The sequence below is a fragment of the Arthrobacter sp. FW306-06-A genome, from assembly GCF_021870055.1.
Classification (GTDB): domain Bacteria; phylum Actinomycetota; class Actinomycetes; order Actinomycetales; family Micrococcaceae; genus Arthrobacter.
The window spans coordinates 1,478,796-1,536,466 of sequence record NZ_CP084552.1 but is presented as its reverse complement, the minus strand read 5'-3'; the positions used below and the strand labels follow the sequence as shown (position 1 = coordinate 1,536,466).

The window sequence follows — 57,671 nt, the reverse complement described above, 5'->3', positions numbered from 1 at the left end:
GGCCCGCACTATGAGACCCCGGCGGAAGTGCAGTACGCCAAGCGCATCGGCGCCGACCTGATCGGCATGTCCACGGCGCTGGAGGCCATCGCCGGCCGGCACGCCGGCATGGAAGTATTCGGCATTTCGCTGGTCACCAACCTCGCCGCGGGCATCAGCCCCCAGCCGCTGAGCCACCAGGAAGTCCTTGAATCCGGCGAGGCTGCGGGTCCCCGCATCTCAAGGCTGTTGGCCGACATCATCGCCCGGCTCTAGCAGGACCACGCACCCGGGTGCATCACGGCGGGGTGCAATGACGATAGCGTTGTGCCCATGACCACTGCCGATGCCGAACTCCGCCTGCTCGCCGAGGCCCGCGAATGGGCTGCCCAGGACCCGGACCCCGTAACCAAGGCGTCCCTCCTGGAGCTTGTCCGCCTTGCCGACGACGGCGATCCGGCGGCCCGGCAGGAACTGGAAGACAGCTTCCGCGGCACGCTGCAGTTCGGCACCGCCGGCCTGCGCGCCGCCCTGGGACCCGGGCCCAACCGGATGAACCGGGTGGTGGTGCGCCGCGCCGCGGCGGGACTCGCCGCTTTCCTGGTGGACGCCGTGGCAAAGGCGGCGGCCGGCACCCGGCCGCGCGCCGTCGTCGGCTATGACGCCCGGCATAACTCCGATGTCTTTGCGGAGGAGACGGCCGCGATCTTCACCGCGGCCGGTATCGAGACGTTTCTGCTGCCGGCCGCCCTCCCCACTCCCCTGCTGGCCTACGCGGTCCGCGCGCTGGACTGTGACGGCGGCGTCATGGTCACCGCCAGCCACAACCCCCCGCAGGACAACGGGTACAAGGTGTACCTGGGCCGGCATGCCGTGGCCGCGGACGGTGACGGTGCCCAGATCGTGGCCCCTTACGACGCCGAAATCGCTGCGCGCATCAGCGCGGTGAGACCGCTGGAATCAATTGCACTGGCAGCGGACGGGTGGACGGTCCTGGACGGCTCGCTGGCCGCCGGGTACGAACGGACGACGGCGGCACTCGCCATGGCGGAGCGCTTCCCCGCACGCGACCTGAAGATCGTCCTGACCCCGCTGCATGGTGTGGGCGGCGGCACTGCGCTGGACGTCCTGAAGGCGGCAGGTTTCACGGATGTCACCGTGGTGGCCGAGCAGGCGGAGCCGGACCCTGATTTTCCCACCGTCAGTTTCCCCAACCCGGAGGAACCCGGGGCGCTGGACCTCGCCCTGGAAGCGGCCGCGCGGCTGGATGCCGACCTGGTCATCGCCAATGACCCCGATGCCGACAGGGCTGCAGTAGCGGCGAAAGATCCTGACACCGGCGCCTGGCGGATGCTCCGCGGCGATGAAGTGGGATCACTGCTGGGCGCGCACATGGTGGCCCGGCTCGCGGACGGCGCCCCCGGCGACGAAGCCGACGGCCGGGGCGTCTTTGCCAATTCGATTGTTTCCTCCCGACTGCTGGCCCGCATCGCCAATGCTGCCGGCTTCGCGCACCAGGAAACACTGACCGGATTCAAATGGATCTCCCGCGTTCCCGGCCTGGTCTACGGGTACGAAGAGGCACTGGGATACTGCGTGGCGCCGGACTTGGTGAAGGACAAAGACGGCATCTCCGCCGCGGTCCTGATCGCCGAACTCGCCGCCACCGCCAAAGCCGCAGGCAAGACGGTCTTCGACACCCTGGATGAGCTGTACCTCCAGCACGGCCTGCACGCCAGCGACCAGCTCAGCATCAGGGTTGCGGACCTGGGGCTGCTGGACGCCATGATGAACCGCCTGCGCGTTTCGCCGCCGGAATCTTTCGGCCAGTCAGCGGTGGAGGTCTTCACCGACCTTGCCGAGGGCACCGCCCAGCTGCCGCCCACCGAGGGCCTGCTCTACATCACCCGGAACCTGACCCGGGTCATCATCCGGCCCAGCGGTACGGAGCCCAAGCTCAAGTGCTACCTGGAGGTCATCCACCAGGTGGGATCCGCCGCGGAGCTGCCGGCCGCACGCCAGGCGGCCCGGGCTTCCCTGGACGAGGTCCTGCACGACGTCAGCGAAGCGCTGGGGCTTTAACAGGTCACTAAGCACGAAAGGGGCGCCGGACTGTTCAGAGTCCCGGCGCCCCTTTTCCGGCTCCGGCGAATTACTGGAGACCCACCTCGACGAAGCCGTTGGTGACGCGGGTGGGGTACGCTGCGAGCCGCAGGCCGGGACTGGTGAAGCACTCCCCTGTCTCCAAGTCATAGACCTCCTTGTGCAGCGGCGAGGCGATGGTGGGCCTGGCACCCTTGGAGCCCAGGATGCCACGGGCCATGACGTGGGCTCCGGTGGCCGGATCCTCATGGGCCACGGCGAAGACTTCCTCCGGGCCGGTGCGGAAAAGCGCCACCTGGCGCCCTGCAACCAAGGCGGCCTCGCCCCACGCCGGTTCGAGGTCCTCAACCGCGCAGACACGGTGCCAGCCGGTCTCAAATCCAGCGAGGTCTGATTCGGCGGCGAGCGCCCCAAGTTCCAGTGTTGCCGTCATGTCCGGCTCCTTTCCCTGTGCCTGTTGTCCTTGCAGCGGCTGCTTTTGCGGCCGTGTCCCACGCTAAGGTCCAGGTGTTTCATAGGGGTGCGGTACATATGTCCGGCGCGTAAAAGAGACCTAACCCGGGTGGAAATGCATCCGTGATGCAGAAGTTAAGTTGACGAAACAATTGGGAAACTGAGGCGAAACTGCCCCTTCCTAGGCTGGAGGCACAAGCTGCAGAGCACCGTCTGCGGCCCATGCGAAAGGCCCACAGTGACCGAACAGACTTCAAGCACAGAGACTCCGCGCCGCATCGTCGTCGCCGGCGGCGGCCCCGCGGCCCACCGTTTTGCGGACGCCATGCATGCCCGGGGCCTCGACGGCTGGCATGTCACGGTCCTCACCGAGGAAGCCCACCTCCCCTACGACCGGGTGGCGCTCTCCAAGGCCCTCACCGATACCGGCGTGGACCTCACCCTGGGAACGGCCGGGATGTGGGAGCACGGTTCGCTGGTCCTAAAGACCGGCGAACGCGTGGTGAAGATCAACGCCGCGGCGAAGACGGTGGAAACCGCGGCGGGGAACTCCTACGTCTACGACGAGCTGGTGGTGGCCACGGGTTCGGACGCTGTCCGCCTGCCCATCCCGGGCGCCCAGCACGCGCACGTCTACCGGACACTCGAGGACGTCTGGGCCATCAACAAGGCCATCGCAGAGCTCACCGAAAAGCTGGGCCGCAAAATCAACGCCGTGACCATCGGCGGTGGCCTCCTGGGCCTCGAGTCGGCCGCCGGCACGGAGCAGCTCGGCGCCACTCCCGTGGTCATCAACGGTGCACCCTGGCTCATGAACACCCAGCTGGACGAGGGCGCCGGGCAGGCCCTTGGCCGCCTGATCGAGGCCAAGGGCTTCGAAGTGCACGGCGGCGTGTTCCCCAGCGAAATTTTGACGGACGACGACGGCCAGGTCACCGGCGTGCTGATGGCTGACGAACGCGTCATCCCGGCAGACCTCGTGATTGTCGCCGTGGGCGTCAGGCCCCGCGACGAGCTCTTCCGCGCGGCCGAGGGCGAGGAGCAGCTGTTCAGCCTGGGCCCGCGGGGCGGCGTGGCGATCAACGATTTCTGCGCCACCGAGGTCCCCGGCATCTGGGCCATCGGCGAGGTGGCCAACTTCGGCGGCATGTGCCTGGGCCTGGTGGCCCCCGCCAACACCATGGCCGAGATCGTCGCCGACCGGCTGCACGGCGGCGACGCCACGTTCCCGGGCTTCGACACCGCCACCAAGCTGAAGCTTTCCGGTGTGGACGTGGCCAGCTTCGGGGACGCCTTCGCCCGGACCGAACACGCTTTGGAGATCGTCTACGCAGACCCCGCCCGCGGTGTGTACCAGAAGATCGTCACCACTGACGACGCCAAGACCCTGCTGGGCGGCATCTTCGTGGGTGACGCCTCACCGTACATGAGCCTGCGTCCGCTCCTGGGCCGTGAACTTCCCGCCGAGCCCGGCGCTTTCCTCTCCGCGGCAGGCGGCGGAGAAGCTCCCGAAACCGAACTCCCCGACGACGCCACCCTCTGCTCCTGCAATAACGTCACCGCCGGGACCATCCGGGACACCATCAACGGCTGCGGAGCGTGTGAGGGGAATGCGCCGGTCCAGGAACTCGGCGAACTCAAGGGCTGCACCCGCGCCGGAACCCAGTGCGGTTCCTGCGTGCCAATGCTGAAGAAACTGCTGGAAACCGAGCTGACCAAGTCCGGCGTCGAGGTGTCCAAGGCCCTGTGCGAGCACATCGAGTTGTCCCGCCAAGAGCTGTTCGACGCCATCCGGGTCCTGGAACTGACCTCCTTCGAGGAGATCATGGCCAAGTACGGTACCGGCGCCGGCTGCGACATCTGCAAGCCCACCATCGCGAACATCCTCGCCAGCCAGAACAGCGCCTACGTCCTGGACGCCGGCCGCGGCACGCTGCAGGACACCAACGACCGTGCCCTGGCCAACATGCAGAAGGACGGGACCTACTCGGTGGTCCCGCGCATTGCCGGCGGTGAGATCACCCCGAAGAAGCTGGGCGTCATCGCTGCCGTCGCCGAGAAGTACGGCCTGTACACCAAGATCACCGGCGGCCAGCGGATCGACATGTTCGGTGCCCGGCTGGAGCAGCTCCCGGAAATCTGGAAGGAACTGGTGGATGCCGGCTTCGAATCCGGCCAGGCCTACGGCAAGAGCCTGCGCACTGTTAAGTCCTGCGTCGGGTCCACCTGGTGCCGCTTCGGCGTGCAGGATTCGGTGGCCATGGCCATCAAGCTGGAACTGCGCTACCGCGGCCTGCGCAGCCCCCACAAGCTCAAAATGGGCGTCTCCGGCTGCGCCCGCGAATGCGCCGAGGCCCGCGGCAAGGACGTCGGGGTGATCGCCACGGCCGACGGCTGGAACCTGTACGTCGGCGGCAACGGCGGCGCCACCCCGGCCCACGCCCAGCTCCTGGCCAAGGACCTGGACGACGAGACCCTCATCAAGTACATCGACCGCTACTTCATGTACTACATCCGCACCGCCGACCGCCTGCAGCGCACGGCCCGGTGGCAGGAGGAGCTCGACGGCGGCATCAAGCACGTTGAGGACGTGGTGGTCAAGGACACCCTGGGGATCGCCGCCGACCTTGAGTCCGCCATGGCCAGGCACGTGGACACCTACGTGGACGAATGGGCGGACACCCTGAAGGACCCCGAGCGGTTGCGCCGCTTCCGCTCCTTCGTCAACGCACCGGACCAGAAGGACGACTCCATCACCTTCGTCCCGGACGAGCGCGGCCAGATGCGCCCTGCCACCCCCGAGGAAAAGGGAAAGGTCCTGATCGGAGCCGCCATCCCGGTCCGCACGTCAACCACGGACAATACCGAAAAAGAGGCATAACCATGCAGCTCAGCATCGACCTCACCGGCCGGGACGTCCTGGTGGCCGGCACCGCCACTGCAGCGCGGCAGGCAGTGCGCCGCTACAAAGCCGCGGGCGCCGTCGTGCACCGCCTGGAGACCCCGCACAGCGCCGCCCTTACCCGGCTGCCGGAACAGTTGTTCCTGGTTGCAGCGGTCGCGGACGGACAGCCCGGCTGGGGCACATTGTTGGGCCGCTGCCGGGAAGCCGGCGTCCCCGTTGCCGCGGAGCCCGCCGCAGGGCCCGGAGGCAATGTCACCCTGGTGGGCGGTGGCCCCGGAACCCCTGACCTGCTCACCGTGGCGGCCGTCAAGGCGCTCCGGGACGCCGACGTCGTTTTCTATGACCGCCTGGCCCCGTACCAGGAGCTGCCGCTGCTGACCTCCGCCGAGCTTGTCGACGTCGGCAAGAAGCCGGGTCACCACAAGGTCAGCCAGGCGGACATCGAAAAACTGATGGTGGAAAGCGCGCTGGCCGGCAACAACGTGGTGCGCCTCAAGGGCGGCGACCCCTACGTCTTTGGCCGCGGCGGCGAGGAAGTGGCCGCCTGCGTGGCCGCGGGCGTCAAGGTCCAGGTAGTGTCCGGCGTCACCAGCGCCATCTCGGTGCCCGCCGCGGCAGGTATCCCGGTGACCCACCGGGAAGTCAGCCATCTGTTCACCGTGGTTTCCGGGCATGCCCCGCTCACCGAGAAGGAGCACCTGCACCTGGCTGGCCTGGGCGGCACAATAGTGGTGCTTATGGGCATCGGCACCCTCCACCAGCTGGCGGCAGGCCTCCGCCGCGCCGGCATGCGGCCGGACATGCCCATGGCCGTCGTGGAACGGGGCTACCGGCCCGGCCAGCGCACAACTGTCGCGGACCTGGGCACCATCACCTCCGCTGCTGCCGGCTGCAGCAACCCTGCAGTGCTTGTCATCGGCGAGGTGGTGCGGGTGGCTGAGGCCAACCGCGGGCACGCCGGCGCCGCCGCCGACCTGGACAGGTTGGCGGCTTCGCTGCTGGGATCATGAAAGGATTGACCCCCATGACTGCACTTGCACCGGTTGAACAGACGCAGGCCGAACCAACGCAGGCAGAAGCTGCTCCGGATGCCGCCGAGTCGCCGCTGGAGGGGTTCCGTATCGGCGTCACCTCTGACCGGCGGTCCCGGGACCTCATTGAGGCCCTGGAACGCCGCGGCGCCGAAGTCCTGCACGCGCCGGCGCTGAAGATCGCTCCCGTCCAGGAGGACATGCGCCTCATAGAAGACACCCGGGCCATCATCGCAGCCAAGCCGGACCTCTGTATCGCCACCACCGCTTACGGAATGCGCCGGTGGTGCGAGGCCGCGGACTCCTTTGGCATCGGCGACGAACTGTTGGAAACCCTCGGGAACTGCCGCATGTTCGTCCGGGGACCCAAAGCCCGCGGTGCCGTGCGGGCAGCCGGCCTTGCCGACGTCGGCATCAGCAGCGACGAAACCACCGCCACCCTGGTGGACATGCTGCTTGCTGAAGGCGTCCGCGGCAAGACTGTCGCCATGCAGCTGCACGGCTACACCGACGTGCGGCAGATCGAGCGGCTGCGGATGTCCGGCGCCACGGTCCTGACCGTCACGCCGTACCGCTGGGTGAAACCCGACGGCGAGGACCGGCTGCCCCGCTTGATCGAGGCTGCCTGCAGCGGAAACCTCGACGTCCTGACCTTCACCAGCGCCCCCGCTGTCGATGCCATGTGGAGCACCGCGCACGAGATGGGCCTGTATAAGCAGTTGGTGGAGAGCCTGAAACTGAACGTCACCACCGCCGTGGTGGGTCCCGTGACCGCGCAGCCGCTCCTGGACGCCGGCATCACACCGCTGATCCCCGAACGTTTCCGCATGGGCGCCCTCATCCGCCTGGTGTGCGAGCACCTTGCGCTGAACCACGTCCGCCGGCTGGAGACGCGCTCCGGAAACATCGAGCTCCGCGGCCGCTGCCTCCGCATCGACGGCCAGCAGGTGGAACTGGCGCCCGCTCCCCTGCTGCTCCTGCGCGCCCTGCTGGGTGCAGGCGGCGCAGTCCTGTCCCGTGAATCGCTCTCCGACCTGCTGGAACTCCGGGGATCCGTGCACGCGCTGGACATGACGGTGAGCAGGCTGCGTTCGTCGCTGCCGGACGGCAGGCTTATTGAGACCGTGGTCAAGCGCGGGTACCGGATCCGCGTCTAGTTGTACTGAGTCAGGACGTTGGTTACATCGTGAATAGGTGAAGACCTCTTAGGTTGGTGGTTACCACACACAGCCAACGACTAAGAGGTCTTCATGTCCCACCGTAATGCCCGGCTGACTCCGAACGGTAGACGGATCATCATCGAGCGTATCCTTGCCGGCCGTCCCGTCGCCCACGTTGCCAAGGAGATGGGTATCTCCAGGACCTGCGCGCACCGTTGGATCAGCAGGTACCGGGCCCACGGCTGGGCCGGCCTCGAGGACCGCAGCTCCCGCCCAAGGTCGTGCCCGAACGCAACCTCAGCGGAAGTCGTTGCGGATGTTCTGACCCAGCGCGTCGAGCACCGCGAGGGACCTGCGGACCTGGCCTTGCGCTGCGGCACGAGCGCCCGGACGGTCTCCCGGATCCTGGCCCGCGCGGGCATGCCCAGACTGTGGGACCTGGACCCGGTGACCGGGGTACGGATTCGGGCATCCCGGGCGACCGACCGCCGCTACGAACGCGACGCTCCCGGGGACATGATCCACATCGACGTCAAGAAACTGGGCCGAATCCCGGATGGCGGGGGCTGGCGGGCAGACCCGAATCAGTCTGCCCGCAATCATTCAACAGGCCACTCAAGGGTCGGTTTTGACTACGTCCACGTGGCCGTGGATGACCACTCCCGCTTCGCCTACGCCGAGGTCCTGCCCGATGAGAAAGGCGCGACCTGCGCAGGATTCCTTACCCGGGCCGCGGCAGCCATGGCAGCCCACGGCGCACCCGTCAAAAGGGTCATGACCGATAATGCCTTCGCCTACCGGCTCTCGAAAGATTTCCAGGACGCACTGACTGCGCTGGGCGCCAAACACATCCTGATCAAACCCCGCCATCCCTGGCAGAACGGCAAAGCAGAACGCTTCAACCGCACCCTCCAGGAAGGCTGGGCCTACCGTCAACCCTTCACCTCAAACCAGGCCCGCACAGACGCTCTGCAGCCTTGGCTAGACTTCTACAACAACCACCGGCCCCACGGCAGCCTCGGAGGCAACCCACCGATCAGCAGGTGCAACCAACCTACTGACTGAGTACATCTAGTCCGGTTTCGAGGGGTGCCGCCGGGGCGGAATGTGTCCTGCGGCCGCCGGATGAGAGGTGTGTCACGGGTTGTGTTACCGGCCGGTAAATACTGGCGAACACAGGGCCCTGAAACAGCAACTGCGGGGAAACCTGCCGGAAAAAGCGCAAGCCTACGCTGGGTCTCATCACAGAGTTCCGGCCGCCCGGCGGCCGCCAGCGAAAGGGCCAGCACATGTCCGCTCCGGCACCCTCCCAGTCCTCATCCACCGCAACCCGCATCGTCATCGCCGGTGCCGGACCCGCTGCCCAGGCCCTGGTGGCGCAACTGGACCGGGCCCGGTTCACCGGCACCATCACCGTGCTGAGCAACCGCGACGACGCCCCCGAGGAACTGCTGGAGCTGGCCATGCTCCCCCAGGTCTCCGTCCGGTTCGGCCAGCCCGCCAGCCACATCGACGCTGCCAACCGCACCGTGGCCACTGCTGACGGCATGGAATTCGCCTACGACCAGCTGGTGATTGCCACCGGATCAGCCCCCGTGGCCAGCCCGGTGGAGGGTGCCGCGCAGTGCCTGAGCTATGCCACCATCGACGACGCACCACGCGTCGCAAAGGGCGTGCAGAAGGTGGCCCGGGAGCTGGGCAGGCGCCCCGTGGGAATCCTGGTCGGGACCGGTGCGGCGGCAGGACAGGCCGAGGCAGTCCTGCGGGCCAAAGGCGTACGTCCCATCCGCACCACCGCCCGGCCGGCCGCCATCGTCCCTGCCGTCGTGTCCGGTCCAGCTTCCCGCGTATCCGCATCCGCGGTGGTCTTCGAAGACGGCAGCAGCATGACCGGGGACCTGGTCGTTTTAGCGGAGGAGCGCGTCTCCCGGGACGGCCTGGCGGCCAGCGCAGGCCTGCAGACGGCGGCAGCTGGCGGCATCGTCATCAGCCGCGACTACCGCACCTCGGTGCCGGGGATTTGGGCGATCGGGGACGCAGCAGCGTTCGACGGCGTGCGGCTGGGGCTGCTGGTGGCAGCCGCTTCGGCGGCGGGCACCTGTGCAACGCAACTGCTGTCGGCCGCTTCGGCTGCGCCGGCCCTGCAGGCGGCTGCCTGACGGGGTCACCTGCAGGCGGCTGCCTGACGGGGTCACCTGCAGGCGGCTGCCTGACAGGTCACCTGCCGGCAGTGCCTCCATGCTGGGGCCTGCTTTGGGTGCGCGCCGCTGTGACAAAATGGTTTCCGAAACCGAGTCAACGCCGGCCGCCAGGCCCTTCGAGAGGACCACCATGAGCAACGAAGCCACCGTGCACGCAGGCAACCCTGAGGCGGCCGGGGCCGCGAACATTGCCTCCTACATCGACCACACGCTGCTCAAGCCCGAAGCGTCGGAAGCTGACGTGCTGAAGGTCTGTGCAGAGGCGGCCGAGTACAAGTTCAAGTCCGTATGCGTGAACCCGATTTGGGTCAAGGCTGTTACCAAGGCGCTCAAGGGCTCGGGCGTCCTCACCTGCTCCGTGGTGGGCTTCCCCCTGGGGGCCACACCCACGGACGTGAAGTCGTTCGAAGCCCGCGGTGCGGTGCTGGACGGCGCCGATGAGGTGGACATGGTGATCAACATCGCCGCCGCACGGGCGAACGACAAGGGTGCCTTGACCGACGACATCGCGGGTGTGGCCGAGACCGTGCATGCGGGCGGGGCCATCCTGAAGGTCATCATCGAAACTGCCCTCCTGACGGACGAGCAAAAGGTGCTGGCCTGCCAGGCGGCGGTGGAAGGCGGAGCAGACTTCGTGAAAACCTCCACGGGCTTCAACGGCGGCGGCGCCACCGTCGAGGACGTAGCCCTGATGCGCAGGACAGTAGGCCCTGACCTGGGGGTCAAGGCCTCCGGTGGCGTACGGTCCCTGGCCGACGCGCAGGCTATGATTGCAGCAGGTGCAACACGAATTGGTGCCAGCTCCGGAATTGCCATTGTCAAGGGTGAACAGGGTTCAGCCGCCTACTGACCGGAACCGGAAGCCGCCACAGACCAAGCCCCGCGGGGCCGAGGAGGAACACATGTCCAGCCAGATCAACCCGTCCAGCCGGGACACGGCATCCAGCCAGGAACATGTCCGTACCCCGCAGAACGAAAACACCCTCGCGGGCAGCATTGTCCTCTTCGTGATCTGCTTCGCCCTGTTCCTGGGCTCCATCTACTCGCTGTCCTTCCTCAGCCTCGGCAACCCCTGGCCGATGGCCGTCTGCCTGGTCCTCTTCGCCCTGGCATTCTGGCTGCCGCAGACCATCTTCGGCCGCTCTGACTCAGCCGGCGAGCACTAACCCAAGTAGCTCGCAGTACTTGTCGTTTTGAGGCTTCATAACGACAAGTACTGCCACCCAGTTGGGACAGGCAGCAACATCAGTACGGACCCCGGACGCATCGTCCGGGGTCCGTTCTAGTATCAGCTGTTTGGCGGCTAGAACCAGAGCCTGATCCAAGCACCCGCCGCAGCGGCCACACGGCCCCAGTGGTGCTGGGCGATGGCCCACCCGGCCATCGTCATGCCCACCATCGCGTAGGCGCTGACCGGGATCAGCACCAGCCACTCCCGCTTGGAACCCGCCCGCCCCAGGAGGGGTACGGACAAGGCGCCGTTGGCCCGCCATACGTTCCGCAGCAGGGGCATGCGGCGCAGCATTTTGGGTGGCCGGACCACCAGAGGCCAAAGCAGCGGCACTCCCCCGGTGGTGATGAGGTCGCCCACGATGTGCACCACAACCCCGATCAGCATCGAGGTGGGCAGCCATGTCCACTGCTCCGGCGCGTAGACGGTGACCAGGCCGGCCATGACCAACGCGAAGATCCAGTTCGAGATAAAGCCGCTTTTGGGAAAGAGTTTCAGCGCCTTCGCTGCGATGTTGATCAGGAACATGCACAGCAGGCCGGCGCCGACGGACAGTCGGCCCCAGCCGGTGTCCATGTGGACCTGGGATGCCAGGCCGGCCAGGAATACGAACGCCGCCGCCCCCAGAATGGAATGCGTGCCCTGCCGGTGGCCGCCGCTGGCGTTTTCAATGCCGCGCGCTATCGCGTTGGACAGCGGCGGCAGTGCATGGGCCACCGTGCTTGAACGGTGGTCCCAGTCGCAGACCAGGGCCGTGCCGGCAGTGGTCATGCCGCCGATGAGGATCCCGGTGGGATCAAGCGGGTACCAGCCCAGGGTGTAGGGGCCGGTGGACGCAACAGCTACCCACGCCGCGGCTCCCGACGCGGCGTGGTGTCCTCCCATCAAGTGCTAGCTCACCGCCAATGGGGCATCGGAGAAGATGTTCCGGATCACGCCGTTGGCCCACTCCAGGATCTCGGCGTCCTGCAGGTCCCGGCCCCCGATCCGCGCCGTCTTGGGCTTCGGAATAAGCACCGCGTCCAGGGCAGGCTTGGACTGCGAGCCCGGGTACATCCGGTTCAGGCGCAAGGTCTTGGACTCCGGCAGCGTGGCCGGGGAGAACTTGATGAAGTTGCCCTGGAGCGCAACGTCGGACAGGCCCGCTTCGCGGGCACCGACCCGGAACCGTGCCACGGCCACCAGGTTCTGGGCCGGCAGCGGAAGTTCGCCGTAGCGGTCCACGAGTTCTGCCTGCACCTCATCGATGGCCTCGTTGGTGAGGGCGGCCGCGAGTTTCCGGTAGGCCTCCAGGCGCAGCCGCTCGCCGGGAACGTAGTCGTGCGGCAGGTGCGCGTTGACCGGCAGCTCGATCTTCATCTCCGCGGCCTTTTCTTCGGCTTCGCCGCGGAAGTCCGCCACGGCTTCGCCCACCAGGCGGATGTACAGGTCGAAGCCCACCCCTTGGATGTGGCCTGACTGTTCACCGCCCAGCAGGTTGCCGGCGCCGCGGATCTCCAGGTCCTTCATGGCCAGCTGCATGCCGGCACCCAGTTCGTTGTGCGCAGCAACGGCCTTGAGCCGTTCCAGCGCCACCTCGCCCAAGGGTTTTTCCGAGGGGTACAGGAAGTACGCATAGGCGCGTTCGCGGCCACGGCCCACACGGCCGCGAAGCTGGTGGAGCTGGGACAGGCCGTACTTGTCCGCCCCGTCCACGATCAGGGTGTTGGCGTTGGAGATGTCCAGGCCGGTCTCGATGATGGTGGTGCACACCAGCACGTCGAAGCGCCGCTCCCAGAAGTCCACGATGATTTGCTCCAGGCGGCTCTCGGACATCTTGCCGTGCGCCACCTCCACCCGGGCCTCGGGCACCAGTTCGCGGATCTTGGCCGCGGTCCGCTCAATAGTGGACACCCGGTTATGCACCAGGAACACCTGGCCTTCGCGCATCAGCTCGCGGCGGATCGCGGCGGAGGTCTGCTTGTCCGTGTACGGGCCCACGTAGGTCAGCACCGGGTGCCGCTCCTCCGGCGGAGTAGCCAGGGTGGAGGTTTCGCGGATGCCCGTGAGGGACATTTCCAGGGTGCGGGGAATCGGGGTGGCGCTCATGGCCAGGACGTCCACGTTGGTGCGCATCTTCTTCAGCGCTTCCTTGTGCTCAACGCCGAACCGCTGTTCCTCGTCCACGATCACCAGGCCCAGGTCCTTGAACTCGAAGTCCTTGGCCAGCAGCCGGTGCGTGCCGATCACGATGTCCACGGCGCCGCTCTTGACGCCCTCCGCCGTTTCCTTCGCTTCCTTGGCCGTCTGGAACCGGGACAGCGGCTTCACCCGCAGGGGGAAGCCGGAGAACCGTTCGGTGAAGGTTTCGTAGTGCTGCTGGGCCAGCAACGTGGTGGGCACCAGCACGGCCACCTGCTTGCCGTCCTGCACCGCCTTGAACGCGGCCCGCACCGCGATCTCGGTCTTGCCGTAGCCCACATCGCCGGACACCAGCCGGTCCATGGGGATCTCCCGCTCCATGTCAGCCTTGACCTCGTTGATGGTGGTCAGCTGGTCCGGCGTTTCCACATAGGGGAACGCTTCCTCCAGTTCGCGCTGCCACGGAGTGTCGGGGCCGAAAGCGTGGCCGCGGGAGGCCATGCGGGCCGAGTACAGCCGGATCAGTTCGCCGGCGATCTCCTTGACGGCCTTGCGGGCCTTTGACTTGGTGCTGGCCCAGTCCGCGCCGCCCATCTTGCTCAGCACCGGGGTGTCGCCACCAACATAACGGGTCACCTGGTCCAGCTGGTCCGTAGGCACGAACAGCCGGTCGCCGGGCCCGCCGCGCTTGGCCGGCGCGTACTCCAGCACCAGGTATTCGCGGACTCCGTCGCCACCGCCGGCAACCTTGCGCTGGATCAGTTCCACGAACCGGCCAATGCCGTGCTGTTCGTGCACCACATGGTCCCCCGCCACCAACTGCAGTGGGTCGACAGCGTTGCGCCGCTTGGAGGGCATCCGCCGCATGTCCTTGGTGGACCCGGCGGAGGTGCGGCCCAGCAGGTCGGCTTCGGTGAGCAGGCCCAGCTTGAGCCCGTCCAGGACAAAACCACGGCCGACGGCGGCAGTGGTCACCTCGATGATGCCCGGCTGGGGTTCGTGGTCAAGGCTGTCCACCCGGGCACAGGGGATATCGTTTTCGTGGAACAGCTCGGCCAGGCGCTGGGCCGGACCGGGGCCTTCGGTGGCCACCACGATCCGCCACTGGTCGCGGACGTGCGAACCAATGAAATCCATCATTTCCGCCACATCGCCCTGGTAGCCGCGGGGCTCCCGGGCGTGCAGATTCAGCACGTCGATCTCGGGCAGCAACTCCGCGTCCTGCGCCAGGGACGTGATGGACCACCAGGACACCCCGTGCGCCAGGGACGACGAACGGGTTTCGGCCAGCGAGCGGAAGCTGGCCGAATGAAGCGCCGCGCTGGCCTGGGAGCTGAGGTCCAAAGGTGCCGCCCCGCCGTCGGACGCCGTGGACCACGCCGCCTCAAGGAATTCCTCGTTGGTGGCAGCGAGGTCGTGGGCGCGGGTGCGCACCTTCTCCGGTTCAATCACCACGGCGATGGAATCGGCCGGCAGCTGGTCCACGAACGGCACCATGGCATCCACCAGCACCGGGGCCAGGGATTCCATGCCTTCCACGGCGATGCCGCCGGCGATCTTCTCCAGCATGTCCGCCGCGGCAGGAAGCTGGGACTTCAGGGTGGCGGCGCGGGACATCACGGCAGGGGTGATGAGGATTTCACGGCAAGGAGGGGCGTGCAGTTCCGTGGGGTGGTGGATGCCGGGTGCGGACAGCGAGCGCTGGTCGGCGACGGCAAACCATCGCATCTGGTCCACCTCGTCGCCGAAAAACTCCACGCGGATGGGGTGGTCTTCGGTGGGCGGGAAGACGTCGATGATGCCGCCGCGGACAGCGAACTCGCCGCGGTGGGTCACCATGTCCACCCGGGCGTATGCGGCGTCGGCCAGGCTCCTCACCACGTCGGTGAACGGAACGTCCTGGCCCACCTTCAGCGTGACCGGAACCAGGTCGCCCAGGCCGGCCACCACCGGCTGGACCACGGCGCGGACGGGCGCGACGACGACGCGCAGCCGGCCCGCCGTCGAGCTTTCCGGATGTGCCAGCCGACGCAGAACGGAGAGCCGGCGGCCAACCGTGTCCGAGCGGGGCGAAAGCCGCTCATGCGGGAGGGTCTCCCAGCTGGGGAACTCCGCCACGGAATCCACCGGAAGGTAGGCGCGCAGGGCGGCGGACAGGTCTTCTGCCTCGCGGCCTGTCGCCGTCACCGCCAGCACTACGCCCGGGCCCGCGCCGTCCGGGTTCTCTGCCTGGGCGGCAGCCGCAAGCCCGTCCGCCATCTCGGCCAACAGCACCGGGCGCAGGCCGGCCGGAGCACTGATCTGGTAATCCTGGCCGCGGACGGCAAAGCCCCGGGCGGCCTCGGCGCGGACGCGCGCGAAGGTCGTATCCGGCTCAAGTGCGCGGCGCAGTCCGTCCAACGAAGGAGTGCTGGAGGTGCCCGTGCTGGATGGGCCGGCTGCGGACTGGCCGGGAAGACTCATGGTGAAAGCTCCTGTGGTGTTCATCAAGGACAAGCAGGCAACACGAAAGCCCGAAATTCGCTGCGAATCCCGGGTACTCCCAGCCTACCGCGCAGGAACGACATGGCAGCGCGGCACCAACCCCGGCGGGAATACATGCAGGGTGGCAGGGCACGGGCGCTGTAGCGTGGGCGCTTTGGGCCTGGGTATTTTGGTCACAGTATTTTGGCCGGTGCAGCAGTCCGGAGGGGGCCGCCGCTCCGAACCACCAGGGACGAATCGGGCCACGACCGCCAGGTGCCAGGACGAACAGGAGCAAGCATGACCGATATGAATGCCCAGGCAACACCCAAGCACGCAACACCAAAGAGCGTCCTTGTCACCGGTGCCACCGGCTACATCGGCGGACGGCTTGTACCCCGGCTGCTGGAGGCAGGCCACCAGGTGAAGGTGCTGGTCCGCTCCCCTGACAAGATCGCCGGGGTCCCGTGGCGCGACAAAGTGGAGGTGGTGGAAAGCAGCCTTGACGACGGCGATGCCCTCCGCGAAGCCCTGGCCGGCGTCGACGTCTTCTATTACCTGGTGCACTCCATGGCCGCGGGCGCGGGATTCGAAGCGAAGGAAAAGGCGATGGCTGCCACCGCCGCGGAGGCGGCGGCCGCCGCCGGGGTGGGCCGGATCGTGTACTTGGGCGGGCTGCACCCCCAGGATGTAAAGCTCTCCACCCACATGCGGTCGCGGGAAGCAGTGGGCAAGGTTTTCCTTGACAGCCCGGTGGACGCCATCGTGTTCCAGGCCGGGGTGGTGATCGGGTCCGGCTCCGCCTCCTTCGAGATGATCCGCCACCTCTCCGAAACGCTGCCGCTGATGCCGGCTCCCAGCTGGGTACGCAACAGGATCGAGGCCATTGCCGTACGGGACGTGCTGTATTACCTGGTGTCCGCCGCCTCGCTCGAAGGCCCGATCAACCGGACCTTCGACATCGGCTGCCGGCAGGTGCTCACTTACGCGGGGATGATGAAGGAGTATGCCGCGGAAGCGGGCCTGCCGTACCGGGTGGTGCTGGCGCTGCCGGTCCCGGCGCCCAAGCTGGCAGGCATGTGGGTGGCGCTGACCACCCCCATTCCCCTCTCCATGGCCGTGCCCCTGGTGCAGTCGCTGCAGCATGACGCGGTGTCCAACGAGCATGACATCGACCAGTACATTCCACAGCCCGACGGTGGCCTGACCCCCTACCGGACGGCGGTGGCCCTGGCGCTGGGCAAGGAGCGGGACGGCCAGGTGGAAACCACCTGGGCCAGCGCCGGCGCCGACTCCGATCCCCTTCCCAGCGACCCCGAGTGGGCAGGGCACAAGGTGTACATCGACGAGCGGACCTTCCACGGGGACGTGGACCCGGCACATGTCTGGACCATTATCGAGGGCATCGGCGGGCGCAACGGCTGGTATTCGCTGCCCCTGGCCTGGCAGGTCCGGGGGTGGCTGGACAAGCTCACGGGCGGCGCCGGGCTGCTGCGGGGCCGCCGGCACCCCCACACGCTGGCAGCCGGAGAAGTGGTGGACTGGTGGCGGGTGGAGCGGATCGAGCGCGGAAAGCTGCTGCGGCTGCGGGCTGAGATGCGGGCACCGGGACGGGCATGGCTGGAGCTGTCCGTGGAGCCCGACGGCGGCGGCAGCCGGTACCGGCAGCGCGCCATCTTCTTCCCCAAAGGCCTGAGCGGACGGCTCTACTGGTTGGCCGTGCTTCCCTTCCACAGCCTGATCTTCCCGGCCATGGCACGGAACATCACAGCGGCGGCGCAGAAATTGGCCGATGCGGACCGGGCCGGGGTAACCCCGTAGGATGTTGGAGGCGTAAATCCTTTCCCCACGTCCCAGGAGGACCCATGGCGCTGAGCGCAACCACCACCCTTCCGCACTCCGTTGACAGCGTTGCCGCTGTGCTGGTGAACGAGGATTTCCAGCGCCACGTCAGCCAGCTGGTGGGCGGCAGCCTGGAGTCCTTCACCCTTGACGGGGACATTGCAGGAGCCTTCAACACCACGTCCGTGCGCACCCTTCCCACCACGCGGCTCCCTGAGATCGCCCGCAAGTTTGTTGGTGAGCACCTCAAGGTGACCCAGGTGGAAAACTGGGAAGCCCCCGCCGCGGACGGCTCACGCCAGAGCAACATCTCGCTGAAGATCGCCGGCGCCCCCGTGGATGTCACCGCCGTCCAGCGGCTCGTGGCCGACGCCGGCGGAACCCGAGTGGAGCTGGAGGGCGCCGTGAAGTCCTCCGTCCCGTTCCTGGGCGGCAAGATCGCCGATGCGGCCGAGCCGATGGTGGCCAAGGCACTGAACCTGCAGGCCGCACAGGCCCAGGCCTGGCTGGAAAGCCACTAGCCCATGCAGCTTCCGGTCTTCGCTGCGCTGGTCCTCATCGTCGCCGGCGTCTGGTCCCTGGTGGTCTGGCCGCAGTTCCTGCGCCGCGTCATGAAGGATCCGCGTGCCCGCGACGCCGCCGGCAAGGCAGCGAAGTTCCTGACCGTCCATGTGGTGCTGGTGAGCATCTCGATGGTGCTGGGACTTGCCACTGCCGTGATCGGCGTCCTCGGCCTGCTGGGCTGACCACGCACACGAAACAGCCCGGGCCTTCCTTCTGCTGAGGGAGGACCCGGGCTGTTTGCTTTGCTGCTCAGGCTGCCTGGTTGAGGGCGTCCTCGGCGGCGACCCAGGAAATCATGGCGCACTTGACCCGGGCGGCATAGCGGGCCACTCCTTCGAACGCTGCCGCATCACCCAGCAGTTCAGGATCGGCATGGACCTTGCCCCGCGAGCGCAGCACTTCCCGGAAACTGTCGATAACCTCATGCAACTCCGCCACTGACATGCCCTCGGCGAGGTCGGTGAGGACCGAGGCGGAGGCCATGGAGATGGAGCAGCCGGCCCCGTCCCAGGCAATCTGGGCCACCTTGCCGTCCTGGACGGCAAGCCGGAGGGTCACTTCGTCCCCGCACACCGGGTTGAGCTGGTGTGACTGGCCGGTGGAGCTGCCCTGGGGTGCGTCGGTGGCGGCGAGCCCGCTGCCGTGGCGGGCCTTGGAATGGTCCAGGATGATCTGCTGGTACAGCTGGTCAAGGCTCATGTGTCAACTTTCATGGTCTGCGCTAGGCGCGGAAGTAGGCCCGGACGCCGGCAACGGCTTCAAGGAAGCGGTCCACGTCGTCAGTGGTGTTGTACAGGTAGGCGCTGGCCCGGGTGGTGGCGGTCAGTCCGAGCCGGCGGTGCAGCGGCTGGGCGCAGTGGTGTCCTACACGGACGGCGATTCCCTGGGAGTCCAGGAACTGCCCCACGTCGTGGGCGTGGACACCCTCGACGTCGAACGCGGCGAGGCCGATCCGTTCCTTCCCGGCGGCGGGGCCCAGGACCCGGATGCCGGAGATGCCTTCGAGCCCGGCCACCATGCGCTGGCCCAGTTCGGCCTCCCACCGGTGGATCCGGTCAAGTCCGGTTTCAGTGAGGTAGTTGGCAGCGGCGGCCAAGGCCACTGCCTGGGAAATGCGCTGCGTACCTGCCTCGAAGCGCTGGGGCGCCGGAAGGTACTCGGCCCGTTCCATGGTGACGGTGGTAATCATCGATCCGCCCGTCAGGAACGGCGGCAGAATATCAAGGAGTTCCTGCCGTCCATAGAGCACACCAATCCCCGTGGGAGCCAGCATCTTGTGGCCGGAGAACACCGCAAAGTCCACCCCGAGTTCCTTGACGTCCAAGGGCAGGTGCGGGGCGGACTGGCAGGCGTCCAGGACCACCAGGGCGCCTGCGGTGTGGCCGAGGGCCGTCAGTTCCCTAACCGGGTTGATGATCCCCAGGACATTGGAAGCGTGCGTGAAAGCCAGGACCTTGGTGCGCGGGCCGATGATTGCCGCAGCCTGGTCCATGCGGAGGCTGCCCTGATCGTCAATGGGGATGTAGCGCAGCGTGGCCCCGGTCCGGAACGCCAGTTCCTGCCAGGGGATGAGGTTGGCGTGGTGCTCCATTTCGGTGACCACAATCTCGTCGCCCGGGTTCAGGGCCAGGTCTTTGAGCCCCTGGTCACCGCGTCCCTGGGCGGCCCACAGCCCGGCAGTGGAAAGTGAATAGGAAAGAAGGTTCAGTCCTTCTGTGGCGTTGGACGTCCAAACCGTCTCCGCATAGTCCGCACCGATGAAGTCGGCAATGGTTTGCCGGGCGTCCTCGAATACTTCGGTGGCCTCCACGGCAAGATGGTGGGCGCCACGGTGAACAGCGGCATTGCGCTGCTCGTAGAATTCCTGTTCGGCCTCGATCACGCTCACGGGGTTTTGCGATGTGGCGCCCGAGTCGAGATAGACCAGGGGCTGTCCGTTGACCAGTTGGTTGAGGACCGGGAAGTCGTTGCGGATTCGCAGCACCTCGGCGTTGTCCATGACAGGTACGGCACGTTCCAGCGTGGCTGGCGTTGATACTAAGGCCAAAACGAACTCCTTGGGCTGTCAATGTCTGACACCCAATTGTCCCACACACGGCTGTGGCGGCCGCCCGGGAGGGGCCGCCGCCACCGCTGCCCCGGGCTTCAGCCGAGGGAACAGAGGGCCGGCGACGGCTGGGGGGAGAGTCTCGGTCTCAGAAGACTCTGACGTCGCCGGCCCCGTCTGTGCCCGGTCCATCGCGGACCGGAAATTGAAAGGGCTCAATGTCCTGTCGGCTGCTCCGCGGCCTCGAGCCTGCCGCTTTGCTTTGCCTCCTTAAGTAAATCCCGCAGTGCCACCCTGTACACGAGTAGGGTGTACTCGAATCCGGGCGGCTGCACTACCGGGGCGCCGCAAAGCCACCTGCGTGCAGCGGATGACGCCTGCAGGGTCCCAGGTACTGCAGCGGGACGGGCAGGACGCAGGGCAGGCCGGGGCAGGAGTCCGACGCCGGGCTGGCAGCAGGGTGCCGGAGGGCAGTGGGCAAGGACGCGAGCGGCAGCTGCCCGGCGCCGGGACCTACTTGGGCAGCGCCGACTCCAGCTCATCGCGGCTGCGGACCCCGAGCTTAACATAGGTGCGGTACAGGTGGCCTTCCACCGTCCTGACCGAAACCATCAGCCGCTGCGCGATCTCCCGGTCGGTAAGGCCCTGCACGGCCAGCTCGACGATGTCCTGTTCCCTCCGGGTAAGGCGGACTGTCGGGGCCGCGGCGATGAACCGTCCTTCCCGGAACCGCTCGCCCAGTTCGTGGTCGCACTTCTCGCGCTGGGCAACGGCCTGCCGGGACCGGCGGCGTTCCCCGGCCTGCTCCAGCACGGTGCTGGCACGGGCGTAGGCTTCGCGGGCCAGGTTGACAAAGCCTGCCTCCTCCAGCGAGGCAGCCGTTGCCATGAGGGTGTCACCGTCGGCGTTTTCCCACGCGGTGGCCAGCGTCAGCAGTGCTTCCGCCCACCGGCCCTCCACGCCGCGCGCCGCTGCCTGCACCATGGGGACCACTGAGGGATCCCCGAGGTCCCAACACATGGCCAGAATCTCAAGGAGGTTTCCAGTGCGCGCGGAGGCTTCCGTGGTGGTCATCAACGTCTGCAGGGCGGCCAGGCCTTTTCCGTCACGGGCAAGGTATTCACCCGCCGCCGCCACGTAGGCTGCCGCCAAAAGGTCATGGGCGGGCCAGCCGGCAGCAGCGTCCTTGTGGTCCTGTTCCAGGCGTTTGGCCTGTCCAGCATCGCCGAGCCGGGCCGCACCATAAAACCCCAGGGCTGTGCCAAAGCGGTACAGCTGCAGCGGGTCGTTCAGCCTCAGCGCTTCCACTGCGGGCAGCAGGACCTGGTAGGCGCGCTCCATCCTCCCCTGCCGCAGCAGCGAGTAGCCCTGAAGCACCTGCAGGCTCCCGTTGAAGGTGGCCGCGGCCGGGGCATGCCCGGCGGCGTAGTGGTTAATCTCCCGCTCTGCGGACTCCCATTCACCCATGGCCAGGTAGTCGGAAACGAGCCGTCCCAGCACGAACTCGGGAAAGAAGAACAGGCTGCCTTCAAGGGGCGGAAGTTCCGAGGCTGCCAGCAGGGCGGCCTCCAGCCCTTGGACGGGCCGTCCGGCCGAGGCGAGGGCATGGGCCAGGAGACCTTCAGCCAGCACACGGAGCGGTTCTCCGCCGGTGGCTGCCGGGGGGCCCTTCCTGATCCTGTCCACCTGGTCATTGAGCGCCTGGAAATCCACTTCCGCTCCAAGCTGGAGCAGGTGCAGGAGTTCCTCCTGCCAGTCCTTCACGCTGCTGCCGGCAGCCGCGACGCGCTTTTCGACGTCTTCCGCCACCACTGCCAGAGGGTGGCCGATGGCCTGGTGCGCCGAAACCCGGAGCAACAGAACGGCCGGGCCCTGCGGGTCTTCGGCCAGCGGAAGCCAGCATTCGTCAAGCAGTGCCGCGGCTTCCGCGTAAGCCCCTTCGTTGTACAGCGCACGTGCCTGGACCGCCTGGGCCAGGGGAACCAGCGGGGGCCTGTGGACCCGGGCCGCAATGGTCCGTGCGCTGTGGTTGTGGGACCGAAGCAGGGCGTCCCTGGCCGCCGCCAGCATCTCGTCGTCGCTGACCCGGACCCCACACTCAAGGGCCCACTCCACGGACCGCAACCGGCCTTCCCCCTGCAGCAGGGTGGGGTCCTGGCGCGCCTTGACCTTCTCCAGCAGCTGCAGGCTGCGGGAGACCGAAACGGTATGCCTGATGGCGCCGGCGAAGAGCCCGTTCCAAATGGAAAGCTCAGCCGGAATACCGGGTGCTTCAATGATCATCTGCTGGTCCAGCAGGGAGCGGACTACTGCTGCCCCGCTGATGTCCTCGATGACTTTCCTGCCCACGGGCCCGGCAAGGGCAATGAGCTTTAGTGCTTCCTGTTCCTCCGGCCGCCGCCGAAGGTGGTCTTTGGCGACCACCGCTGCCAGCCGTGCCCCGTCGCAGGGGAGGGAGCCCAGGAGCATCCAGATTCCGTTGCGTTTAACCAGGACCCCCGCTTCGGCGGAGTCATGGAGCAGGGCATCGAGGATCCGGGGATTGCCGCCGGTCGCGTTCCACATGGCGTCCACCGTGGCACCAGGGACGGTCCCGTCCAGGGAATGGGCCAGGACCTCCTCGATTTGTTCACGGTTGAGGGGGCGGAGGTCGACACGTTCGGCAAGGCCGTCATACCAGAGCTGGTCGAGCGGCTGCGGCAGTCCCGGCCGGGGCCTGGCCGCCGCCACCACGGTGGCCCATCCTGCCGAAATCACCTCGGCCAGGATGCCGGCAGATGCGTCATCGAGGTGGTGCGCATCGTCCACCGCGATCAGGACGGATCCCGTGCTGCCGGCCTTCAGTTTCTCGAAGTAGGACCACATCGAACGGAGCACTGCGACCGGCGAGACGGACTCTTCAGCCGTCAGCTCGCCCGTGTAAGGGGTGAGGACCCCGAACGGCACGGCGGCCAGGGCCGAACTGGCGTGGATCCGCACAATGTTCGTGGTCCCGGCGAGGCGTTCCGTGACGGCGTCAGTCACGGCCGACTTGCCTATGCCGGGGCCTGCCATGATGAAGACGGCCTGATGTGTGCCGTTCCGGAGGATAGCGCAGATGCGCTCCACCGGCTCCCGCCGGCCGGTCAGGAGCCGGTGCGCGGCCGCCTGCTTGTGGCCATTAGACGAGTCCAGTCAGATCACCCCTTGAAGTCACGCCAAGCTTGGTGAAGACCTGGTACAGGTGGCCTTCCACGGTGCGCACTGACACGCCCATTTCCATGGCGATGTCACGGTTTGAAGCGCCCCGGCCGGCCATCCTGGCGATTTGCCGTTCGCGGCTTGTCAGCAGCGGGCTGCCGCTGCTGGGCACGATGGGCAGATTGGCGACAGTGGCGGCCAGGATGTCCAGCCGGGCCTGCGCTGTCCTGGCCGAAAGCGCGTCCCCGTCCTGGCGCGCGAAATCCACCGCCAGTGCCATGCACCGGGCCTCAACGGCGTCCAGTTCGAGCGTGGCAGCGAGTTCGCCGCCGGAGAGGAGTGCCTTGGCGTCCTTCGTCCTGCTTCCGACGGCAATCAACCGTGAGACGTCGGCAAGCGGGCCCTGCCGTTGGCCGGCAATCTCCTCCAGCAGCCGGAAGTCCGCGTCGCTGCCATTGACGGTTGCGGCCAGCAGGTAGATGCCGGCAACCGTAGGCCGGCCCGCCTCCAGGTTCCGCCGGGCTCCTTGCTTCAGGCCTGCCACCGCCTCCGGGTCTCCCAGCCACCGCCCCGCCACCAGCGCGCAGAAATCGATGATGCATTCCGTGGCGAAGCCGGCCCTGCCGGAGGTCTTCTGGAGTTTAGTGAGGTACTTACGGGCAAACCCCGCATTGCCGGTCTGGGCATAAGCCAGGGCTGTGGCCGCATAGCCGGTGCGCAGCGCGGCCTGCACCGGCTGCAACTCCAGCTGGGCTGTGGCGGAAATCAACGGCTCCAGGGCAGCCTCGCCGCGGCCGGAGAAGGCAAAGGCCACGCCGGCCGCCAGCTCAGTTGCGGCGCTTCGGAAGGGAAGCCGGTGGAGCTGTCCCGCGCTGAAGGGAGTGAGGAGGTCGATGCAGCGCCGCCATTGGCCTGCCAGGAGCAGGACGAAGTATGCCTCCTTGCTGTAGCGCTCACGAAGACCAACAATGTGCGAGGCATCGGTGAGCTGGCCGCCGAGTTGGCGCATGAGGCTCAAGGCGTCCATCTCGCGGCCCGTGAAAGCAAGGGCGGTCATCAGGATGATGGCCGACTGAAGCCGGAATCCCGTGTCGGGGTTGGCAGCGGGGTCGGCTGCCCGCTCGAGTGCCGGAATCATGGCGGCAAAATCACCGGCATGGGCCTGGTACTCGAATTCGCCCAGCGAGATCCGGTTGGCTGCGATCACGGCGGGCGCAGGCCAGGAAGAATTCTTGGCTGCCTGTTGCAGGCGTTCGCGGGCGGCGGCGAGGAGTTCCGGCACTTTGCCCGCCTGTTCCGGGATCGAAAGCATGACGCGCGCTTTGGCGGCTACTACCTGGGCGTACTCCTCGGGGTCCAGGGCGTCGAGTTCAGGCTGCGAGATGTCGTCCAGGGCTGCAAGGGCCTGGACGGGCATGTCCAACTGGAGGTACGCCGATGCCTTTTGGCGCTGCGCCGACGCCCACCCCGTGTCGGTCCTCCTCAACATGTCCGCATAGGTCAAGGCAAAACGGGGATCGAACAGCTGGACTGCGGCCTGGGCGGCCGCAAGCGCCAGCGCCGGGCTAAGCTCGGCCTCGCATTCATGGGTCCAGGCGGCAAAGGACATCAGTTCTTCGACCGTCATGGATGCCGGATCCGGCTCCGCGCCGCCCAGCATCACGCTTCGAAGCTCCTGGCGCCGGGAAATGCTGAGCCAGGTCCTGACCACGTCCCCGATGTATTTCTCCCGCAGGGATACCCAGCGGTGTTCGGACTCGTCGATCTCCAGCAGCCCGCCGTCCTCCATGTCCGCAATGACATCCGCACCGTAAATCGCGGTGAGGCGGGACAGCTCCACCCTGCGGGCACAGGAGAGCATCTCGATGACTTCGCGGGTTCGGGGGGTTTCCCGTGACCAGCGGGACCGGACGATGTCGTCCAGGCTGGCAGCGCCGTCGAGCACCACTTTGTCCCGGAGGGTCCAAACTGAGTCCGACAGGACCAGGTTTCCGGAGAGCTGCTGCTCGGTGACCAGCGCCTTCAGCAGCAGGGGGTTGCCGCCCACCATTTGGTGGTAGGTGCTGACCAGGGAGGAAGCGACGCGGTGTCCCAGCAGTGACAGCAGGACTTGCCGGGTCTGCAGTTCGTTGAGGTTGCTGAGCCTCACCTCGGTCAGCTTCCGGTCCGTCAGCAGCCAGTGGAAGTCTGCGGGCAGGTCGCTGGAGTTAGCGGCCACCGCAATGATCTTGGCGGTACCGGTAAGCAGGACGTTCAGCAGTATCCCGGCACTCATGTCGTCAATGCTGGCGGAGGTGTCCAGGGTAATGATGCACGGCCTGCCGGCGGCATCGCTGCGGATCAGGGATGTGATGCCGCGCAGGATGGCGGTGGGCGAGCCCATGTAGGCCTGCGGCAGCCGGGCCAGCAGGAAGGAGAGGCAGCCGTACGGGGTGGTGGAGCCCGACGGACCGTTCCGCAGTTGCAGCGACCAGATATCCGGCCCGAGGTCTGCCACTGCCGCGCGGGCCAAGGAGGACTTCCCCACACCCCTGGCACCGGTGATGACAACGCCGAGGGAATTCTCGCTGGTGAGGGCCGTGCGGACGGCGTCGAGGTTGGCGCTGCGTGCAGGCACCGACCATTGCTGGCTCTCCGGCGGCGCGGAGGGTGGCGTGGGCAGCCTGTCACCTTGAGGTGTTGACCCACGTCCCCAGCTGAGTGGCTCGATTGACATGAACTTATCCCCTACATCCTGCAATAGCGGGATGTAGCCCCTTTGCTCCCCCGCATAGGAAGAAGAGTACCCTCTGCCACAGACAAGGAAATAGGGTCGAAGGGAACTTTTACGATTCCGGCTGGCGTGACCCGGACTTTGCGGGGTGGAACTTTTGCTGTGCGGCGGTGAGCCCGTCACGGAGCAGGGACTCCACGGCGTCGGCGGCGTCATCCAGCAGGAACGGCAGTTCCTTCTGTTCCGTGGTGCCGAAATCCCGCAAAACGTAGTCGGCTGTGTCCATCCTGCCGGGCGGCCTTCCCACTCCCACGCGGACCCGCAGGTAGTCCTTGGTGCTCAGCGCCTTGGAGATGTCCCGGAGGCCGTTATGGCCCCCTTCCCCGCCGCCGAGCTTGAGTTTGACGGTGTTAAAGGGGATGTCGATCTCGTCATGGACGGCCACAACGTGGTCGGCTGGAATGCCGTAGAAGTTGGCCAGGGCGGAGACGGGGCCGCCGGAGACATTCATGTAGCTCATCGGCTTCGCCAGGACCACGCGGGGACCGCCGATGCCCAGCCGGCCTTCCAGGACCTGGGCGCGGGCCTTGTGCGTCTTGAAGCCGGCACCAATGCGGCCGGCAAGTTCGTCGAGCACCATCTGGCCCACATTGTGCCGGTTGCCTTGGTATTGCGCGCCGGGGTTGCCGAGGCCAACGATCAGCCAGGTATCTGTCATGGGGTCAATCCTATGGGGGCGGCTTGGGCGGGAAGGAAAGCGTGCGGACAGGGCATGCTGATACGGCGGTGGCCTGACATGGCAGTGGCCGGGCCCCTGGGGGTCCGGCCACTGCTGGAAACTGCGGAGTGGTTACTCTGCTGCGGCTTCTTCGGCTGCAGGAGCTTCCCCTGCTTCGCCCTCGGGGGCAGCTTCGGTTTCTTCTTCCTCGGCGATGACGACTGCCTCGGAGATGTTCACCACGAGCGCTTCGGCGTCGGTCAGGAGGGTGGTGCCCTTCGGGAGGACCAGGTCGGAGGCGTGGATGTGCTCGCCGGCGGCGCGGCCTTCGACGCTGACCTCGATGGCGGTGGGCAGGTGGGTTGCCTCGGCCTCGAGGGACACAACCGTCAGTTCCAGGTTGTGAACGGTGCCGGGAGCGGTCTCGCCCTCAACCTGCACCGGGACGTCAACGGTAACCTTCTCGCCCTGGCGGACGGTCAGGAGGTCGATGTGCTCGATGATCTGCTTTACCGGATCGCGCTGGACGTCCTTGACCAGGGCCAGGTGGCCCTCGCCGTTGATGTCCAGGGACAGCAGGGCGTTGGGGGTGCGGACGGCCAGGGTGGTGGCCTTTGCCGGCAGGGTGACGTGGATGGGCTCTGCGCCGTGGCCGTAGATGACGGCCGGGATCTGGTGGTTCATGCGGGCGCGGCGGGCGTAGCCCTTGCCGAATTCGGTGCGCAGTTCTGCTGCGAGCTTCTGCTCAGACATGGAATCTCCTTGAAGACTAAACGGTGTTCAGCAAGGGCGGAGGTCTGGTGTGACCTTCAACGCCGGGCGGCCGGAAGGCGGCCCTTCAAGAAGGCAGTCCCCATGAAGGGACCAGCAGACCCAGTCGATAACGGAGGCTATGCCCTCCCTCGCCAAGGTATCGGAAAGAGCCTACCAGTGCCGGGCGCGTTAACTTAAATCCAACAGGCCCGGCACTGCTATGGAATCTCTTAGGCCTTGCCGTCGAAGAGGCTGGTGACCGAGCCGTCGTCGAACACTTCGCGGATGGCCCGGGCGATCAGCGGTGCGATGGAGAGCACCGTCAGCTGCGGGAACTGCTGGGACGAGTTAAGCGGGAGGGTGTTGGTGACCACCACTTCCCGTGCGCCGGACTCCGCAAGCCGGCGTGCGGCCGGATCCGAGAACACGGCGTGGGTGGCCGCGATGATGACGTCCTTGGCGCCCGCGTTCTTCAATACATTGACAGCGCCGGAGATGGTTCCGCCGGTGTCGATCATGTCATCGATCAGGACGCAGGTGCGCCCCTCGATCTGGCCCACCACGGTCTTGGAGACGGCCTGGTTGGGGACGGTAAGGTCGCGGCTCTTGTGCACGAAGGCCAGCGGCGCCCCGCCCAGGCGTTCTGCCCACTGTTCGGCCACGCGCACGCGTCCGGTGTCCGGGGAGACAACGGTGATGTTGTCCGCCTCAACGCGGGTGCGGATGTAGTCGGCCAGCAGCGGGATGGCCATCAGGTGGTCGACGGGGCCGTCGAAGAAACCCTGGATCTGCGAGGTGTGCAGGTCCACACTCATGATGCGGTCCGCGCCTGCGGTCTTGTAGAGGTCTGCCACCAGGCGGGCGGAGATGGGCTCGCGGCCCCGGCCCTTCTTGTCCTGGCGGGCGTAGGGGTAGAACGGCGACACCACGGTGATGCGCTTGGCGGAGGCCCGCTTCAGCGAATCGATCATGATCAGCTGTTCCATGAGGTGGTTGTTCAGCGGCGCGGGGTGCGCCTGGATCACGAAGGCGTCGGTGCCGCGCACGCTCTCCCCCGCACGGACGTAGATCTCGCCGTTGGCGAAGTCGTAGGCGTCAACGGGAAGGAGCTCAGTGCCCAGTTCCTTTGCGATTTCCCGGGCCAGCTCCGGATGGGCCCGCCCTGTTGCGAGCACCAGCTTCTTTTCGCCGTGCGCCGTAATTTCGCTCATTGTTACTTGCCCTCTTCTGTAGATGCCGGGGTACTTGAGGAATCATTGGTGGCCGCTTGGGCCAGTTCGGCGGAGCGGGTTCCCGGACGGTGCGCGGGAACCCAGCCTTCGGCGTTGCGCTGGGCAGCGACGCTCAGCGCAAGCGCTCCGGCCGGAACGTCTTTGCGGATCACCGCGCCGGCGCCGCTGTAGGCGCCGTCCCCCACGGTGACCGGGGCAACAAAGACGGTGTTGGAGCCTGTACGGACGCCGGAGCCGATCACCGTGCGGTGCTTCTTCTCGCCGTCGTAATTGGCTGTGATGTTGCCGCAGCCAATGTTGGTGTCCTCGCCGATTTCGGCGTCGCCCGCGTAGCCCAGGTGGGACAGCTTGGAGCCGCGCCCGATGGTGACGTTCTTGGTTTCGTAGAACGCGCCGATCTTGCCCTTCTCGCCCAGCACCGTGCCGGGGCGGAGGTAGGTGAAGGGGCCGACGGCGGCGCGCGGGCCGATCACAGAGCCGGAACCGTGGGTGCGGGCTACGGTGGCGCCCTCGCCTACGGTGACGTCGGTCAGGGTGGTATCGGGGCCCACGACGGCGTCCCTCGCCACGGTAGTGGCGCCGTGCAGCTGGGTGTTGGGCAGGAGGCGGACGTCCTCGTCGAGGGTGACGGAGGAGTCGATCCAGGTGGTGGCCGGGTCGACCACGGTGACGCCGGCCCGCATCCAGGCTTCCACGGTGCGGCGGTTCAGTTCGGCACCGAGGGCGGCGAGCTGGACGCGGTCATTCGCGCCCTCCACCTGCCAGCGGTCGGCCGTGACGACGGCGGCGACGCGGCCGCCTGCCTCCCGGGCCAGTCCCAGCACGTCGGTGAGGTATTTCTCGCCCTGTGCGTTGTCGGTGGTGACCTTGCCCAGCGCGTCGCGGAGCACAGCGGCATCGAAGGCGTAGATGCCGGAGTTGACTTCGCGGATCAGTTTTTCGGCCTCGGAGGAATCCTTGTGTTCGCGGATGCCGGTGACGGAACCATCCTCGCCGCGGAGGATGCGGCCGTAGCCGGTGGCGTCGTCGAGGACTGCCGTGAGAACCGTGACGGCATTGCCCTCGAACTCGTGGGTGGCGACGAGCTCGGTCAGCAGTTCCCCGGAAAGCAGGGGCACGTCGCCATACGTGACCACGACGGTTCCCGCCAGGGCCTGCCCGGCGTCCAGCGCCTCGAGTGCGGCTTCAACGGCACGGCCGGTGCCCGGGACGTCGTCCTGGTCCACGATGAGGGCCTGCGGGTCGAGCGCGGCCACGTGGCCCTCCACCAGGTCGCGTTCGTGGCGCACCACGATGGCAAGCCGCTGTGGATTGATGCTGCGGGCAGCACGGAGGGCGTGGCCCACCATGGAGAGGCCGCCGATCTCGTGCAGGATCTTCGGAGTACGCGATTTCATCCGGGTGCCGGCACCTGCTGCCAGAACGATTACAGCGGCCGGACCGGCATTCTCGGGGATCACGTTCGGGCTCTCCTTGCTTGGTTGTGCTGGCGCTTTGCGTGCTCCAGCGGCCCTGGCCGCCGGACACCGGGTGCCATCCTCATGATCGCTCCTTGCGCAGCAGTTCCGCCCATAGGATTCGAACCTATACTCCACGGCTCCAAAGGCCGGGGTGCTGCCGTTACACCAGAGCGGACCGTGCCAAAAGACTCAAGGCCCGGGCACAAGTCCCTATTTTGCCATGGGTTCAGGGCGCCGCGCGACACGGCGCCTTCCACCCTGCCGGTCCGGCCGAATTCGCCCGGCGGCGGTGGGGCATGATGGGACGGTGAGCAACAACCTTCCGCGGACGCGGATGACTGGCCTGCAGCGCCGGACCCAGCTGATCGACGTCGGCCGCGGCCTTTTCGCCGTCCGCGGGCTGGACGGCACCACCATCGAGGAAATCGCCGCCTGCGCAGGCGTGTCCAAACCAGTCATCTACGAGCACTTCGGTTCCAAGGAAGGGCTGTACACCGAGGTGGTGGACCGCGAGTTCCATATCCTCCTGGACGCGATCAACGCGGCCCTCACCGAGGAAGCCAAGCCCCGCGTTCTCGTCGAACGCGCCGCGCTCGCGCTGCTCACCTACATCGAGGAACGCACCGAAGGCTTCCGGATCCTCATGCGCGACGCTCCCCCGTCCCAGCCCGAAGGTGCCTTCTCCACCCTGCTCTCCCACGTCACCGCCCGCGTGGAACACATCCTCTCCGACGAATTCTCGCGCCGCGGGCTTAGCGGCGAGGACGGCGCCATGTACGCGCAAATGCTCGTCGGTATGGTGGCAATGACCGGCCAATGGTGGCAGGACAGCCGCCAGCCGGACAAGAACACCGTCGCAGCGCATCTGGTCAACCTCGCCTGGAACGGCCTGACCGGCCTCAAGAAAGACCCTGAGCTGCAGTCTGAACCTTAGCCGTGGTCGCCTTCGGGCGCGGGGCACCTGTCCTCTGCGTGCTGCTCCTTCGTCGCTTTGACGCACGCTGCCGGACAGCCGCCCCACTCCCATGTGCCGGCGTCGCCTTTGTCAGTCGCCCAGGAGTTCTGAGGACTCCAGCCACTCCATTTCCAGGGCGTCCTTTTCCTCGGCCAGGTCTTTCAGGTCGCTGTTCTGTTTGGCGAGGGCGTCGAAGTCGGACTTCTCCGTGCTCTTGACCATGTCGTCGTGGAGTTTCTTTTCCTGCTGGTCGAGCTTTTTGAGCTGGCGCTCGATCCTGTTGAGGGCCTTGCGGGCCTCGCGCTTTTCGGCTTCCGAAGGGCCGGAGGCCGTGCCAGCCTGCTGGGCCTGGCCGGCGCTGGTGACGGGGTTTCCGCCACCGGTCACGGTGGAGCCGGCCAGGGCAGCTTCACGCAACTCAAGGTACTGGTCCACGCCGCCGGGCAGGCCGCGGAGCTTGCCGTCGCCCAGCAGTGCCATCTGGTGGTCGGTGACGCGTTCGAGCAGATAGCGGTCATGGCTGACCACCACCAGGGTTCCGGGCCAGCCGTCCAGCACATCCTCGACGGCGGCAAGGGTGTCGGTGTCGAGGTCGTTGGTGGGCTCATCGAGCATCAGCACGTTGGGTTCGCCCACCAGCAGCCGGAGCAGCTGCAGGCGGCGCCGCTCACCGCCGGACAAGTCCCTGACTGGCGTCCACTGCTTCTCGTTGGTGAAGCCGAGCTGCTCCACGAGCTGGCCTGCGCTGAATTCCTTGCCGCCGACGTTGAAAGAACGCTTTTCCCGCTCGATGACTTCGATGACGCGCAGGTCCGCGACGTCGTCGAGCTCCTTGACTTCCTGGGTGAGGACCGCGGTGACTACCGTCTTTCCCCTCTTCACCTTGCCGGCGTCAGGCGTGATCTCGCCGTTGAGCAGCTTCAGGAGGGTGGTCTTGCCGGCACCGTTGACGCCCACCAGGCCCAGCCGCTCCCCCGGGGCCAAGCGGAGGGTGATGTTGTCGAAAAGCTTCCGGCCGGCATCGCCGCCCCGGAAGTTCAGCGAGACATTTTCCAGGTCCAGGACATCCTTGCCCTGGCGCGCAGTGGCCATCTTGTTCAGCGCCATGGAATCGCGCGGCGCGGGAACGTCGGCGATCAGGGCGTTGGCCGCCTCGATCCGGAACTTGGGTTTGGCGGTGCGGGCCGGGGCACCGCGGCGGAGCCAGGCAAGCTCCTTCTTGACCAGCTGCTGGCGCTTGCCTTCCACCACGGACGCCATCCGGTCACGCTCCGCGCGGGCCAGGACATACGCGGCGTAGCCGCCCTCGAACGGGTCCACGATCCCGTCATGGACTTCCCACGTCTTGGTGCAGACTTCGTCGAGGAACCAGCGGTCGTGCGTGACCACCAGGAAGGCGCCCTGGTTGGCCCTCCACCGTGTCTTCAGGTGCCGGGCCAGCCAGGCAACCCCCTCGACGTCGAGGTGGTTGGTGGGCTCGTCCAGCATGATGACGTCGTGGTCCTCGATGAGCAGTTTGGCCAGCGCCACCCGCCGCTTCTGCCCACCCGAGAGGGCGTGGACGTTCGCATGCCAGTCGACGTCGGACACCAGGCCACCCATGATCTCCCGGATCCGGGGGTTGCGTGCCCATTCGTAGTCCGCTTGGTCCCCCACAATGGCGGCACCCACCGTCAGGTCGCCGTCGAGCACGTCGCTTTGGTCCAGGTAGCCCACGTTGACGTCGCCGCGCTTGGTGACCCGGCCGGAGTCAGGGGTGGAGCGCAGGGCCAGGAGCCGCATCAGGGTGGACTTGCCGTCGCCGTTGCGGCCCACCATGCCGATCCGGTCGCCTTCCTCCAGCCCCAGGGTGATGCCGTCCAGGACGGTACGGGTTGCGTAGGAAACCGTGAGGTTTTCGCCGCCAAGAAGGTGTGCCAAGGGGAACTGCTTTCTGCTGCCGGACTGGAAGTGTTAAAGGTGGGTGTCGGAGATGATGCGCGCGCCCGGGACCGGACCGTGGACGGGGATTGCAGTCAGGCCGCGGCGCCGCAGGTCCTCAGCCAGTGCCTCGGCGGCAACGGAGTCGTCTGCCAGGAGCGCCACGGTGGGGCCGGATCCGGAGACCATGCCCGCGATGGCGCCATGGGATTCACCCATCCCCAGCGTATCGCGCAGCGCAGGCGCCAGTTCAATGGACGCCCTTTGCAGGTCGTTGACCAGCACGCGGCTCAGGGATTCGGCGTCGCCGCCCCGAAGCGCCGCCAGGATCTGCGGGTCCACGCTGGTGGGTTCGCCGGCGTCGATCCCTTCGGCATCGCGCAGCCGGTCCAGCGTGCGGTACACCTCGGGGGTGGAGAGGCCGTAGTCGGCCACCACCAGCACCCAGTGGGTCTGCGCTTTGGCCAGGGCCGGGGACAGTTCGTCGCCCAGGCCGAGGCCGACGGCGGTTCCACCCAGGAGCGAGAAGGGAACGTCGGCGCCCAGTTCCGCTGCAAGGTGTGCCAGTTCCTCGCGCGACAGGCCGCTGTTCCAGAGCGCATCGCAGGCCAGGAGCGTGGCGGCGGCGTCGGCGGATCCGCCCCCCATGCCGCCGGCAACGGGCACCCGCTTGGTGATCTCCAGGTGCACGCCGGTGGCGTGTTCGGACACGTCGGCCATGATGGCGGCGGCCTTGTAGGCCAGGTTGTTGCTGTCCAGGGGGATGTCGACGGCGTCGAGGTCCAGGGTGCTTTCGGGGCTGAGGCTGATGGTGATCCCGGGCGCGGCGGTGCTGGTGGCCGCCACTTCCTCATAAAGGGACACTGCGAGGTAGACGCTGGCCACCGAGTGGTACCCGTCCGCCCGGAGCGGACCTACCGCCAGGGAAACGTTGACCTTGCCGGGCGCCTTGACCCGCACGGTCCTGGCGGCGAACCGCCCCCTGCCTGCCCTCTCAAGTCCCGCGCTCACGGCCGGTTTTCCCTGGCTTCGGCAATCCTGGCGAACGCGGCAATGTCAATGACCTCGCCGCGTGCCGTGGGATCCACGCCGGCGGCGAGCAGGCAGCGCTCCGCTTCCGGCGCTCCCCCGGCCCAGCCGGCGAGGGCGGCCCGGAGGGTCTTGCGGCGCTGCGCGAATGCGGCATCCACCACGGCAAACACCTGTTCGCGCGTGGCGGTGGTGACCGGCGGCTCGCGGCGTGTGAAGGCCACCAGCCCGGAATGGATCTTCGGTGCCGGCCAGAACACGTTCATGCCGATCACGCCCGCTTTGCGCATCTGGCTGTACCAGGCGGCCTTGACCGAGGGAACTCCGTAGGTCTTGGAGCCGGGGCCGGCTGCCAGCCGGTCGGCCACCTCGTCCTGCACCATCACCAGGCCGTGCCGCAGGCTGGGGAAATGCTGCAGGAGGTGCAGCACCACGGGAACGGCAACGTTGTACGGCAGGTTGGCCACGAGTGCTGTTGGTTCCACCGGCAGTTCGGTGACCTTCATGGCGTCGGCCTGCACCAGATGGAAGGCATTGGCGGCTTGGGGCCGCCATTCCTTCACGGTTTCGGGGAGCTTTGCGGCAAGGACAGGATCTATTTCGACGGCGACAACGGCCGCTGCCGCGTCCAGCAGTCCAAGCGTGAGCGACCCCAGCCCCGGTCCCACCTCAAGGACCGTTTCATCCGGCCCAACGCCTGCTGCGGCGACTATCCGGCGGATGGTGTTGCCGTCGATCACAAAGTTCTGGCCCAGCGTCTTGGTGGGCCTGACCCCGATCTCCTCTGCCAGCCGGCGGATGTCGGAGGCCCCGAACAATGGTGCGGGCACGGCGGGAGTCGGTTCAGTCACCTAGGTATCCTATCCCGCGCGGCATCTTGGCTTTGCCCGGTTAACGGCAGTGGCCGGCCCCGGAGTACCCGGGCCCGGCCGCTGCTTCTGCTTACCTGTTGATCAGTGGATCAGCGGCTGGCCGCCCAGCCACAGCCCCATGGCGACAGGCCGCGCTGCGCGTAAACGCGGTTGGCGATGTCGATCTGCTGTGCCTTGGTGGCCAGGCTGGCGTTGGGAGCGTAGGCACCGCCGCCGGCGCCGATCCAGGTCTGGATATCGAACTGCAGGCCACCGTAGTAGCCGTTGCCGCTATTGATGCTCCAGTTCCCGGTGGACTCGCACTGGGCGATCTTGTCCCACATGGCCTCGTTCATCATCGCCGGTGCCGCGGCGCCGGAGTTGGCGCCTGCAGCGGCGGGGGCCGGAGCGGCCTGGGGTGCGGGTTTGGCCTTGGTGCCAACGGTGACCTTCTCGGTGACCGGCTGGACCGCCACGTTCTCGGATACCAGCGTGCGGGAAGCTTCGCGTCCGTCCACGAGCACCAGCTTGAAGGTGCGCTCAAGCTTTCCGGCGGCGCCGGCCTGCGTCACTTCCTTTTCGCCCTTGAGCATGTCTGCGCTTTCGGCGGTAACCGTTTCGAAGGGCACGTCTTCGCTGGTGACGGCGGTCCGGCTGGTGTCTACACGGGAGACCTTGATGACCATGTTGTTCACCACGTTGGCGTTGGCCGGCTGGGAGGTCCGGTCATTGGCGCCGAGGCTAACGCCCGAGTCCTCCAGGACCTTGCCGACGGTGGGCGCGGTGGTGGTGGCGGTGTTCACCTTGCCGTCGGCCACGATGCTGACGGTCTTGGGTGTGGAGATGGAGACGTAGGAGCCGGCCAGCGAGAGGGTGGCATCCTTGGGCGCCGAGACGGACGAGGCACTGGCCACGCCGAGCTCAGTCACCAGGTCTTCAACGTCCTGGGCCGTGGTGTTCACGGTCTTCTCGGCCCCGTCAAGGCTGACCTTGACCTCTTTGGCCTGGTTGATGTTGATGACGGTTCCGTTCTGGACGGTCGCGTCGAGGGAAGGCGACACCCGGTCGCCGGGCTTCAGGTCCAGGTTGGCGCTCTTGACCACCTGTGCCACTGTTCCGCCAAAGGACTGCACGGACGACGCTTTGCCGTCCACGTTGAGCGTAACTGTTTTGTTATTGCCCACGAAGGCTACGAGGCCTGCGACCAGGCCGCAAAGCACCAGCAGCTGGGCGCCAACCTTGATATAGCTGAACTTGCCGTCCGATGTGAAGAACTTGATCACGATTGCCCGTAACTCTAGGTCCATCCGGGCACGGGGAAACGCGCAGAAAAATGCCCGGAACAAGCCTGCGAAGGACAGTCCGGGCACCGATGCGCGGCCACACTCCAGGCAGCGGTGTGGCCGGTTTTTGGACAGGCCCGTCCGGCTGCGAAAGGAGTGAAATTACCCGTTGGCCTTCCCCGACCCCGGCTAATAGTTACCCACTGTAACCGTAGCGTTATAAAGGGGCCAACATTTGTGCATACCAGGTATGCGGCCGGAAGACGGATCCGGCGCGCCCGTCAGGCCCAGGATCCGTATGCGCTCACGGTATTTTCGCTGATTGCGGTGCAGAGGCCAGCCAGATCGGAGCCTGTCAATTCTGCCATGGCGCGTACCGTGTACGGGACCATGTAGCTGGCGTTAGGGCGCCCCCTGTGCGGGTGCGGGGTCAGGAACGGGGCGTCGGTTTCCACCATGATGAGTTGCCGGTCTGCCACGGCAAGCGCGGCACGGAGATTCGCCGCGTTCTTGAATGTCAGCGTGCCCGCAAAGGACATCCACCACCCCTGCTCGTTGCAGGTCCTGGCCAGTTCCTCGTCACCGGAGAAGCAGTGGAACACTACCCGTTCCGGGGCTCCCTCTTCCTGCAGCACCCGCACCACGTCGCTGTGCGCGTCACGGTCATGGATCTGCAGGGTGAGGTCGAGACGTTTGGCGATGTCTATGTGGCGCCGGAACGAGTATTCCTGGTGCCGAAGCCCCTCCCCCTCGGTGCGGTAGAAGTCCAGTCCCGTTTCGCCGATGGCACGGATCCGCGGATGCGCGGCCAGGCGTTCGATTTCGGCGAGGGCGTCTTCCAGCCCCACGTCGGCGGCGTAACGCGGAGCGTCGTTGGGATGCAGGGCTACAGCCCCCAGGAGCCGGACGTCCTGGTCCACTGCTTCCACGGTGAACCGCGAGGACTCCAGGTCGCAGCCCACCTGCACGGCACCCTGGACCCCCACAGCCGCTGCCGCATCGAGCGCAGCCTTGATCCCCACAGGCGCCTTTCCTTCCGGAAAGTCCAGGTGGGTGTGGTTGTCCATGACCGGCACGGGCAGTGGCTCCGGCGCCGGCGGGAAGTCCTTGCGGCGCCCGGCTTCCGTGGCCGGAGTTCCGTCCGTGGCGGGCAGCCGGTAGGCGGCAGGAATCGACGAATTGCACATCCATCCAGCCTAGCCGCGGCGGACACCCCCATATTTGCCGGAACTCTCTGTCAGCCGCGGCAGTTGTGTTAGTAGTCTGGAACGAACACACGCGTACGCCCACCGAGGGGCGAAGGCAGGCTTGCTGTCCCGTCCAGGTGAAACCCGGGCTGAAAGGTTGCCGATGGAACCGCACCGACGCACCGCCACCAGTGGAAGCGCAGCGAACCTCAACCTGGCCGGCGTGCCTGATTCCGTCAGCCACCTGAACGGGCACCGGCCGCCGGCCACGGACCCGGAGTCCTTCCACGAGGCGGCGCAGCGCATCCTGACCACCGTCAACACGGTCATTGACGGCAAGTCCGAGGCCGCCAAGCTGGCGCTTACCGTGCTCCTCGCGCAGGGCCACCTGCTGGTGGAGGATGTGCCCGGCGTCGGCAAAACGCTGCTGGCAAAGACCCTCGCCCGGACCATCGACTGCACCGTCAGCCGCATCCAGTTCACGCCCGACCTGCTGCCCTCGGACGTCACCGGGGTGTCCATCTACAACCAAGCCTCGAGGCTCTTTGAATTCCGGCCGGGCGCGGTGTTCGCAAACATCGTCATCGGCGACGAAATCAACCGCGCCTCCGCCAAGACACAGTCGGCCCTCCTTGAGTGCATGGAGGAGCACCAGGTCACGGTGGACGGCAACACCTACAAGCTCGATGAGCCGTTCATGGTGGTTGCCACCCAGAACCCCATCGAGATGGAGGGGACATATCCCCTGCCGGAAGCCCAGCGGGACCGGTTCATGGCCCGCATTTCCATGGGGTATCCGGACAAGGACGCGGAGATCGAGATGCTGGAAACCCACCAGGCAGTCTCGCCGCTGGCCCACGTCTCCCCCGTGGTCACCGCGTCGGATGTTGCAGGCATGACCGCTGCCGTCCAGCAGGTCTTCGTTTCCGAATCGCTGAAGGAATACATGGTGTCATTGGGCAGGGCCACCAGGGAAAGCCCGCTGCTGCGGCTGGGCGCCAGCCCCCGTTCCCTGCTGCAACTGCTGCGTGCCGCCAAGGCCACGGCCGCGCTGGACGGACGCGACTTCGTTCTGCCGGACGACGTGAGGGACGTGGCCGAAGCCGTCCTGGCACACCGCATCATCCTTGACCGGAAGGCCGCGGGCGCAGGCGAGACGCCGCACAGTGTCCTGCGGGGCATCCTGTCCCGGCTGCCCGTTCCGCAAGAGCAGCCCGGCCAACCGGGCAGGGCTGCTGCCGCCGGCAGCAGGAACCGCTAGGAAACCAGCATGGCCCTGCTGGACAAGCTTCCGCGGCACCTGTTCACCAGGCGCGGGTGGGGCATGCTCGCCGCCGGAGCCTTCACGCTCGCCGCGGCTCAGGTCATGGGGCGCCGGGACCTCCTGACGCTGGCGTTACTCCTGCTGGTGCTTCCACTCGTCTGCCTTGCCGGCGTCCGGCTGGTCAAACCCCGGTTCCGGGTCTACCGCGAGTTCAATCCTTCCCCGGTGGAGACCTCGGCCCCGGCGGCAGTCCACCTTGCCGTCGCCCGGTCCGGCCCGGGCAGCGGCCGAGTCGCCATGGAGGAGCGGCTGCCGGCACAGTTCGGCCACGCACCGGCTTTCCGGTTCCCGTCCCGTTCCGCCACCGGCGGCACCAGCCGCTATGAGTACCACCTCACCTCACGGCACCGCGGCCAGTTTCGAATCGGGCCGGTCACCGCCGAGTTCACCGATCCCTTCGGACTCGCGCTGCACCGCCAGGCGATCGACGACGGCGACGTCCTCACCGTGACGCCTGCCGCCGTCGCCCTTCCTGCCACGCTGCTGGCCGGTGCGCGCGGCAACGATGGAGTCACCGCCACCCGTGTCCGGGCAAACCCCAGCGATGACGATGTCATGACCCGTGAGTACCGGCACGGCGACCCGATGCGGAGGGTCCATTGGGCCGCTACCGCCAGGCACGGGGCCCTGATGGTCCGGCAGGAGGAATCGGTCACCACTCCGGAGGCCACCATCATCCTTGACCACCGTTCCGGCGCGTTTGCCGGGGGTCCCGGAACGGCAATGCCTGGCCTTCCCGGCCAGGACGGGCATGCGCTGGCCACCAGCGGGACGTTCGAGTGGGCAGTCGTTGCCGCCATGTCCATCAGTGCACACCTCGCGGAGCGAAACTACAGCCTGCGGCTGCTGGACACCGGCGGAAACCCGGCATTCCTCCACTCGCCGTCTTCCCCTGACCCGGGAGCGGAAGAATTCAGCGGGACCTCAGGTCTGCAGTCCATTGCCGAAAGCCTGGCCGCAATCCACCTGTCCGGAACAACCCGCCCGCGGCGGGACGGCGTCCTTCGGGACATGACGGGCCGGAACCCGCAGGCGGAGGTGGCAACAGGGACCCGGACATCGGCAGGCAATGAGCAGGAGCCCCCGGCATTCGATGACCACCTGATGGACAAGATCTCCGCACACCGGATGCGGGGACCCCTGATCGCAGTGCTGGGACGCATCACTGCACAGGAGGCCGCAGCGCTGGCGCCTGCTGCCGCCTCCGCCACCAACGCCATGGCTTTGGTGGCAGTGGAACGGCCCGCGGAATACCAGGAAGTCCTCGAGGTGCTTCGGCAGGCCGGGTGGCGGGCAGTGGCCGTGGCGCCAAAGGCGCAGCTGGCTGCTGTGTGGGGCGGGTTCGACCAGGACCTTGCCCTGCCGACGCGTCCGGCACCGGAGGCAGGGCGCGGAGCGGGGGTGGCACGATGACCATGGCACCGGCGCGGGCAAGAGGCGCCGGGCAGCAGGCGCAGCCCGATCCACCCGCCGGCCGGACACGGCCGGGCGTTTATCCCTGGGCCATGGCGGCGGCCATCGCAGTGGCTGTCTGCGGCGCGGCCCTGTCCCTGAACGGCGTACTCCGCGGCTGGAACTGGTTCTGGCCGGCGATGACCACCGTGCTGGCGGTGGCGCTCACCCTGGCCGCGCTGCGTTCCCTCCGCGCCCAGCCCCTGCTGGTCACCGCGGGTGGATTCGTGGTACTGGCCGCTGTCCTGACGCTGACGTTCTTCCGCAGTTCCAGTTTCCTCTGGGTGGTCCCCACCGGCGCCACCCTTCCCGAGCTGGACCGGCTGGTCCGGCGGGCCAGCGAGACGGTGCTGTCGGAGACCGCGCCGGTGGCGCCCAACGCCGGGATCGTCATGGTGGTCTGTGCCGTGCTGGGCCTGGCAGTCATCCTGGTCGACGCGCTTGCGGTCCCACTGGGCATGCCGGCCGCCTCAGGCACCGGGTTGTTGGCCTTACTGGTGGTGCCGGCGATGATCAAACCCCAAAGCATAGGGGTATGGAGTTTTGCTGCCACGGCAGCGGGATACCTGCTCATCCTGGGCTGCAGCCAGTGGTTCGCCCCGGACGGACGGTTGCAGGGCGGTTCCGCGCGCAGCCCCGGCCTGGTGCGGCGCGCCGTACTGACCGGCGCCGTGGCACTGGCGGCCGCACTGGTGCTGCCCGTGGCCATTCCCGGCTTCGACAGCGGCACTTTCCCCCAGGGGTCGAGGCTCAACCCGTGGAGTTCTGCCACCGGCCTCAATCCGATGATCACGCTGGGCAACAGCCTCCGCGCCCCCGATGGCAGCGGCAGGATCACCTATGCCACGAACTCGCCTAATCCCCTCTACCTGAGGTCCGTCACAGTGGACAACTTCGACGGCGATTCGTGGGGACCGGACGACCGCACCGCATCCCGGGTACCCCTTGATGGCAGGATCGACCCCGGTTACGCAGTCCTGGCCGACGAGCAGGTACGGCTGGTCACTGCCGTCGACGCCGGGTCCTTCACCAGCCCCTACCTGCCGGTCCCCTACGCGCCCGAAACCGTGCGCGGCCTGGGCGGCCAATGGACCTGGGATCCCGCCACCCTGAGCATCAAGGGCACCGACACCACCACCCGGCGGCAGGAATACCTGGTGACCTCGGCAGTGCCCAGGCTCTCGTCGGCGCTCCTGGCGCAGTCCACAGGGCCGGCCCGCGGCATCCCGGATATCTTCTCCCGGATCCCGGGCAACGTCCCGGACATCGTCAAAACCACGGCACAAGCGGTCGCCGGCACGGCGGGAACACCCTTCCAAAAGGCCATGTCCATCCAGAAGTACCTCCGCTCGTCCGAGTTCACCTACTCTCTGCAGGCGCCGGTGCAGGGCGGGTACGACGGCAACGGCCTCTCCGTCCTGGCGGACTTCCTGCAGCAAAAGAGCGGCTACTGCATCCACTACGCCTCGGCGATGGCGGTGATGGCCAGGCTTGAAGGAATTCCCAGCCGGATCGCGGTGGGGTATGCCCCCGGAAGGTTGACCGGGGCCACGGTAACGGTGGCCGGCCAGGGTGCCCTCCCGGAATACGAGGCAGACGCCCGCGACGCCCACGCCTGGCCGGAACTGTACTTCCAGGGCCTGGGATGGGTGCCCTTCGAACCGACGCCATCCCGGGGAGTGGTCCCGGATTACGCCACTGAAGCGTCAGCACCATCGGTCCCGGACTCCCTGGGCAACAACGACGGGCTCGTCCCCGATAGCGCCCCGGTGCCAACGCCAACGCCCAGCGCCACAGCCCAGGCTGCTCCGGGCGCCGGCAACAGCACCGGTGGCGGCCCCGAATTGATGCCCTGGCTCATTGGCGCGGCCGGAGTTGCGGCACTGGTGCTTCTGGCGGCCGCCCCGCACCTGGTTCGCGCGGGCACCCGGTCCCGCAGGCTGCGGCCAAAGCGCCCCGAACAGGCTGTCCCACAGGCGTGGGATGAGTTCAGGGACCTTGGCACCGATTACGGCCTACCCGCCGCCGACAGCGAAACGCCCAGGGCCTATTCCGCACGATTCAGGGAAAAGCTGCTGGGCGAGCCGGGCGGCATGGACAAGGACGCGCACGACGCAGTTGCCTCACTCACCTCCGCGTTCGAGCACTACCGGTACGGCCGACCCGGCGGCGGCGCCCAGAGCGCCGGCAGTTCCCAAGGGACCAGCCTCCGCGTCCGTACGGCAGGTGCGGACATCGCCGGCGGGGTTGCCGCTGTGGAAGCATCACTGCGGGCCAATGCCACACTGCCCAGGCGCCTGGCCGCGACGTGGCTTCCCGCGTCGGTCACCCGGCGGCTGGGCCTGCTGCTCCGTTGGCCGTTCCGCGCGGCCGGCAGGGCCCTGCGCGCTGCCGGGCACGCGGCGGGGCGTTTCCGGTCCGGGCGCGGCACTTCTGCCGCCACCGGCGCTTCGGTCCGGCCCGTGGCCACGGGAGGGCCGGCGAACCTGGACAGGCACGACGGCGGCCGCGGGGCAGGCGGACGGTGACACGAAAGTGCCGCCCGGGAAAACTCCGGGCGGCACTTTGCGGTTTGCCTGCGGTTGCCGGCGGGCCGGGTGCTAGCCGGCGTAGGGGTCGGCGATGCCGATGTACTGGGTGTAGAGGTATTCCTCGATGCCTTCGAGGCCGCCTTCACGTCCCAGGCCCGACTGCTTGACGCCGCCGAAGGGTGCGGCCGCGTTGGAGATGACACCGGCGTTCAGGCCGAGCATGCCCGTTTCAAGCTTTTCACCCATCCGGATGCCGCGGTTGATGTCCTTGGTGAACACGTAGGCCACCAGGCCGTATTCGGTGTTGTTCGCCAGCCGCACTGCCTCGTCTTCGCTGCTGAAGGTGATGATCGGGGCAACAGGGCCAAAGATTTCCTCGGAAAGGATACGGCTCCCCTCGGCGACGCCGGACAGGATGGTGGGCTGGTAGAAGTAGCCCGGCCCCTCCACCGGTGCACCGCCCAGGACTGCCTTGGCGCCGGAGGACAGGGCATCGGACACCAGTTCGTGGACCTTGTCACGGCTCTTGGCGTCGATCAGCGGGCCTACCTTGGATTCGGGTTCGGTTCCGCGGGCGGTGGTCATTTCCTTCATCTTCGCGGCGAACTTCTCGGCGAATTCGCCGGCCACGGACTCGTGGACGATGAAGCGGTTGGCCGCCGTGCAGGCCTCGCCCATGTTCCGCAGCTTGGCTGCCATGGCACCGGTGACAGCGGCGTCCAGGTCGGCGTCCTCGAACACCAGGAACGGGGCGTTGCCGCCGAGCTCCATGGAAGTCCGCAGCACGTTTTCGGACGCATCGGCCAGCAGTCGCCGTCCCACTTCGGTGGAGCCGGTGAAGGAGAACTTGCGCAGCCGGGAGTCCTTAATCAGGGGCCCGGTGGTGGCCCCTGCCGTGGACGTGGGGATGACGTTAAGGACACCGGCCGGGAGGCCGGCTTCCTGCATGACGGCCGCGAACAGCTGGGACGTCAGGGGCGTCAGGTTCGCAGACTTCAACACCATCGTGCAGCCCGCGGCGACGGCCGGGGCGATCTTGCGGGTGGCCATGGCCAGCGGGAAGTTCCACGGTGTGATCAGCAGGCAGGGACCCACCGGCTTCTTGGCCACCAGGAGCCGGGACTTGCCATCGGGTGAGACGGAATAGCGGCCAAAGGCGCGGACTGCTTCTTCGGAGAACCAGCGCAGGAACTCGGCGCCGTAGGTCACTTCACCGCGGGCCTCGGCCAGCGGCTTGCCCATTTCCAAAGTCATCAGGAGGGCGAAGTCTTCTGCCCGTTCGGTCACCATGTCGAAGGCACGGCGCAGGATTTCGCCGCGTTCCCGGGGCGGCACCTTCGCCCAGGATTCCTGGGCAGCGGCGGCGGCGTCCAGGGCGGCCGCACCGTCCTCGGGGCCGGCGTCGGCAATGCTCAGCAGCACCTTCCCGGTAGCGGGATCCTCGACGTCGAACGTCTTGCCCGAGGCGGCGTCGCGCCACTCACCGTTGATGAGCAGCCCGGTGGGAACGGAGGCCAAAAGCCGGGTTTCGCGCTCGGCGGTAACGGCCGGCTGTGCAGTGACAGTCACGATGACTCCCTCGTCAGTAGGGTTGTGGCAGCCCGCCCCCGCGGTACGGAGTGACCGGGATCATGGGGCTGATTAACAGCCAGACTACTGCGGGGCACCGCCAGGGTCTACGCCGTTGCGCACTGCAGAATCGCAGCTTTGCTGTGCAGCTGCACAGGAATCCGAAGGCCCCTGCGGAGTTTACCGGGCGGCGAGCACAGCCGAATACAGTTCTCGCTTGCTCACGCGCGCGTCATCGGCAACGGCGGCTACAGCCTCCTTCAACCGGATGCCCTGGTTCACCAGCTCGTTGACTGCCGCGACGTGGTCTTCCGGGGTTCCGGGTGCCTGTTCCGGCGCACCGCCGAGCACCACGGCGATCTCGCCGCGCACCTCATTCTCCTCAGCCCAAGTGAGGAGTTCGCCTACAGTGCCGCGGATGACTTCCTCGTACGTCTTGGTCAGCTCCCGGCAGACGGCGATGGGACGGTCAGGGCCGAAGCGCTCCCGCAGGGCCCGCAGCATGGCTTCCAACCGGTGCGGAGCTTCGAAGAAGACCATGGTGCGCCGCTCCCCCGCGAGATCGGCGAGGCGGGAGGCCCTTTCGCCGGCTTTGCGGGGAAGGAACCCTTCGAAGCAGAACCGGTCCGTCGGCAGGCCGGACAGCGCCAGTGCCGTGAGCACGGCTGAGGGGCCGGGGACGGCGGTGACGGTAAGCCCCGCCGCAATGGCGCCCTCAACCAGCCGGAAACCGGGATCCGAAACCGCAGGCATCCCGGCGTCGGTCACCATGAGGAGCGTGCCGCCGGCACGCACGTGGTCAAGGAGTTCGGCCGTCCGGGTGGCCTCGTTGTGTTCGTGGTAGCTGATGACGCGGCCGGCCACGGTAACGCCCAGGCTCTGGACCAGGCGGTGGAGCCGCCGGGTGTCCTCGGCGGCGACGATGTCTGCCGTGCCCAGCAGTTCCACGAGCCGGGCGGAGGCGTCGCCGGTGTTCCCGATCGGTGTGGCGGCAAGGACGATCCGCCCCGCAGTCGAAGGGGCGGGCTCGGGGAGGGGGCTGGGGTTCGGGTCCACCCACCAAGCCTACTGCTGCCGGGTCTTCCAGCCGCAAAAGGTACCATGGGGCTCGTGACGCAGACCTCGACGCGGCCCGCCGGGGCCTGGAAACGCAGCCTGGCGGCATCCCCTTCAGCAGGCGCCACAGCGGTGGAGCCTCACGGGAAGGCTGCCCAGTCCTGGATCAGCCGGCCGGATGAGGCGTTCACCGTCGAGGCGCTGCGGGCAAGGCTGATTGGTACCGGTACCTCGTGGCGTGACTACCCGCCGTCGCTCCGTCTTTGGTTCGTCCTGGTTCCGGTCCTGACGGCGGTCATTGGCGGCCTCCTCCGGTTCATCCGCCTCGAGGTTCCGCACAAGCTGGTGTTCGACGAGACGTACTACGTCAAGGATGCCTACTCCTACCTCATCAGCGGCTACGAACGCAGCTGGCCGGACAAAGCGAATGATGCCTTCAACACCGGCAATCCCGACGTCCTGCTGGGCACCCCCGAGTATGTGGTCCACCCGCCGGTAGGCAAATGGATGATCGCCGCGGGCATGTGGCTGTTCGGACCGGAGAACCCGTTCGGCTGGCGCTTCGCCGCAGCCCTCACCGGCACCCTCACCGTCCTGCTGGTCTCCCTGGTCGCACTGAAACTGTTCCGCTCGCTTCCGCTGGCCGGCGCCGCCGGGCTGCTCCTCGCCGTCGACGGCCATCACCTGGTGATGTCCCGGACCTCGCTGCTGGACATCTTCCTCACGTTCTGGATCCTTGCCGCCTTCGGCGCCCTGCTGATGGACCGCGACGACGGACGCCGCCGGCTTGCCGCACGGCTGGCCCGGGCCGCTGCCGCCAACGGTGGGCAGCCGCCGGAAGGTGCGCTGCTGTCCGGGCCGTGGCTGGGCGTGCGCTGGTGGCGGGTCGCCGCGGGCGTCTGCATGGGCCTGGCCGTGGGAACCAAGTGGTCCGGCCTGTTCTTCCTCGCCGGATTCGGCATCCTCACCGTGCTGTGGGACCTCAACGCGCGCCGGGTCGCCGGCATCCGCGGCTGGATCAGCGGCGGCGTGATCCGGGACGGGATCCCCGCGTTCCTCGGCATGGTTCCTGTGGCAGGGCTCATCTACGCCGCCACCTGGACGGGCTGGTTCCTGTCCGACAACGCCTACTTCCGCCATTGGGCGAAAAGCAATCCGTCAGCCGAATGGGGCTGGCTCCCCAGCTCCGTCCGCTCCCTGGTCCACTACCACCTGGAAGCGTACAAGTTCCACCAGGGCCTCAGCGCCGAGCACCCTTACCAGGCCAGCGCCTGGAGCTGGCTGGTGATGGGACGGCCCACGTCGTTTTTCTATGAATCCCCGCCCCAGGGCACTCCGGGCTGTGACGTGGAGAAGTGCACATCGGCCATTCTGTCCGTCGGAAACCCGCTGATCTGGTGGTCGGCGGCCATCTCGCTGGTGGTCCTGCTCTTCTGGTGGGCCGGACGCCGGGACTGGCGCGCGGGTGCCGTGCTGGCAGGTGTCGCCGCCGGCTACCTTCCGTGGTTCATGTACCCGGAGCGGACCATGTTCTACTTCTACGCGGTGTCCTTCGAGCCGTTCCTGGTCCTGGCGCTGGCGTACTGCCTCGGGTTGGTCCTGGGCAGGGCCACGGACCCGCCCTGGCGCCGCCGCTCCGGCCTGTACCTGGTGGTCCTGTTCCTTGTGGCGGCGGTCCTGCTGTCGGCCTTTTTCTACCCGATCTGGACTGCCGAAGTGATCCCCTACGTCGACTGGAAGGTCCGGATGTGGATGCCGTCCTGGATCTAGGGCAGGATGTCAACAGAGACCTGAAGGAGCCGCTGCCGCGGCGTGGCAGCGGAAACGGAGACCTGCTGTGAGAGAAGCAAGCACCGAACTGCTGGTTGAGATGGACGCCAACAGCAACGTGACCGACCTGCTGCTGGAGCAGCACGCCGCCAACCCGGCCCGTGCCCTGTACCGCCGGAAGGGCCCCAACGGCTGGGTGGATGTTCCCGTACAGAAATTCCTCCAGGACGTCAGCGCGCTGGCCAAGGGGCTCATTGCCGGCGGCCTGGAACCGGGTGACACCGTGGCCGTGATGTCCCGTACCTCCTATGAGTGGACCTTGGTGGACTTTGCCATCTGGTTCGCCGGCGGCGTTACGGTGCCGATCTATGAGACGTCCTCCGCGAGCCAGGTGGAGTGGATCATCCGCGACGCCGGGGTCCGGCGGGTCTTCGCCGGCGAACGCGCCATGGTGCAGCTGGTCACCGGCGTGGTGGCGGACTCTGCCGAGCTCAGCGACCGCCTGGTCAACGTGGTGCGAATGGATTACGACGGCGAGGCCCCCGACCTTGCCAGCCTCGCCGCTGCAGGCGCCGGAGTCAGCGACGCTGAACTGGAGCGGCAGCGCACCCGTGCAGGCCTGGCGGACCTCGCCTCGCTGGTATATACGTCGGGCACCACGGGCAAACCCAAAGGGTGCGAGATCACGCACGGGAACTTCGCCCTGGTGGCCAAGAACATCGTGGCGTTCCTGCCGGAGATCCTGCAGAAGGATATGGCGCGCACTTTGATGTTCCTGCCGCTGGCCCACGTCCTGGCCCGGGCGGTCCAGGTGGTCTGTGTAGCCGCCGGCGCAACCGTGGGCCACAGCCCGGGGGCGGCGCAGCTCCTCGAAGACCTTGGCAGCTTCCGGCCCACGTTCCTGCTGGTGGTGCCGCGCATCTTCGAGAAAGTCCGGGCAACGGCCGCTCACAAGGCGGCGGTGGCAGGCAAGGGACGGGTATTCGATGCCGCGTCCGCTGCAGCCATTGCCTACTCGCGCGAACAGGACCGGCTAAACCGTGGCGAGGGTCCCGGCCCGGGACTGCTGAGCCGGGCCCGGCACGCGGTGTTTGACCGGCTGGTCTACCCGAGGCTGCGACAGGCGTTCGGCGGCGAGGTGGAGTACACCGTCTCCGGGGCCAGCCCCCTTGCTTCGGAAGACGCACACTTCTTCCGGGGGGTGGGCATTCCTGTCCTCGAAGGCTACGGGTTGACCGAAACCACGGCGCCGTGCACCGTGAACACACCCTCCCGCAACAGGGTGGGAACGGTGGGCATCCCCATCCCCGGGACCACCATCCGCGTGGCCGAAGACGGCGAAATCCTGGTCAAGGGAATCGGTGTTTTCCGGGGGTACCACGGCAACCCGGCCGCGGACGCCGAAGCGTTCGTGGACGGCTTCTTTCGCACCGGCGATCTTGGCGAGCTGGACAAGGAGGGCTTCCTCACGGTCACGGGCCGGAAGAAGGACCTCCTGGTAACGGCCGGCGGCAAGAACGTTGCCCCCGGGCCGCTGGAAGAGATGATCCGGAGCCACCAGCTCGTGGCCCATGCAGTGGTGGTGGGTGACGGCAAGCCCTACGTATCAGCCCTCCTGACCCTGGACCCGGAAGGCGTTGCCGACTGGCGCGCCGAGCGGGGCCTGCCCCCGCTCCCCCTCAGTGAAGCCGCCAGTGACCCCCAGGTGCTGGCTGCCCTTCAGGAAGCCGTGGACCTGGCAAACAAGATGGTGTCGAAGGCGGAGTCCGTACGCACGTTCCGGCTGCTGGACGCTGAGTTCAGCGTGGAGTCCGGGCACCTGACGCCGTCGCTGAAACTGAAGCGGTCCGCCGTCGTCAGGGAGTTCCAGGCGGAGATCGCCAAGATCTACGGCTGAGGGGCTTTTTCCTGCTCCGCCGTTTCCTGGTCAGGCTTTCCCTGCCCAGCCCTTGCCGGCTCTTCCCCGCGTCCTACGCCACGGCGGCGGCGCGTGGGCCAGGTCAGCACCAGCGTCACGATGGAGGCCAGGAGCACCATCGCCGCGATGGCGATGCCGGCATCCATCCAGAACTGGCTGGGGAACAGCCGGATCAGGGTATCGTCCAGGCTGAAGGTCCAGGACCCGTCGGCGAAGAAAATCCGGTGGAACTCGGTAAAGAACTGCTGCCAGCCCAGGGCCGCCAGCGTACCGAGGCCCAGGATCAGGACCAGCGTGATGATGGAGCCGGCGAAAAGGCCGCGCCTGATCCCGCCGGTGCTGCGCTTGCGCAGGTACACGATGGCGATCAGGGCAAGGAGGAGCAGCAAAACGCCGGCGCCGAAGGTCGACAGGATGACAACTTTGACGTCCGCCATGTGGCTGACTTCGCCGTCCTTGAAGAGTTTTTCGCCGCTGCGGCTCACCAGGTCACCCAGGTAGCGCGGGCCCGCCCAATTGCTGAGGTAGTCCACGGCGTAGGAACCATAGGTCATCCGGTCGTCGGTGTTGAAGCCGTAGCCGTCGCCCGGGAAGCCGGGCCGGTTGTATTCCACCCAGAGGAAGAGCGGGCTGGTCACGGCCCGGACGGCCAGGATCAGGAGGATAACCGGATAGATGACCGCGAGCAGGACCTGCATGACGCGCGGCGCCACCGGCTTGGCATTGGCCGCGCTTTCACGCTGCGCGTTGCGGCGCTCCACTTCCTCCTCCGGGGGACGCACGTGCAGTGCCGACGTCGGAAGGGGTTCCTTGAACACAGGAGAATCGGTGCCGTCCCGCTGGTCCGCAGCGGATCCGGTCGTGGAGGACCCGGTTGCGGACGAGCCGGCCGTCGACGCACCGGCTGCCGAGAGCCCCGCAGCGGGACGCGCGGAGACAGGATTCCCAAGGGCGGAAGATCCGACGGCGGCTTCCGCAGCCTTCCGGTCGGCCCGGCTTTCAGGCTGTGTGGCATTGCGCGTGTCCCGGAGTGCCTCGCGGTTGCTTTCACCGCCGGTCACTCCCCTGCCTGGTCCTCCCCCGCCGGGCATGTTTCCGTCAGACAGGTCAGCGGCGGTCTTGCCCCCAGGGGTTTTGTCCCCACTGGTCTTATCAGCACTGGTACCGTCTGCATCCGACTTGTCTGCATTCGGCTTGTTCCCGTCGGACGTGTCTCCGTCCGTAGGCGCCAGCCAGGAGAACGCGGGCTCGTCGGAATCCCCGGACGTATCCAGGAAAGGTTCCGGCTGCGGCGCAGCGCTTTTGGCGCGGGCCGGTGTTTCGTCATTCACAGCAGCGTCACTTCCGTTGGGTTCCGCACCGGTCCCAGTTCGCCGGCGCGATTGATTCTGCAGACGAGCCTACCGTCCGGAACTTCCGCTCGGCGAGGAACCACCCCGGCAGGATTACAACGATTCAGGCAGCGATTTCCGTGTAGCCGGCGTCTTCCCGGCGGATGTCCCCGCGTTCCCCCGACAGGAACGCCCGCCTGCCCCACACCAGGACATACACCCAGTACGCGGCGAGTACGGCCGCGCCAATGCCGATCCTGGCCCAGGGGGGCAGTGGACTGGGGGTGACGAACCCTTCAACCAGCCCCGAGACGAAAAGAACGAGGACCAGCCCCAGGGCCACCGTGACCAGTGACCGGCCTTCCTCGGCCACCGCCCGGCCACGGGTGCGGGGGCCGGGCGCGACCATGGCCCAAAAGATCCGCAGGCCCGCGGCAGAGGCAATGAAGACGGCGGTGAGCTCCATCAATCCGTGGGGCAGGATGTAGCTGTAAAACACATCGGACTTGCCCGCTGAGGCGAAGATTCCGGCAGCGACGCCCACCCCCTGCGCATTGCTGAACAGGATCATCGGAACCCACACCCCGGTAATGCCCAGGGCCACTGCCTGGGCACAGATCCACGCGTTGTTTGTCCATACGGCGCCGGCGAAGGACGCTGCAGGGTTTTCCGAGTAGTAGTTGATGAAGTCCTGGTCCACGTACTGGGCTGCGGCGGTTTCGGACGCCACGGCCCGAAGGGCTTCAGGGGATGTTCCGATCCATATGGCGTAAGCAGCCGCGATGAGGACGAATGCTGCGCCGCAGGCCAGGGTAAGCCAGGCCAGCCGGTACAGCGCAGCCGGAAGGGCCACCACGAAGAACCGCACCAGGTCGGCCACAACGTTGGACCTGGCGCCGGTGAAGCGGGTCCTTGCCAGGGCCAGCGTGGCGGACAGGGACGCCGACAGCCCGCTTTCCGGGGCCACGGAACGGACCAGGGACAGGTGCCCGGACGTGGACTGGTAAAGCGCCAGCAATTCGTCGGCTTCGGCGCCTGTCAGCCTGCCTTTGCCGGCAAGCTCCTGCAACCGCGCCCATTTGTCCGCATTGACGGCGGCAAAGGCATCCATGTCCACGGCTACAGCCTAACGCCCGGCATTAGACTTTGAGCGTCCGCACCAACCAACATCAGCTGCGAAGGGCAGGGCCGCAGGGTGGGTCCAATCATCACCGGAGAGGCCGTAGTACTCGAGCTTCGGCCCGCCAGTTTCGCCGCGCGCGCCCTGGGCCTGGCCATCGATGTCGTGGTCCATGTTGTCCTGCTCGTGCTGGTCATGATTGGCTTGTCGGCCGCCGGCCGGGATCTTGACCCGGCGGCCGCACGCGCCCTTGGCCTTGCCGCCGTCGTGTTCTGCCTGGTGGTGGTGCCGGTGGCTGTGGAGACGCTGAGCAGGGGCCGGTCGCTGGGCAAGCTGGCCACGGGCCTGTGGGTGGTCCGGGAGGATGGCGGCGCCATCCGGTTCCGGCACGCCGTGATCCGCGGACTGACCGGTTTTTTGGAAATCTACCTGACGTTCGGCGGCCTTGCCCTTGCCGTGGCGCTCTTCAACGATAAGTCGCGGCGGCTGGGCGACCTGCTGGCCGGAACCTATGCCGTCCGAAGCCGGGTGCCGGCTGAGCAGGCCATTCGGGTCTTCGTGCCGCCGTACCTGCAGTCCTGGGCTGCCGCCGCGGACATTGGCCGCATCCCGGACGCCACGGCGCGCAGGGCAGCACAGTTCATCCGCCAGGCTGGCCGGATGGCCCCGCTGTCCAGGGCAGGCATGGCCGCCTCGATCGCCGCCGAACTGTCCGCCCACGTAGCCCCTGCCCCGCCGCCCGGAACGGGCCCCGATGACTTTCTGGCCGCCGTCGTTGCCGAACGGCGGAACCGGGAATTCACCAGGCTGTCGCAGTCACGCCGCCGGTACACCGAGACGGGGCAGCGCCTGCAGCGGTTGCCGTTCGGCAACTGACCCTAGTTGTCGTATTCGCTCCACGGGATGTTCCAGTCGCCGAAGCCGTCGGTGTGCGCCGCGTAGTCACCTTCGGTATTGATGATCTGGACCACGTCCCCGGTTCCCATGTTGTCGAAAACCCAGGCCGCTCCATCCGGGAGGAAACCAATGCAGCCGTGGGACACGTTGGTGTTGCCGATGTACGGATACGCGGACTCAAGCGCCTGGTGGATATAGGCCCCGCTGAGCGTGAGGCGGATGGTGTACTCGACGTCCGCCTCACCGTAATAGGCGGGGTCGTCGGGCTTGAGCCCGATGCTCGCCGCCCGGAAGTGGTCAAATCGGTTCTTCTCCATCAGCACCGCGAATCCCTTGGCCGAGGGGAACCGCTTGTCCCCCATGCTGACGGGCAGGGTCTTCACAGGCTGGTCATTGATGCTCAGCGTAAATGTATGCGCTGTGGCATCGGCTATGGCTACCTTCTTGTCGCCGATGGAGACATTCACCTTTTTGTTGAAGTTGGCAATCTGGCCGTTCCCGAGGTCAACGCCGAAGAGCTGCATGTCCATGGTGATGGTGGAGTTCGCAGCCCAGAAGTTTTCGGGACGATACCGGACCATGGTGTCGCTGTACCAGTGGAAAGCCCCGGCCTGCCCAGCCGTAGTGGTGATCTTGATGGCCTTTTCAACGGCGGCCCGGTTAGTCACGGGCTCGCTGAAAATGATCTGCAGTGGCTGGCCCACACCCACCTTCATGCCGTTCAGCGGGTAGATGGCAGCGTCGGCCTCATGGGAGCTGGACACGGTATTGAAGGACTGGGTGGTGCTGGTTTCGCGTCCTGCTGAATCCTTGACCACGTAGGTGTAGCTGTACTCGGTATTGAACTCAAGGGGGCCGGTGGCGGACCACGTCGTCCCGCTGGGGTCGATGCTGCCGTCGACGGTCTTCCCCGCCGTACTGGCGAGGGTGACGCGCTGGATGATCCCATTGCCCACCTTCAGGGAAACCGGTGCGGCCGGGTTCACCTGCTTGGCGCCATTGGCGGGGACGGCGTCCAGTGCCACCGGTGGGACAACGGGGGACGCGATGCCGGGCGATGTCCGCAGTGCGGAGCCTGCTTCCGATTCCAGGGGTCCGCCGGCAAGGCCCGGGGCGACGGCGGCGAAAACCCCGCCCACGGCAGCCAGGACACACACGGCAACCACGGCAAGGAATTTCTTGATTTTCCCCCGGCGACGGGGCTTTACATCAGGCTCCATGTTTTTGATCCTACGTGCAAAAAATAACGGCCCGGGCGCTTGTCCAGCGCCCGGGCCCTTACGTCTCAGTAACGATAGTGTTCGGGCTTGTACGGGCCCGCGACGTCGATGTCCAGGTATTCTGCCTGGTCCTTGGTCAGTTCAGTGAGCTCGACGCCCAGTGCGGCCAGGTGCAGCCGGGCCACCTTCTCATCCAGGACCTTCGGCAGGACGTAGACCTTGTTTTCGTACTCGTGCTGGTCCCGCTTGGTCCACAGCTCGATCTGCGCGATGGTCTGGTTCGCGAACGAGTTGCTCATGACGAAGGACGGGTGGCCCGTGGCGTTGCCGAGGTTAAGCAACCGGCCCTCGGACAGGACGATGATGGAGCGCTCCGCGTCGGCGCCTTCGTCGAAGACCCACTCGTGGACCTGCGGCTTGATTTCAACCTTCTTGATCCCGGGGATGCGGGCCAGGCCGGCGATGTCGATCTCGTTGTCGAAGTGGCCGATGTTGCCCACGATGGCCTTGTTCTTCATGCCGGACATGTGCTCGGCGAGGATGACGTCCTTGTTGCCGGTGGTGGTGATGAAGATGTCGCCCTGGGCCAGGACCGATTCCAGCTTGGCCACCTGGTAGCCGTCCATGGCCGCCTGGAGCGCGCAGATGGGATCGATCTCGGTGACGATGACGCGCGAGCCCTGGCCGCGCAGGGCTTCCGCCGCGCCCTTGCCGACGTCGCCGTAACCGCAGACCACGGCCACCTTGCCGCCCATGAGCACATCCGTGGCCCGGTTGATGCCGTCCGGCAGGGAGTGGCGGATGCCGTACTTGTTGTCGAACTTGCTCTTGGTCACCGAATCGTTGACGTTGATGGCCGGGAAGAGCAGCTTGCCCTGGTCGGCCAGCTGGTATAGGCGGTGCACACCGGTGGTGGTTTCCTCGCTGACGCCCTTGATCGTGGCTGCAGTCCTGGTCCACTTCCGGGGGTCGGCGGCAAGGGAGCGGCGGAGCACGTCGAGGAAGATGCCGTATTCTTCGGAGTCCTCGGGATCTGCGGAGGGAACATTGCCCACGGCCTCGAACTCCACGCCCTTGTGGACCAGCATGGTGGCGTCGCCGCCGTCGTCAAGGATCATGTTGGGGCCCAGTTCGGGGTTGGACTCAGCGCCGGGCCAGGTCAGGATCTGCTCGGCGGTCCACCAGTATTCCTCGAGGGTCTCGCCCTTCCACGCGAACACCGGTACGCCCTGCGGGTCTTCGACGGTGCCCTTGCCTACCACCACGGCCGCCGCGGCTTCGTCCTGGGTGGAGAAGATGTTGCAGGACGCCCAGCGGACCTCCGCGCCCAGCGCAGTAAGGGTCTCGATCAGCACAGCGGTCTGCACGGTCATGTGCAAGGAACCGGCGATCCGGGCGCCCTTGAGCGGCTGGGAGGGGCCGAACTCCTCACGGAGGGACATCAGGCCGGGCATCTCGTGCTCCGCGAGGCGGATCTGGTGGCGGCCGGCTTCCGCCAGGGAGATATCGGCAACCTTGTACTCAAAAGTCATGGGTGGTCCTTTGCTTGGTCCGGGTACTGGTCCAGTCCCCGTTCTGCTGTTTCTGTGAGAGCCAGTGCAGGTGAAGCGGATGCAGGTGGATTACTGCCCTGCTGCAGCGGGATCGTGCTGGTCCGAACCTGCCGAGGCTGCTGCGGCCAGCAGTTCCGGAGGCAGCAGCAAAGGGATCCCGTCCTCGATGGCGTACCGGTTCTTCACGCCGGAGTCCCCGGCGGCAGTGGCCACCAGTTCCTCCCCCTCCTGGACCAGGGGCGATCCGGTCACGGGGCAACGCAGGACGGACAACAGCTCGGGGCTGATCTTTGGCATTTGTTCATGCTCCCTGGCGGGCGCGCTCGCGCCGGTAGCGGAAAGGATGTGCAGTCTTTAGAGTACCGCCAGATACGGGTCAGGAAGGTTCGCGAAGGATCCGCAGGTGGCCCCGGCGTACCCCTTCAGTGCCTGCCGGGGCTTCCAATGCCGAATGGTGGCCCCGTTGGGCGGGCGGCTGCGCCTCCGGCGGCAGGGCCGCGGCGTCGCGGACGGCATTTGCCAGGGCCAGCAGGTCATCCGGCCCAGGCTGCTGCGGAGTGGACGGCATTGCCAGGCGGAGTACTTCCCAGCCACGGGGAACCGTCAACGAATCGGCGTGCTGCTCGCAGAGGTCGTAGCAGTGTGGTTCGGCGTAGGTGGCCAACGGCCCCAGGACTGCCGTGGAGTCTGCATATACGTACGTCAGGGTGGCTACCGCCGACTGGCGGCAGGCAGACCTTGAACACTGACGGATAGCTCCCACGACATCACAGACTACCCCTTCGCCGGGCAAAAACTGCGCATTGCGGGGCCTACGCAGAGGCGCGCGGCGCCGCCGGGCGGATGTATCGCGTAAATCCCCGCCCGGGTTTAGAGTCGATGTATGCAGTCATCGAACCATGAATCAGGTTTTTCGGTCCGGTTGGCTGACCCGGATGCCCCCGCAGCAACGGGCGTGGAGACCGCCGGCAGGAGTTTCTTCAGGCGCCGCCGGAACCGGCATGGGCGCGGCCTTCGCGGCGAGGTGATGTTGCCCACGCATCCGGGCTACCGGACCCGCGGCGACCGCTTTGACGACATGGTGCTGGACTCCGCCCAACGGTTGCACGACATCTGGGGCAAGACCCTCGACGGCGTCAGGTTTGGCGTGGATGAAATCCCGCCGGACCTTGAACAGCTGGCCGCCAACGCGGCCCCTGCACCCATGGGCGCCTATACCCCCGCTGCGGGAGAGGAAGGACCCACGATCACGGTGTACCGGCGGGTGGTGGAGCAGGCCTGTTCCAGCGTGGAAGAGCTCCAGGACCTGGTCCACGACGTGGTGGTGGAGCACACGGCGGAGATGCTGGGTGTCGCGCCGGAGACGCTTGACCCCGTGTACCGACGCCGCTACTGAACACCGGGCCTAGTAGCCCAAGGTGACCGGGACTGTTTCCTGGCCGGCCGCAGCAGCGAGGAACGCCAGGGACGAGACGTCGTTGCGTCCGTCCTGGCCCACCAGAACCGCCCCGTAGGCGGCGTCGCCGGATGCGGAGACCACATAGCCCACGACGTCGGCCCCCTCGGCCTGGTCCGGGACGGTAATGGTCGCGGTGGTGCCACCAGCGATGTCGGCGGTGGCGGCTGCCCGCACCTTTCCATCGGCAGTGATGGGTGCATACGTGATGGTGGCCCTGGCGTCCAACGCCCCGAACACCAGCTGGCGGAGGCCGCCCTTAGGGATGGGAACCACGTGCTGGCTGCCAAGCCGCACGGCCGAAGGAGCCCAGGCCAGATCGGATGGCTGCCCTGCCCGGAGCCCGCGCCCCATCCGCGCCGCGGCGACAAAGGAGACGTCAGATGAGGCCGCCACGGTGTATTGGCCGGCGGGTACACCGGCCAGGGAGACCTCGGTGGTGGATCCGGCCTTCGCGGTGATGACGCCGCCGGACGGAAGGGCGCGCTGGCCATCCCGTCCATACAGCTTGACTTCCACTACCGCATCGGAGGCGCCGGGAACCGTGAGCTCGAGGGCCGGGCCGGCATCCTTATAAGCGGCCTGGGCCGTCAGGGGAGCAGTGCCTGCGGGGTCCTGGATGTCCACGCCCGTCATGATCTGGCGGACAGCAGGGGCAGTCCCGGGGCCAATGAAATCCACGCCGCCCGGAGTGAGGCCACGCAGCACGCTCTGCTGGATGGATGCGGCCACCGGGCCGCCGGCGCTGCGAACGTGCACGCTGAGGCTCGGCTCGTTGGGCGCAAGGCCGGCCAGGACCACGCTGCGGGTGGTGCCCGGGGCAACCAGCAGGCCGCGACTGCCCGGCGCCTGCACCTGACCGCCCGAACCAAAGAGTTCAAGGCTCACCGTGGCAGGGGTGCTGGAGGCATTGGTGAGTGCCAGCACGGAGGTGCGGCCGACCGTGGTGCTGGCACCCGCCAGCCATTGGTCGTTCGAGGGTTTCCCGCACGTGGCAGCAGCACTTCCCTGCAGGTCACCGTCACTGGCCGTGTATTTCATGGCGGCGGCGGCCGACGCATTCTGGTTGGCTACGGCCTTGGCGCTCAGGACA

The 57,671-nt window shown here is 67.1% G+C and carries 45 protein-coding genes and 1 tRNA gene (2 of these 46 cut by a window edge); 20 read left to right on the top strand and 26 right to left on the bottom strand.

Annotation, left to right across the window (positions count from 1 at the left end; translation table 11 throughout):
* Both LFT49_RS07105 and LFT49_RS07100 read left to right on the top strand, forming a co-directional pair.
* Positions 1 to 255, top strand: partial view of a purine-nucleoside phosphorylase gene (locus LFT49_RS07105; protein WP_236801762.1) — the 3' end only. Its footprint begins 564 nt before the window's first position; the window shows 255 of its 819 coding nt (coding positions 565-819); its start codon lies beyond the left edge, outside the window; the stop codon is at positions 253 to 255.
* Between the two features lie 57 nt (positions 256 to 312).
* Positions 313 to 2,061 (top strand): phospho-sugar mutase, encoded by a 1,749-nt coding sequence (locus LFT49_RS07100; RefSeq protein WP_237430152.1) that lies wholly within the window; start codon positions 313 to 315, stop codon positions 2,059 to 2,061.
* A 70-nt stretch (positions 2,062 to 2,131) separates the two neighbouring features.
* Here LFT49_RS07100 and nirD read toward each other — a convergent pair whose 3' ends face one another.
* The gene (gene nirD / locus LFT49_RS07095) at positions 2,132 to 2,515 is read right to left on the bottom strand and encodes a nitrite reductase small subunit NirD (protein WP_237430151.1); all 384 of its coding nucleotides are present in this window, start codon (positions 2,513 to 2,515) and stop codon (positions 2,132 to 2,134) included.
* A 258-nt stretch (positions 2,516 to 2,773) separates the two neighbouring features.
* Between nirD and nirB the strand changes: the two genes are divergently transcribed.
* The 7 genes from nirB (at position 2,774) to LFT49_RS07060 (ending at position 10,998) form a co-directional block, all read left to right on the top strand.
* On the top strand, positions 2,774 to 5,416 hold the full coding sequence (nirB, locus tag LFT49_RS07090) for a nitrite reductase large subunit NirB (protein WP_237430150.1): 2,643 nt from the start codon (positions 2,774 to 2,776) through the stop codon (positions 5,414 to 5,416).
* Between the two features lie 2 nt (positions 5,417 to 5,418).
* Positions 5,419 to 6,450 (top strand): uroporphyrinogen-III C-methyltransferase, encoded by a 1,032-nt coding sequence (gene cobA, locus LFT49_RS07085; RefSeq protein ID WP_236801755.1) that lies wholly within the window; start codon positions 5,419 to 5,421, stop codon positions 6,448 to 6,450.
* 14 nt (positions 6,451 to 6,464) lie between these two features.
* Positions 6,465 to 7,628, top strand: coding sequence for a uroporphyrinogen-III synthase (locus LFT49_RS07080; protein ID WP_236801754.1), 1,164 nt, complete (start codon positions 6,465 to 6,467; stop codon positions 7,626 to 7,628).
* 93 nt (positions 7,629 to 7,721) lie between these two features.
* Positions 7,722 to 8,696 carry an IS481 family transposase gene (locus LFT49_RS07075; RefSeq protein ID WP_237428856.1) on the top strand — a complete coding sequence of 325 codons (975 nt, stop codon included), beginning with the start codon at positions 7,722 to 7,724 and terminating at the stop codon, positions 8,694 to 8,696.
* 224 nt (positions 8,697 to 8,920) lie between these two features.
* Positions 8,921 to 9,790: an FAD-dependent oxidoreductase gene (locus LFT49_RS07070; RefSeq protein WP_236801753.1), complete on the top strand. Its 870-nt coding sequence runs from the start codon at positions 8,921 to 8,923 to the stop codon at positions 9,788 to 9,790.
* 172 nt (positions 9,791 to 9,962) lie between these two features.
* Entirely contained in the window at positions 9,963 to 10,682 is a 720-nt protein-coding gene (gene deoC / locus LFT49_RS07065) for a deoxyribose-phosphate aldolase (RefSeq protein ID WP_236801752.1), read from the top strand.
* 52 nt (positions 10,683 to 10,734) lie between these two features.
* Complete coding sequence (locus tag LFT49_RS07060) at positions 10,735 to 10,998, top strand: hypothetical protein (RefSeq protein WP_236801751.1); 264 nt, start codon at positions 10,735 to 10,737, stop codon at positions 10,996 to 10,998.
* Positions 10,999 to 11,135: 137 nt separating this feature from the next.
* On the opposite strand, the gene LFT49_RS07055 is transcribed toward LFT49_RS07060, so the two are convergent.
* The gene (locus LFT49_RS07055; protein WP_236801750.1) at positions 11,136 to 11,948 is read right to left on the bottom strand and encodes a metal-dependent hydrolase; all 813 of its coding nucleotides are present in this window, start codon (positions 11,946 to 11,948) and stop codon (positions 11,136 to 11,138) included.
* A gap of 6 nt (positions 11,949 to 11,954) precedes the next feature.
* Positions 11,955 to 15,647 (bottom strand): transcription-repair coupling factor, encoded by a 3,693-nt coding sequence (gene mfd / locus LFT49_RS07050; protein ID WP_236801749.1) that lies wholly within the window; start codon positions 15,645 to 15,647, stop codon positions 11,955 to 11,957.
* Between the two features lie 300 nt (positions 15,648 to 15,947).
* Between mfd and LFT49_RS07045 the strand changes: the two genes are divergently transcribed.
* From LFT49_RS07045 to LFT49_RS07035, 3 genes are read left to right on the top strand one after another with little or no spacing between them, the layout of a single operon-like run.
* Positions 15,948 to 17,468, top strand: a complete 1,521-nt coding sequence (locus tag LFT49_RS07045) for an SDR family oxidoreductase (RefSeq protein WP_236801748.1) — start codon at positions 15,948 to 15,950, stop codon at positions 17,466 to 17,468.
* A gap of 44 nt (positions 17,469 to 17,512) precedes the next feature.
* A complete protein-coding gene (locus tag LFT49_RS07040) occupies positions 17,513 to 18,010 on the top strand; it encodes a DUF2505 domain-containing protein (protein ID WP_142130626.1) in 498 nt (165 codons plus the stop codon).
* 3 nt (positions 18,011 to 18,013) lie between these two features.
* Entirely contained in the window at positions 18,014 to 18,235 is a 222-nt protein-coding gene (locus LFT49_RS07035) for an SCO4848 family membrane protein (RefSeq protein ID WP_237430149.1), read from the top strand.
* Positions 18,236 to 18,302: 67 nt separating this feature from the next.
* Here LFT49_RS07035 and sufU read toward each other — a convergent pair whose 3' ends face one another.
* From sufU to LFT49_RS06990, 9 genes are all read right to left on the bottom strand, one after another.
* Entirely contained in the window at positions 18,303 to 18,752 is a 450-nt protein-coding gene (gene sufU, locus LFT49_RS07030) for a Fe-S cluster assembly sulfur transfer protein SufU (RefSeq protein ID WP_236801746.1), read from the bottom strand.
* A gap of 22 nt (positions 18,753 to 18,774) precedes the next feature.
* Entirely contained in the window at positions 18,775 to 20,100 is a 1,326-nt protein-coding gene (locus LFT49_RS07025; protein WP_237430148.1) for a SufS family cysteine desulfurase, read from the bottom strand.
* A 513-nt stretch (positions 20,101 to 20,613) separates the two neighbouring features.
* On the bottom strand, positions 20,614 to 23,124 hold the full coding sequence (locus LFT49_RS07020) for a helix-turn-helix domain-containing protein (RefSeq protein ID WP_237430147.1): 2,511 nt from the start codon (positions 23,122 to 23,124) through the stop codon (positions 20,614 to 20,616).
* Between the two features lie 136 nt (positions 23,125 to 23,260).
* On the bottom strand, positions 23,261 to 25,996 hold the full coding sequence (locus tag LFT49_RS07015; RefSeq protein ID WP_237430146.1) for a helix-turn-helix transcriptional regulator: 2,736 nt from the start codon (positions 25,994 to 25,996) through the stop codon (positions 23,261 to 23,263).
* Between the two features lie 109 nt (positions 25,997 to 26,105).
* Positions 26,106 to 26,711 (bottom strand): aminoacyl-tRNA hydrolase, encoded by a 606-nt coding sequence (pth, locus tag LFT49_RS07010; RefSeq protein ID WP_236801742.1) that lies wholly within the window; start codon positions 26,709 to 26,711, stop codon positions 26,106 to 26,108.
* Positions 26,712 to 26,843: 132 nt separating this feature from the next.
* Positions 26,844 to 27,464 carry a 50S ribosomal protein L25/general stress protein Ctc gene (locus tag LFT49_RS07005; RefSeq protein ID WP_236801741.1) on the bottom strand — a complete coding sequence of 207 codons (621 nt, stop codon included), beginning with the start codon at positions 27,462 to 27,464 and terminating at the stop codon, positions 26,844 to 26,846.
* A gap of 230 nt (positions 27,465 to 27,694) precedes the next feature.
* Positions 27,695 to 28,675, bottom strand: a complete 981-nt coding sequence (locus LFT49_RS07000) for a ribose-phosphate diphosphokinase (protein WP_236801740.1) — start codon at positions 28,673 to 28,675, stop codon at positions 27,695 to 27,697.
* 2 nt (positions 28,676 to 28,677) lie between these two features.
* Positions 28,678 to 30,156, bottom strand: coding sequence for a bifunctional UDP-N-acetylglucosamine diphosphorylase/glucosamine-1-phosphate N-acetyltransferase GlmU (gene glmU, locus LFT49_RS06995; protein WP_236801739.1), 1,479 nt, complete (start codon positions 30,154 to 30,156; stop codon positions 28,678 to 28,680).
* A 103-nt stretch (positions 30,157 to 30,259) separates the two neighbouring features.
* Positions 30,260 to 30,331, bottom strand: a tRNA-Gln gene (locus tag LFT49_RS06990).
* A 132-nt stretch (positions 30,332 to 30,463) separates the two neighbouring features.
* On the opposite strand from LFT49_RS06990, the gene LFT49_RS06985 reads away from it, so the two are divergent.
* Entirely contained in the window at positions 30,464 to 31,090 is a 627-nt protein-coding gene (locus LFT49_RS06985) for a TetR/AcrR family transcriptional regulator (RefSeq protein WP_236801738.1), read from the top strand.
* 111 nt (positions 31,091 to 31,201) lie between these two features.
* Here the strand turns inward: LFT49_RS06985 and LFT49_RS06980 are convergent, their stop codons facing one another.
* The 5 genes from LFT49_RS06980 to LFT49_RS06960 form a co-directional block, all read right to left on the bottom strand.
* Positions 31,202 to 33,031, bottom strand: a complete 1,830-nt coding sequence (locus LFT49_RS06980) for an ABC-F family ATP-binding cassette domain-containing protein (protein ID WP_236801737.1) — start codon at positions 33,029 to 33,031, stop codon at positions 31,202 to 31,204.
* A 33-nt stretch (positions 33,032 to 33,064) separates the two neighbouring features.
* Entirely contained in the window at positions 33,065 to 34,042 is a 978-nt protein-coding gene (locus LFT49_RS06975) for a 4-(cytidine 5'-diphospho)-2-C-methyl-D-erythritol kinase (RefSeq protein ID WP_236821631.1), read from the bottom strand.
* A complete protein-coding gene (gene rsmA, locus LFT49_RS06970) occupies positions 34,039 to 34,911 on the bottom strand; it encodes a 16S rRNA (adenine(1518)-N(6)/adenine(1519)-N(6))-dimethyltransferase RsmA (protein WP_236801735.1) in 873 nt (290 codons plus the stop codon). Before rsmA ends, LFT49_RS06975 begins: the two co-directional genes overlap by 4 nt.
* Positions 34,912 to 35,021: 110 nt before the next feature.
* Complete coding sequence (locus LFT49_RS06965; protein ID WP_236801734.1) at positions 35,022 to 36,218, bottom strand: resuscitation-promoting factor; 1,197 nt, start codon at positions 36,216 to 36,218, stop codon at positions 35,022 to 35,024.
* 257 nt (positions 36,219 to 36,475) lie between these two features.
* Positions 36,476 to 37,381, bottom strand: a complete 906-nt coding sequence (locus tag LFT49_RS06960; protein ID WP_236821630.1) for a TatD family hydrolase — start codon at positions 37,379 to 37,381, stop codon at positions 36,476 to 36,478.
* Positions 37,382 to 37,544: 163 nt separating this feature from the next.
* Between LFT49_RS06960 and LFT49_RS06955 the strand changes: the two genes are divergently transcribed.
* Genes LFT49_RS06955 through LFT49_RS06945 form a run of 3 tightly spaced genes read left to right on the top strand, consistent with a single transcriptional unit; the run spans position 37,545 to position 42,685 of the window.
* Positions 37,545 to 38,642: an AAA family ATPase gene (locus LFT49_RS06955; RefSeq protein WP_237430145.1), complete on the top strand. Its 1,098-nt coding sequence runs from the start codon at positions 37,545 to 37,547 to the stop codon at positions 38,640 to 38,642.
* 9 nt (positions 38,643 to 38,651) lie between these two features.
* Positions 38,652 to 40,118 (top strand): DUF58 domain-containing protein, encoded by a 1,467-nt coding sequence (locus tag LFT49_RS06950; RefSeq protein WP_236821629.1) that lies wholly within the window; start codon positions 38,652 to 38,654, stop codon positions 40,116 to 40,118.
* A complete protein-coding gene (locus LFT49_RS06945) occupies positions 40,115 to 42,685 on the top strand; it encodes a transglutaminase family protein (RefSeq protein WP_236821628.1) in 2,571 nt (856 codons plus the stop codon). Before LFT49_RS06950 ends, LFT49_RS06945 begins: the two co-directional genes overlap by 4 nt.
* A gap of 72 nt (positions 42,686 to 42,757) precedes the next feature.
* Here LFT49_RS06945 and LFT49_RS06940 read toward each other — a convergent pair whose 3' ends face one another.
* Complete coding sequence (locus LFT49_RS06940; protein WP_237430144.1) at positions 42,758 to 44,257, bottom strand: NAD-dependent succinate-semialdehyde dehydrogenase; 1,500 nt, start codon at positions 44,255 to 44,257, stop codon at positions 42,758 to 42,760.
* Positions 44,258 to 44,437: 180 nt separating this feature from the next.
* Positions 44,438 to 45,313, bottom strand: coding sequence for a 16S rRNA (cytidine(1402)-2'-O)-methyltransferase (gene rsmI, locus LFT49_RS06935; protein WP_237430143.1), 876 nt, complete (start codon positions 45,311 to 45,313; stop codon positions 44,438 to 44,440).
* A 45-nt stretch (positions 45,314 to 45,358) separates the two neighbouring features.
* Here rsmI and LFT49_RS06930 point away from each other — a divergent pair, with 45 nt between their 5' ends.
* Positions 45,359 to 47,083, top strand: a complete 1,725-nt coding sequence (locus tag LFT49_RS06930; RefSeq protein WP_237430142.1) for a dolichyl-phosphate-mannose--protein mannosyltransferase — start codon at positions 45,359 to 45,361, stop codon at positions 47,081 to 47,083.
* A 67-nt stretch (positions 47,084 to 47,150) separates the two neighbouring features.
* On the top strand, positions 47,151 to 48,980 hold the full coding sequence (locus LFT49_RS06925; RefSeq protein WP_237430141.1) for an AMP-dependent synthetase/ligase: 1,830 nt from the start codon (positions 47,151 to 47,153) through the stop codon (positions 48,978 to 48,980).
* On the opposite strand, the gene LFT49_RS06920 is transcribed toward LFT49_RS06925, so the two are convergent.
* Both LFT49_RS06920 and LFT49_RS06915 read right to left on the bottom strand, forming a co-directional pair.
* Entirely contained in the window at positions 48,971 to 50,332 is a 1,362-nt protein-coding gene (locus tag LFT49_RS06920) for a TIGR01906 family membrane protein (RefSeq protein WP_237430140.1), read from the bottom strand. The genes LFT49_RS06925 and LFT49_RS06920 overlap by 10 nt on opposite strands.
* A 124-nt stretch (positions 50,333 to 50,456) precedes the next feature.
* Positions 50,457 to 51,449: a stage II sporulation protein M gene (locus LFT49_RS06915; RefSeq protein WP_237430139.1), complete on the bottom strand. Its 993-nt coding sequence runs from the start codon at positions 51,447 to 51,449 to the stop codon at positions 50,457 to 50,459.
* A 78-nt stretch (positions 51,450 to 51,527) separates the two neighbouring features.
* On the opposite strand from LFT49_RS06915, the gene LFT49_RS06910 reads away from it, so the two are divergent.
* Complete coding sequence (locus LFT49_RS06910; RefSeq protein ID WP_237430138.1) at positions 51,528 to 52,328, top strand: RDD family protein; 801 nt, start codon at positions 51,528 to 51,530, stop codon at positions 52,326 to 52,328.
* Between the two features lie 2 nt (positions 52,329 to 52,330).
* Here the strand turns inward: LFT49_RS06910 and LFT49_RS06905 are convergent, their stop codons facing one another.
* From LFT49_RS06905 to LFT49_RS06890, 4 genes are all read right to left on the bottom strand, one after another.
* Entirely contained in the window at positions 52,331 to 53,569 is a 1,239-nt protein-coding gene (locus LFT49_RS06905) for a L,D-transpeptidase (protein ID WP_237430137.1), read from the bottom strand.
* A 65-nt stretch (positions 53,570 to 53,634) separates the two neighbouring features.
* A complete protein-coding gene (ahcY, locus tag LFT49_RS06900; RefSeq protein ID WP_236801678.1) occupies positions 53,635 to 55,101 on the bottom strand; it encodes an adenosylhomocysteinase in 1,467 nt (488 codons plus the stop codon).
* Positions 55,102 to 55,191: 90 nt separating this feature from the next.
* Complete coding sequence (locus tag LFT49_RS06895; RefSeq protein WP_236821619.1) at positions 55,192 to 55,419, bottom strand: Trm112 family protein; 228 nt, start codon at positions 55,417 to 55,419, stop codon at positions 55,192 to 55,194.
* A gap of 79 nt (positions 55,420 to 55,498) precedes the next feature.
* On the bottom strand, positions 55,499 to 55,885 hold the full coding sequence (locus LFT49_RS06890; RefSeq protein ID WP_236801659.1) for a DUF3499 domain-containing protein: 387 nt from the start codon (positions 55,883 to 55,885) through the stop codon (positions 55,499 to 55,501).
* Positions 55,886 to 56,005: 120 nt separating this feature from the next.
* Here LFT49_RS06890 and LFT49_RS06885 point away from each other — a divergent pair, with 120 nt between their 5' ends.
* Positions 56,006 to 56,518 (top strand): metallopeptidase family protein, encoded by a 513-nt coding sequence (locus tag LFT49_RS06885; RefSeq protein WP_237430136.1) that lies wholly within the window; start codon positions 56,006 to 56,008, stop codon positions 56,516 to 56,518.
* A gap of 9 nt (positions 56,519 to 56,527) precedes the next feature.
* On the opposite strand, the gene LFT49_RS06880 is transcribed toward LFT49_RS06885, so the two are convergent.
* A protein-coding gene (locus LFT49_RS06880) for a DUF5719 family protein (protein ID WP_237430135.1) crosses the window boundary here: on the bottom strand, positions 56,528 to 57,671 show its 3' portion. 557 nt of this gene lie beyond the right edge of the window; the window shows 1,144 of its 1,701 coding nt (coding positions 558-1,701); the start codon falls outside the window, past its right edge — the gene reads right to left on this strand; the stop codon is at positions 56,528 to 56,530.

What these genes read in the sequence shown, in the direction of transcription:
- LFT49_RS07055 (WP_236801750.1), bottom strand. Translation starts at nt 11,948, where the DNA reads ATGGGAGGACACCACGCCGCGTCGGGAGCCGCGGCGTGGGTAGCTGTT.
- LFT49_RS06950 (WP_236821629.1), top strand. Translation starts at nt 38,652, where the DNA reads ATGGCCCTGCTGGACAAGCTTCCGCGGCACCTGTTCACCAGGCGCGGG.
- pth (WP_236801742.1), bottom strand. Translation starts at nt 26,711, where the DNA reads ATGACAGATACCTGGCTGATCGTTGGCCTCGGCAACCCCGGCGCGCAA.
- LFT49_RS06895 (WP_236821619.1), bottom strand. Translation starts at nt 55,419, where the DNA reads ATGCCAAAGATCAGCCCCGAGCTGTTGTCCGTCCTGCGTTGCCCCGTG.
- LFT49_RS06965 (WP_236801734.1), bottom strand. Translation starts at nt 36,218, where the DNA reads ATGGACCTAGAGTTACGGGCAATCGTGATCAAGTTCTTCACATCGGAC.
- nirD (WP_237430151.1), bottom strand. Translation starts at nt 2,515, where the DNA reads ATGACGGCAACACTGGAACTTGGGGCGCTCGCCGCCGAATCAGACCTC.
- cobA (WP_236801755.1), top strand. Translation starts at nt 5,419, where the DNA reads ATGCAGCTCAGCATCGACCTCACCGGCCGGGACGTCCTGGTGGCCGGC.
- deoC (WP_236801752.1), top strand. Translation starts at nt 9,963, where the DNA reads ATGAGCAACGAAGCCACCGTGCACGCAGGCAACCCTGAGGCGGCCGGG.
- LFT49_RS07015 (WP_237430146.1), bottom strand. Translation starts at nt 25,996, where the DNA reads ATGTCAATCGAGCCACTCAGCTGGGGACGTGGGTCAACACCTCAAGGT.
- LFT49_RS06945 (WP_236821628.1), top strand. Translation starts at nt 40,115, where the DNA reads ATGACCATGGCACCGGCGCGGGCAAGAGGCGCCGGGCAGCAGGCGCAG.
- LFT49_RS06885 (WP_237430136.1), top strand. Translation starts at nt 56,006, where the DNA reads ATGCAGTCATCGAACCATGAATCAGGTTTTTCGGTCCGGTTGGCTGAC.
- LFT49_RS06955 (WP_237430145.1), top strand. Translation starts at nt 37,545, where the DNA reads ATGGAACCGCACCGACGCACCGCCACCAGTGGAAGCGCAGCGAACCTC.
- LFT49_RS07060 (WP_236801751.1), top strand. Translation starts at nt 10,735, where the DNA reads ATGTCCAGCCAGATCAACCCGTCCAGCCGGGACACGGCATCCAGCCAG.
- LFT49_RS07040 (WP_142130626.1), top strand. Translation starts at nt 17,513, where the DNA reads ATGGCGCTGAGCGCAACCACCACCCTTCCGCACTCCGTTGACAGCGTT.
- mfd (WP_236801749.1), bottom strand. Translation starts at nt 15,647, where the DNA reads ATGAGTCTTCCCGGCCAGTCCGCAGCCGGCCCATCCAGCACGGGCACC.
- LFT49_RS07035 (WP_237430149.1), top strand. Translation starts at nt 18,014, where the DNA reads ATGCAGCTTCCGGTCTTCGCTGCGCTGGTCCTCATCGTCGCCGGCGTC.
- LFT49_RS06960 (WP_236821630.1), bottom strand. Translation starts at nt 37,381, where the DNA reads ATGTGCAATTCGTCGATTCCTGCCGCCTACCGGCTGCCCGCCACGGAC.
- sufU (WP_236801746.1), bottom strand. Translation starts at nt 18,752, where the DNA reads ATGAGCCTTGACCAGCTGTACCAGCAGATCATCCTGGACCATTCCAAG.
- LFT49_RS07075 (WP_237428856.1), top strand. Translation starts at nt 7,722, where the DNA reads ATGTCCCACCGTAATGCCCGGCTGACTCCGAACGGTAGACGGATCATC.
- LFT49_RS06905 (WP_237430137.1), bottom strand. Translation starts at nt 53,569, where the DNA reads ATGGAGCCTGATGTAAAGCCCCGTCGCCGGGGGAAAATCAAGAAATTC.
- ahcY (WP_236801678.1), bottom strand. Translation starts at nt 55,101, where the DNA reads ATGACTTTTGAGTACAAGGTTGCCGATATCTCCCTGGCGGAAGCCGGC.
- LFT49_RS07000 (WP_236801740.1), bottom strand. Translation starts at nt 28,675, where the DNA reads ATGAGCGAAATTACGGCGCACGGCGAAAAGAAGCTGGTGCTCGCAACA.
- LFT49_RS07005 (WP_236801741.1), bottom strand. Translation starts at nt 27,464, where the DNA reads ATGTCTGAGCAGAAGCTCGCAGCAGAACTGCGCACCGAATTCGGCAAG.
- LFT49_RS06930 (WP_237430142.1), top strand. Translation starts at nt 45,359, where the DNA reads ATGGGGCTCGTGACGCAGACCTCGACGCGGCCCGCCGGGGCCTGGAAA.
- LFT49_RS07080 (WP_236801754.1), top strand. Translation starts at nt 6,465, where the DNA reads ATGACTGCACTTGCACCGGTTGAACAGACGCAGGCCGAACCAACGCAG.
- LFT49_RS07070 (WP_236801753.1), top strand. Translation starts at nt 8,921, where the DNA reads ATGTCCGCTCCGGCACCCTCCCAGTCCTCATCCACCGCAACCCGCATC.
- LFT49_RS07100 (WP_237430152.1), top strand. Translation starts at nt 313, where the DNA reads ATGACCACTGCCGATGCCGAACTCCGCCTGCTCGCCGAGGCCCGCGAA.
- LFT49_RS07045 (WP_236801748.1), top strand. Translation starts at nt 15,948, where the DNA reads ATGACCGATATGAATGCCCAGGCAACACCCAAGCACGCAACACCAAAG.